Source organism: Psychrobacter sp. VH5, assembly GCF_050572635.1.
Taxonomy (GTDB): Bacteria; Pseudomonadota; Gammaproteobacteria; order Pseudomonadales; family Moraxellaceae; genus Psychrobacter; species Psychrobacter celer.
On the sequence record NZ_CP192145.1, the window covers coordinates 1384116 to 1441786 of the forward strand.

The following is a 57671-nucleotide window of genomic DNA, read 5'->3' on the forward strand; positions in this document are numbered from 1 at the left end:
GTTTGTTAGTGTGGCTGTTGAAATACAAAAAGCTGTAATTCCTACTAAAAAGACAGGTAAAAGCGTTGGTGTTGATCTTGGTATTACCGACTTACTGGTTTTATCAGACGGCACTAAAATTAAAGCGCCAAAACCACTTCAAGCAAACCTTAAAAAACTAAGAACGCTAAACAAAGCGCTCAGTCGCACTAAAAAAGGCAGTAAAAACAGAGAAAAAGCGAAAACCAAGCTCTCTCGTTTGCACTATAAGATCAGGTGTATTAGGCAAGATTCTCTCCATCAAATCACAACAAGTCTGGTTAATGAGTTCGATGTGATTGCGATTGAGGATTTGAATGTCAAAGGTATGGTTAAGAACAGGCGGCTATCAAGAGCTATCAGTGACTTGGGTTTCTTTGAGTTTAAGCGACAGCTTATCTACAAAGCCACTGAGCAAGGCAAGGTTGTGAAATCAGTCGGACCCTTCTACCCAAGCTCAAAAACCTGTTCAAGCTGCAATCATATCCTTGGTAAAGATGAGCTAACATTGAAAATGCGTGAGTGGTTGTGCCCTAACTGTCAGGTTTCTCATGACCGTGACCTCAACGCCAGCATCAATATTTTAAATAACGCGACTGTTATTTTAACAGCTGCATAATCCTGTTTATTGGACGGTGAGTTCCATCGCCAATTAAAAAAGTCTGTGGAGTCGTGGTCAGTCTAAATCTCAAATGAGAAATAGCGCGTGACAATGAAGCAGAAAGAAAACGTCAAACCTATCTAATAGTCAATATTGGCTAGGTTTGAGTAAGATTTTTGGAACGGTAAATAACGATGATTAAGGACAGATTATGACAACATCGCAGCACATTTTGGCTTGTATCGATGGCTCGGCCGTGACCGCATCCGTCTGTGATTATGCCGCATGGTACGCCAGTCGAATAAACTTACCCGTTGGTCTGCTGCATGTCAGCGATGTGCCAGCGTCGTTTAGACGTGATCTGTCAGGGGCGATAGGGATTAATAGCCGTGAGTTTTTGTTAGAGGAGCTGGCGCAGTTAGACGAGCAAAGAGCCAAGGTGGTCAATAGCTATAGCAACGCGCTGGTGCAGGATGCCAAAAGCCATATTCGTAATAAGTTTGGTGATCTTGAGGTGCTTATTTATCAAAGACGAGGCAAGTTACTGCCAGCCATTGAGCATTTTGCAGCAGCAAACCGCGCCATCGTGATGGGTCGCCGCGGAGAAGATCACAAATATAGCCGCATCAATATTGGTAGTCAGATAGAGACGGTCGCCCGTGCCTCTGATATTCCCGTGGTGATTTGCTCAGAGACGTTTAAAGAGCCGCGCTCGTATATGATTGCGTTTGATGGTAGCAAGACTGCCATAAAGGCGGTACAAATGGTGGCCAGAAGCCCTATGTTAAAAGGTCTCGATAGCCATGTCGTGATGATTGGCAATCATAATGGTGCCGCCAAACAAAGCCTAAGCGCGGCCGCTGCCCAATTACAAGAGGCGGGTTTTAGCGTAAAGGCGCATCATTTATCGGCCTCCGATGCGGTCGATGGTCTATTAAAGTTTCAATTAGACAATGACATCGATATTATGGTGGTGGGCGCATACGGTCATTCAAAACTACAGCAGTTGTTTTTGGGCAGCACCACCACAGAGATCATCGCCAGCACGTTGTCGCCTGTGGTTTTGCTACGTTAGCCGTTTGCCTTTTTGGGATAATACGCAGTTTTTGGACAGTATGCTATGTTGATTAATGCAGATTTTAATCGCGTCGCCACCTCACTACCCAAGCAGCAGCAATGGTTAAAATCACCGCAAAAGGGGGTAGAGCGCATCATGCTCGATCGTGTGGGTGCAGAAAAAGCTCGTGCCACCAGCTTTGTGCGTTATGCTCCTCAGTCTGACTTTCCGCATCACCGCCATCCGGGCGGTGAGGAGATATTTGTGCTGGCAGGTGAGTTGCACTTTGACGGTGAGACTTTTTTGCACTATAGCTGGATACGTCTGCCGACCGATACACCATTAGAGATGGTATCTGGCCCTAGCGTCGCGACCGTCTATATCAAGACGGGGCATCTGGCGCAGGTCATTGGTTTAGTTAGCTAAGTACTGCTCATTAAGTACTGCCCATTAAACGCCAATCATTTACAGCTTCTTATTGCCTGCGCTTACGTCTGCGCAGGCACCGTGTTATCTGCTGTATGGCCGAAATGGGTGATCGGAAAGAGCTTGTCATAAGCCCAATTATAAGAAAACGTATAAAACAAATAAAAGCCCACCAACGACACATCCATGACAAAAGTATGCCATAAGCTGAATATTTAGATACCATGCCACCATGGGCAGTTACAGTACCTGATACTAGAGCGCTGTGAGCATTTTTTTGGGGTGGCCAAAAGCCTGAGCGAAGGGGTGGAGAGTAGACTGGTGCTGGCGGTTGATGATTTGTATCCTACAGAGTGGCTGGCCGGCTTACTTGAAACGTTTGATAGCCTGTTTCCTAGCGTAGGGTTAGAGCTGCTGGTGGGCGCGTTTCATGACCGAGTACCTCCATGAGTGAATAAAGTGACAGCGCATACAAGACAATGACGCACTGAGCATAAATATGATGCGTCTTATCAGCGGATCGTTAAATATTCTGTTTTTTAATAACCGTATTCTACTTATGACACAATGAGGCGGCAAAACGCAAAGGCTTTGATGCTAAAATCGCCAGTCAGTCATTACGCAGTAAGCAGCAATGCCTTAATAGGCACTTAGTAATAGACACTCAGTACGTGACCCTGTCTATCATTGTTCAAACCTGTGTTTGATGCCGCGTACACTACTTTTAACACCATAGGACACTGTCATGATCGTTTGGCAAAAACCGAATGCATTTAGAATACTTTTTACTTTGCGCGGCTCCGTTATTCCTCATATCTTTCCACAAGTTTTATTGATCAGCTTACTGAGTGCCATCATCTCGGCCATCCAGCACTGGGTTCCCAGCTCCTTTTCTTCTTATGGCGCGGCGCCTTTTACTTTACTTGGCATCGCTCTGTCTTTGTTTTTGGGTTTTCGTAACAATGCCAGTTATCAGCGTTGGTGGGAGGGTCGGCATTTATGGGGGCAGTTGGTATATGATGCGCGCAGTTTTACCCGTCAGGTGCTCTCATTTATCGAGGACGATAGCGAAGCGGGACGACACATGCAGCAGGAGCTGGTGCGTCTAACTATTGCGTTTACTCATGCGCTCAGGCATCGGCTGCGAAGTACCGCGCCGTGGGAGGATGTTGAGCGTTTTGTGGCGCCTGAGTATCATGCAAGCATGCGTCAAGCGGGCAATTTGCCTGAGTATCTATTGCGCCTGCTAGGCAAAAAGCTGGGGCAGGTTCGACGCCAACAGCTCTCCTCTGATCTGATGATACAAAACATGGATGAGCGCGTCACCTCGATGACGATTGTGTTGGCGGCTTGCGAGCGGATTCATAATACGCCACTACCCTTTGCCTATACGCTATTGGTGCATCGTACTACTTATTTGTACTGCTTTATGCTGCCGTTTGGTTTGGCGACGTCCTTGGGCTGGGTGACACCGTTGGTGTGCGGCGTCATTGCTTATACGTTTTTTGGATTGGATGCGCTCAACGAAGAAATCACCGATCCGTTCGGCGTTGCGGCCAATCATTTGCCACTGAGCGCCATCTCACGCACCATCGAGATAAACCTACTAGAAGCTTTGGGAGAGACGGATTTGCCGCCTGAATTGATGTCTCAGGGTGGTTATTTGCAATAATAACACTTGTACGGTTGGAGTCATTAAGAGCTGAGCGCTGTATGCATAGCGCTCAGTTTTTTGTTTTTTGGTGACAGAAATTTTTATATCGAATTAACGATAACAGGCAGATTTTTAGTTAATGATAATTGTTTTCGTTATCATTCGCGTGTAAAATCGGGCACAGTGATTGCGCAAGTGATGCGATAAATATTTGCGTCTATCGCAAAATGACAGGTAGCGCTGAGACATTGATAAGTAAAGAAGAGCCGTTATGTTACGTGTAGAGCAGATGACCATTCGCCGACAAGACAATACTTTGTTAAATGACGTCAGCTTTGAGGTAGGGGCGCGGCAACTGATTGCCTTGATTGGGCACAATGGCTCAGGAAAGTCGACCTTGATTAAAGCCTTGGCAGGCGAGATGGATTGTACGCAAGGCGGTGCGACTTTGGATGAGCGAAGCATTCATGAGTACGGGGGTAAAGCACTGGCGCGTAAGATGGCTTATTTGCCACAGCAGCTCCCAGAAGCGGCAGGCTTTAGCGTGCGAGAGCTGGTGATGCTCGGCCGTTATCCTCATCAAAAATGGCTACAAAAACCCAGTCAAGCGGACCATGACAAGGTAAGTGAGGCCATGCGAGTGACACAGGTTGAGCAATTCGCTGATCGCCTTACCAATACATTGTCAGGGGGGGAGCGTGCGCGGGTATGGCTGGCAATGTGTCTGGCGCAAGACACCGATTATCTGCTGTTAGACGAGCCGCTGGCTGCGCTTGATATGCACTATCAGATTGAGGTGATTGAGCTGATACGCCGCTTGGTCGATGAGCGGGGGTTGAGTGTGGTTATCATCATTCACGACATCAATCTGGCCGCGCAGTATGCCGATCGTATCATCGCCCTAAAAGGCGGACGCATCTGTCACAACGGCGATGTGCTCAGCACCATGCAGCCCAGCGTTTTACACGATATTTTTAATGTCACCATGCAGCTTATGACGCATCCTGTGACAGGGCGGCCGGTGGCTGTTGCTTAAGCTGTGTTTTCTCTTGTCGCTGCGATTTGCGCGGCGCTTCTGTCGGCGGTATGACGATTGTTTTAATACTCTGCTACTACCGTATCTTTTTTTCTAAAGACAATCTGCTATGTTTGCTCATTTTATATTTACTCTTTTATGTGCTGCGCCATCGTTACAAGTTAAGCGTGCTTTTTTGTCAGCTTTATCAATCGTCTCGTTTGACTCTCAGTCGCGCTCAAAGACAGCAATATCACTGACACTAATAACGCTGGTCATGACCATGAGCGGTTGTGATCACGCGCAACCTGTATCCAAGCCGCCATCTGCCGAGTCCACACCATCTGCTAATAGCCTTAAAAATGATGCCTCACAGCGGGTGGTCAGTCCCGATTGGGGCAATGCTGCAACCCTGACGGCAATGGGCTATCCTCCTGTAGCGACGGGCGATGTACGTCTATGGGACAGATGGGTCGACACGCCTAGTCTGCCACCAGATATTGTCGATTTAGGCGGCCGCTATCAGCCGAATGCTGAGCTGGTCGCACAGTTGCCAATAGATATGGTGATTGATAATCCATTTTATGTGCATGCGCGCCGTTTGTATGGCGATGTACCTACCGAGTCGGTGATGTTTTCGGCCAGTGGCAAGGTGGCGACGTGGGCGGATTATACTGAGCCGACGCGTACATTGGGCAGATTGATTGGGCAACCTACCGCCGCTGAGGCTTATATCAAACAAAGCAAGCAAGACATGGAGCAGGCTGGTGCTCAGCTGCAAGCTCGCTATCCTCACGTAAATAAGTTTGCCGTTGTACAGTTTTCTGATGCCAATAACGTGCGCATGTATGTCAATAACAGTCTGTTTAAGCCTGCATTTGCCGCAATGGGCAAAGAGCTTGTGGTCTTAGGTGAGGGCAATAATTACGGTTTTGTATCTAAGCGGGTCGGTGATTTGGCGGCGCTCGATGATGATGTGTGTTTGCTGATTGTGGATCCATTAAGCCCCATTACCCGCGCTGAGATGAAGGACAGTCTGATCTGGCAGCGTTTGGGCTATGGTCAGACGCGCTGTATAGGAGAGCTGGCGCCTATTTGGATCTATGGCGGGATGTCATCGTTGGTCAGTTTGGCCAATCAACTATTAACCGTACAATTACAAGGCGGGGCAGCATCATGAGTACGAGCAGCAAGCGCGTCAGCAGCACTTACACAGCGGTAAGTGACACAACACCTAGCAAACCGCAGCAGATGCCGCCCAATCCCGTCAGCACTCATGCGCACTTTGGGCGATTATGGGTGCTGTTTGCAGTCCTATGTGCTTTGGTCATGGCTAGCAGTTGGGCACTGATTGCGCGTGATTGGCACAGGCCATTGATGGACTTGTTTTTGCCCAGTATGCAGCTGGACATGGGCAGTATGGTGGTACAGATGACTTTGTTGGCCAGCTCATTGGTCGCGTTATTGGCTGGCGGGCTGTTGGGGGCAGTCAGTATTTTATTACAGCAATTGGTCAAAAACCCGCTGGCGTCAGATACCACCCTCGGCGTCGGTGCCGGTGCGCAGCTGGCGATATTGCTGGTGAGTCTGTTTATACCGAGTCTGGCAATCTATGGCGGCATGTATGTGGCGTTTGTAGGGGCGCTGATTAGTATGGGTTTGGTGTTTGCGCTGGCGGCCGCCAGTCGTTTTAATGCGCTGATTTTGGTATTGGCAGGTTTGGTGGTCAATATCTTGTTGGCCGCATTTGCCAATGTCTTATTGTTGTTTTTTGCTGAGCGTAGTAATGGCACATTGTCATGGGCGGCAGGATTTTTGACGCAAAACAGCTGGCATACTACAGCGCTATTATCCTGTGCGACAGTGGGGTTTGTGATTGCTTGCTTACCTCTGCTAAAGCCGCTTGGCATGATGAGCTTGGATGACTGGCAAGCCAAGCGCTTGGGTGTGCCTGTACAAGGTATTCGCGCGCTGGTGGTGCTACTGGTGGCGCTGGTCACAGCGCTGGTGGTCAGCGAAGTGGGTCTGGTGGGTTTTGTAGGCTTGGGCGCAGCAAGCATCGTCAACGCTTTGGGTATTACCGCTATTGGTAAACGATTGCTCGCAGCCTTTGGCTTTGGGGCGCTATTGTTATTACTGACCAATCATGCCGCGCTCCTGCTTGAACCTATCATAGCGATGCCGATTCCTGCAGGGGCGATGACGGGCGTACTGGGTGCACCATTGATTATTTGGCTCATTTTGCGCCAGCGTCATGAGCGGCTCGAGACGGTGTCTGCGCCCATGGTCAATCGCACACAAACCCCTGTGCATCTATGGCGCTGGGTGCTTGGAGTGGTAGGTTTGCTGCTTATCACCTCGCTGGTGGTACAAGATATCAAGGGCTGGACGCTGCTCAGTACTGATTGGGCCATCACTCAGCAATACCGTCTGCCACGCAGCCTCAGTGCGGCTGCGACCGGACTGATGCTGGCGGTGGCGGGGGTGTTGCTGCAAACACTCACGCGTAATCCGATGGCCAGCCCTGAGGTACTCGGTGTCAGCTCAGGCGCTGCACTTGGCGTCATTGGTGGTTTTTTTTGCTTACCGCTGCTGGGGTGGTCAGCAGGTGCAGGTACTCTGCTAGCGGCTGGCCTGATGGGTGCTCTTATAGTACTGTTACTGGTGATTTGGCTAGCGCGGAAAGTCAGCTCAGGTTATCTGCTCTTGGTGGGGGTCGGTATCGCCGCGATGATGGATGGGGTCATGCATATGGTCAAGCTCTCAGGCGACCCGCGGCTTGAGGCGATGCTCAGCTGGCTGTCAGGGACGACCTATAGTGCCCAGCCCAATACCGTTTGGTATCTGATGGGGATAGCGCTGGTTTTGTTTGTACTAAGTTTATTGACTATCAAGCCGCTTAGGGTTTTGGGGTTGGGGGCTAGCATGGCACGCAATCTAGGTGTGGCAGTCAATCCTGTGACGCTCGCGCTTTTGATATTGGTGGCGGCGCTTAGTACGGCAAGTACGCTGGCGGTCGGGCCACTTAGTTTTGTGGGGTTGATGGTGCCCCATGTCGCGACTTCTCTAGGGGCGGTAAAACTGGAACATCAATTGCCCTTAGCCGCCATTTTGGGCGCTGGTGTGATGGTGCTAGCTGATTGGTTTGGGCGTTATGTGATATTTCCTTATGAGCTGCCAGCAGGTACGATCGCTGCGCTGATTGGCGGGACGTATTTCTTGTGGCTGATTGGCAAAGTGCCGATGACTGCGCGTTAAGAATACAATTAACCTATTTCAAAATAGGTACAGCTCTACTGGCATTCATGAATTTCTGAGGGAAATTGAATTGAAGACACGCCCTAACACTTTTAAATGTCTTTACTGAGCATTTGTTCCATACGTATACTGAGTTATATTTGCCAAAAACTTTACTAAAGTTGTCCAAATTAACTGTTCCCCGTAAGCACGGGGATTAACCGTACGCTTAGTAGGGTCTTTAGAATATTCCTAGTAGGCATCTGATAATCAGAACTGTCTTTAGACAATAAAAAACCCTTACAAGCAAACGCTTGTAAGGGTGTCTTGTTTTTCAATATATGGCGGGCCCAGTATCAACCATATTGAAACAATAAATTTTTGATTTATATATTATTATTTAATAATAATTTTACTGTTGTCCTTTCAATAAAGTAAAATCAACAAGGTTGCCTAATGCATCAACCATTGCCATGATTTTAGTGGTTATACCGCCTCTTGATTTACCAGTTGCCTGATGACAAGCCCCCCTTTTGCGCCTTGTCCATGACGATGTACCTTAACAAGAGTGCCATCAATCAGGGCATACTCTAAATCTGCGTCATTCAGAGCATTAAATAGCTTGCTGAATCTATCGCTTTTTACCCATCGACGGTAGCGCTTATAAACACTGTTCCAGTTACCAAATTCAGGGGGCAAATCTCGCCACGGACTACCTGTACGGGCAATCCATAGAACAGCTTCGATAAATAGTCGGTTATTTACCGCTGTTCTACCAACATCGGTCTCTTTACCTGCACAATACGGTGCTATCTTTGCCCACTGGGCATCACTTAGGGTTAATCTAGTCATAACACTATGATTGTCAATTATTCTCTATATGTCAACACACCCTAATAATGCCGTTACATAAGTAAACAGTACGCCAAACTGCTATATCCTCGCTCATCTATAAAACCTATTCTACTAGTAAGCCAATAGTAAGGTCTGTGCTTGATGCTGAGAGCTGAATTCATCGCTCTGTTCTACTCTCTTAACGCCAAGAGAGTAACATTTACTACACAGACGCCCCAGTCTGCTGCCTCTACTATTTTATGGAGACTTATTAGTTATCCTTAAATTCAGCCATTATCTGCCAGCGAGAAGCCAGCATGAATACCTTGACTTTAAATATCAATAATCAAGATTACTCCTTTGAAGATCTTGATCCGCGCACGACAATTCTAGATTTATGTCGTCAACATCTACAAATTACCGGACCCAAAAAAGGCTGTGATCACGGTCAATGCGGTGCCTGTACCATTCTTATCAATGGTGAGCGCATCAACTCGTGCTTGACCCTTGCGGTCATGCATGAGGGCGATGAAATCACCACGATTGAGGGCATCGGAATGCCTGAGTCGTTATCAGCCTTGCAACAAGCCTTTAAAGATCATGATGCCTTTCAGTGTGGGTATTGCACGCCAGGGCAGATTTGTTCCGCCACGGCTTTAATAGAAGAGGTGAAACAAAACTGGCCAAGCTATGTGACGACAGATCTCAAAAACCCGAATGGGTTGTTAGTCCAAGAGATCGCTGAGCGCATGAGTGGCAATATTTGTCGCTGTTCTGCTTACCCCAATATCGTGGATGCTATCTCACAAGTGCTTGAGAGCGAAGTGTCAAATCAGCGTGCTTCTTCTAGTGAAGAGACGACTACAGGTTCGCTGCAAGACTCAGCAGTGACAGGTATTTGGTCACCGCCGCCCAGTCAGTCCCAACTTGGTAATCAATCAGTAAATCATAATAAAAATGCCAGTAGCACAGCAGGAGGCCGCTCATGAAACGCTTTGAATATATCCGTGCCCTTGAACCGCAGCAAGCGGTAATGTTTGCTACTCCTAAAGAAGCCTCGTTTATCGCAGGCGGTACCAATTTGCTTGATCTCATGAAGTTTGAGATTGAAACGCCAACCAAGCTGGTTGATGTGACACGCTTAGAGCTTGAACAGATTGAAGACACTGCCGATGGCGGCCTACGTATCGGAACCTTAGTAAGCAATAGTGATTTGGCCGCGCATCCTAGCGTGATTGCCAATTATCCGGTATTGTCTCGTGCGATACTAGCAGGGGCGACCGGACAGCTGCGCAATAAAGCGACGACTGGCGGTAATTTCCTGCAGCGTACGCGCTGCTACTACTTTTATCATACCGATAGCCCTTGTAATAAGCGTGAACCGGGTACTGGCTGTCCTGCAATTAACGGTGAGAACCGCCCCCTTGCAATTTTAGGCACAAGTGACGCTTGTATTGCTCAACACCCGTCCGATATGGCGGTCGCTATGCGTTTGCTTGACGCTACTATTGAGACTGCCAAAACCGATGGCTCGACTCGGCAGATTCCAATAAAAGACTTTTATTGTCTGCCAAAAGACACTCCCCACATCGAAAACGTCTTAGAGTCAGGCGAGCTTATCACGCATGTCGTGCTGCCAGCGCCTATTAAAGGTATACACACTTATGACAAAGTGCGTGATCGCGCCTCTTATGCTTTTGCGCTTGTATCGTGTGCAGCTGTGATAGACGCTGATGATAATGGCAATTTGACGACAGTACGCTTAGCATTTGGCGGTATTGGTACTCAGCCATGGCGCAATGAAGATGTGGAAGAGTTGTTGACGGATACGCAGGGCGACGATGACACTATCAAACAGGCAGCAGATTTGTTGTTAAAAGATGCCAAAGGTAGCGGTCAAAACGATTTTAAAATACCACTAACACGCCGTTTGCTAAAACAGGTCATTAAGCGTGCATTAGCGGGCGAGGGAGCATAATCATGTCATTATTAGATTCAGTACTACCGGCAGAGCCCACTAACAAAGAGAAGATGGATAAGCCGGTTGAGACGTTATTCGGCAAAACAGCGAGTAATTTGGTAGGTAAACCAATTAACCGCGTCGAGGGCTCGTTAAAGGTTAGCGGTCAAGCTCATTATTCGGCAGAGATTCAACTAGACAATAAAGTGTATGGTGTCTTGGTTGGCTCAACCGTCGCCAAAGGAAAAGTTGAAAAAATCGATAGCGACTCGATTGCCCATATACCAGGTATTATTAAAGTCGTCACTGACCCTAAGCGCTTCTTACGTAACTCACAGCAAGGCACTGAGACCGAAGCACCGACTCAGGGTGTGAGTGAGGTTTTTTATCATGGTGAGCCCATCGCAGTCGTTGTCGCTGAAACTTTTGAAGCGGCGACCGAAGGCGCCAACGCCCTTAAAGTCACTTATAAAGACGAAACCGATCAAGCGGCTTTGGATTTTACTAAAGAGCTGCCTAACGCCCATGAGGTAAATGAGAAAAAAGGCTCGGATAAGAATGCCAAGCACGGAGATCCAGAGCAAGGCCTTGCTGATTCGGCGGTAACCCTTGATCGTGTGTACCATACCCCAAGTCAGAGCAACTCACCGATGGAACCGCATGTTACTTTGGCTCATTGGGAAGATGACAAGCTGGTCTTATATACTTCAAACCAGATGATCGCCTCTTGTAAACAGCAAGTAATGGACGCATTAGATTTGAAGAAAGATCAAGTCGAGCTGATCTCATACTATGTCGGCGGCGGCTTTGGTAGTAAGCTAGGTATCGCGCCAGAATCTATTGCTGCCGCTATTGCTTCCAAAGAAGTCGGTCGTCCGGTACTGATTACTATGACGCGCCCGCAAGTGATGGAGGCGACGGTAAGACGCTCAAACACCCGTCAGCGTATTGCTATTGGTTGTAATGAAGAGGGTATTATTAATACCTTTATTCACGATACCACGACCAGCAACTTGCCAGGCGAGGCGTTCTTTGAACCAACAGCATTATCCACTCACTTTTTGTACCGCGGAGAGAATCGCCGCGTCAGTTATCAGATGGTGGACATGAATCACGTATTATCAGGCTCTATGCGTGCTCCTGGTGAAGCGGTGGGTATGATTGCTGTTGAGTGTGCGATGGATGAGCTGGCGAACAAGCTTGAGATCGACCCTATTGAGCTGCGCCGCCGGAACGAACCTGAAGAAGACCCTAGCGAAGAGATGCCGTTCTCCACCCGTCAGCTAGTCGCTTGTATGGAAAAAGGCGCTGAAGCATTTGGTTGGGATGAGCATAATCCCAAACCTGCCAGCCGACTAGAAGGCGACTGGTGGATAGGTACCGGTATGTCTGGCACTTCTCGTGGCAATATGCTGCAGCCTTCTGAAGCGCGGGCGATACTACAAGTCGATGACTCAAAAGAGCTTGGCGTCAAAGCTATTATCGAAACCGATATGACTGATATTGGGACAGGCTCTTACACCGTATTTACTCAGGTCGCCGCCGATTTATTAGGACTACCTATCGATCATATCGAGATGAAACTTGGCGACAGTGATTTACCGCCAGCATCAGGTTCTGGCGGTAGTTTTGGCGCGGCCAGTGCTGGTAGTGGGGTTTATTTGGCTTGTGAGCAGCTACGCAAAATGCTTGCAAAAAAAGTAGGTCTACATGCCGATACGATTCGTATAGATAACGGTCAAATCAAAAAATCAGGTGAGCACGAGCCTAGTAAGGCAGAAGCCGCTATTGGAGCAAGTAGAGAAAAAGTAGCAGATTTTGTCGATAAAAACTTGGTGGAAAAAGGAGTAGTCGATAAAAGCGAGGTAGATAAAGTATCAGGCTTGGTAGATAAGGCTATAGACTTGGCAGATAAGGTGTCGGCAAAGACAGGTATGCCGCTTCCTGAATTAAAACCTGCAAATGAGCAATACGACTTTGATGATAATCAGTCCTATGCACTAGCTGATATTATTGCTAAGTTTGACGAGCAAGAAATCAGCGCCAAAGGCCAGATCAAGCCGGGTAAAAATGGCAAAAACCTTCGCCAAGCCTCGTTTGGGGCCAACTTCGCTGAAGTGGCGGTACATAAAGTCACCGGTGAGATTCGCGTCAAGCGTATGACTGGCGTGTATGCAGCAGGACGTATTCTCAACCATAAGCTTGCAACCTCGCAGTGTTATGGCGGTATGGTATTTGGTATAGGTTCTGCTTTGATGGAAGAGGTCATTCATGACAAGCACGATGGGCGCTTATGTAACCATGACCTTGCCGAGTACCATGTGCCGGTCAACGCTGACGTACCGCAGTTGGATGTGATTTTGTTAGAAGAGGATGACCCTTATACCAACCCTATGCATATTAAAGGTATTGGGGAAACCTCTATATCAGGGTCAGCGGCAGCCATTGCCAATGCCATTTATAATGCAGTCGGGGTGCGTGTTTATGACTTCCCGATTACTTTGGACAAAATCTTAGCCGATATGCCTGAGTAATAGTCGACATCGAAGTATAGCCCCTGTTGAATAAAACCTGCTGAATGATAATTCTAATCTTAAGCAGGTTTTATTTATCTTATCCCTAAAAGTATAAAAAGAAACGCAAAAATATGAATCAAGTCGCAGACATTCTACAGCTCGCCTTTGACGCACGGCAGCAGCACGTTGATGCGGTGCTCGCGACAGTCGTGCGCACTGAAGGCTCAGCTTATCGTAAACCTGGCGCTATGATGCTTATTTGCGAGGATGGTCGCTCAGCAGGTATGATAAGCGGCGGCTGCCTTGAACCGCACATTATTAAACGCGCCTTTTGGCTGACGCGTCATGGCGCAAGCGTGCAGGTCTATCAAACCGGTGATGAGCAAAAAGAAGACTTGGAGGATGAGCTAGAGGAAAAGTTAGATAATGATGCTATAGATTTTGCAGTAGACTTAGAAGACGAGCTGAATTTTGGTTTAGGCTGCAATGGTAAAGTTCATGTGTTATTTGAGCGTTTATCTTCAGCTATGCCGTATTTAGATTTAATTCAGAAAGTTCGTCAAAGTGGAGAGTCTACTACTGTCGCTACTTTAATACGCTCTAACAGCTCTGAGGTGACCGTTGGTACTAGGGTTCATTTAAACGCAAGTTTTTTAGATGACAATAAAAACTCACAAAAGATACCAGAGCAAACCACAAATTTACCAAAGCCAGTAATCGATGAGTTATCTGCTTATAAAGTGAGTAAAAGACACGCTGATTATCTGGTTTTAAAAAGTCCGGTTGCAAATGACAATAGCTCAAAAAACGCTATACAAACCGAGTGGTTAGTGCAACGCGTGCAACCGCAGATTCGACTTTTGGTTTGCGGAGCAGGCAATGATGTCATGCCGCTAGTAACCATGGCAAAGCTGCAAGATTGGCACGTCACCGTGATCGATAGTCGGCCGCAGTATGCCACTCGCCAGCGTTTCCCGCAGGCTGATGCTGCGTTATACGTGGCTCTTAACGATAGCGAAACTCTACTTAAACTGAGTCAAAATGCAGCGGTAGCACTAATGTCGCATAGCCTCAGCCAAGATCGGGCACGCTTAGCTGTCTTGTTAAAGAATGCCAATCATTGTAATTACATCGGTCAGTTAGGCCCGCGCTATCGTACTGAGCGTTTGATTAAGGAGATTAGCGCAACTTGCGCTGACCCTACCGCCTTGGCAGACGGTATCAATCAGCTGCACTACCCTATCGGTTATAAGCTTGGCGGTGATGGCCCTGAAGCGTTAGCGCTAAGTATCATCGCGCAAATTAGCGCCGTCGTTTATGAGCAAGTTGCGGTTACTAAAGAGTTAGCGCAGCCAAAAGCCAGCTATGAATGACAAGGGTAGCTCATCATTCAATCAAAATAAACCTCCAAATCATGCGGTCATTATTTTAGCCAGCGGATTAAGTCATCGATTAGGTCAGCCAAAGCAGCTTCTAGAAAAACAAGGTAAACCATTAATTAACTATATGACGATGCTTGCTTTGGTGACTCAGCCAAAAGCTGTTATTGTCGTCATTCCTCAGCAAGATACAGCTATTACTGACGTTATCGAAACGGCTGTTAACCGTTTGACAGCGCCAAACTCAAGCATACAAATCGTTAGTAACCCTAATCCACAATTAGGAATGGCAAAGAGCTTATCTTTAGCTATTGATGCATTAAAATCTCAGCATGATTTAGCGATGAAGCGCGTATTGATTATGGGCGTGGATCAAGTATTATTAAGCGCTCCTCATTTAGATCAACTGCTAGCACAAGATAATATAGTCGTCGCCAGTCGTTACCCGAATTTGGATGAGAGATTTATTATTGATGATAATAAGCATGATATCGTGGGTGTGCCATTAGTTGTCAGTTATAAAGTACTAAAATCATGGCAATCCTCGCTCAGTGGCGATAGAGGCTTGCGGCAATTTATTAGAGCGCTAGCTTCTGAGAAAGTCACCACGGTGGCTCACTCAAATCTTAGCTATGATATTGATACTCCTAAACAATTAGCTTATGCTCGACAGCAAGGATGGCTTGATTATTGATATAACTGCCTATAGAACAGTAATTATTTGCCGCTTTGTTTAGCTATTGAGTCTAGGGGCTGTTTAGAAATACATAATTTTGACGACAACAGCGCCCGTAATCGCTTATACTCTTTTATGACCCCATTATTGGGAGTACCTTTTTGTATTCACCTGTTTTAAAGCCTGATATTTTTGATCCACAAGCACAGAATAGCTCAGTGTTATCCTCTGTCGACTCTGCTCGTGCCAGTCATTTAGGCGCTGATCATTCGGTGGTTGATAGTAAACCGCTAACCGATGGTTTTTCGCGGCGGCTGACTTATTTACGTCTTTCTATCACTGATTTTTGTAACTTTCGCTGTGAGTATTGTCTGCCAAACGGTTACCAAGGCAAACGCCCCTCCGATGAGCTCAGCGTCGCTGAAATCAAAACTTTGATTCAAGGCTTTGCGCAAGTGGGCACGCAAAAGGTGCGTATCACTGGTGGCGAGCCGTCGATCAGACGCGATGTGGTGGAGATTATCGAAACGATCAAGAATACCGCTGGTATCGAGATGGTCGCAATGACTAGCAATGGCTACAAGCTTGGCAAGCACCTAGCCAACTGGCAGGCGGCAGGACTAAACCAGCTCAACATCAGTATGGATAGTTTCGATGCCGATACTTTTCATCAGATGACGGGCTTTAATACCCAGCCCCAGCTGATGCGCGACATGGACACCCTCCTAGCGACTACTGATATTAAGCTCAAAATTAATAGTATCTTAATGGCGGAGACTGCTTTTCAAAACTTAATTGACGCGATGGACTACGTCAAAGACCGTCCTGTGACCTACCGCTTTATCGAGTTTATGCAGACCAGTGACAACAGCGATTTGTTTTTTGCTCAGCATGCGCAGTCTGATATGATTACGGATTATCTGCTCGAGCGCGGTTGGCAGTCGCATGATCGCGGTAGCGCTGATGGCCCTGCAATAGAATACAGCCATCCTGACTATCTCGGGCGTATCGGTATGATTGCCCCTTATGCCGCGCACTTTTGTGATAACTGTAATCGTCTTCGCGTGAGTAGCCAAGGCAAAGTGCATCTGTGTCTATTTGATGAAGGTAATTACGATATTCGAGATTATCTAAAAAACGACGATGTGCAAGGTCTAGTCAACACCTTGCATAGCTTTATGCCGATTAAGCCTGAGCATCACCATCTGCATGAGTCTAATAGCGGCATGATGCATAATTTATCGATTATCGGTGGTTAGAGCATTTAGATGGAGCTCTCACAGTAAAACGGCAAACTGTCAAACTGTCAAACTGTCAAACTGTCAAACTGTCAAACTGTCAAAATAAAATATTTAAACTTATCAAATGATTAGAATTAGGAATATCTATGTCTAAGCCTGCTGCAGAATTTACCCCGCTGAATATTGCTGTGCTTTGTGTCTCTGACAGTCGTACGCTTGAGGAGGATAGCTCAGGGCAGTACTTAGCCGATAGCTTGGTTGAGGCGGGTCACCACTTAGCTGATCGTCAGCTGATTACTGATGATATTTATCAAATTCGTGCGGTCATTAGTGGCTGGATTGATGATCCTAATGTGCATGCAGTAATCACCACAGGCGGCACTGGGTTTTTTATCCGTGATAGTATGCCAGAAGCGGTCAGCGTATTGTTTGACAAGTCGATTGACGGTTTTGGCGAGATGTTCCGTTTGCTCTCCAAAGATGATATCGGTATGTCAACCATTCAGTCGCGCGCTATCGCTGGTATGGCCAATGGCACAGGCATCTTCTGCCTGCCGGGTTCGACCGGTGCTTGCCGTACCGGCTGGAATGATATCTTAAAAGAGCAGTTCGATAACCGTACCCGTCCTTGTAACTTCGTTGCGCACTTTATGCGCGCCAATCCAGGTCACGACTAGCGTTTTGAGACTTATAAAATATAAGTAACCTTTAATGAGTTAAGAAAAATACATGTCTATATCTTCTGATTATAAAAATGCTCCGACTAATACTGCAAACCACGCGCACGCTACCCTATCGCATTTAGACAGCGATGGTGAGATTCATATGGTCGATGTGGGCCACAAAACAGCTACTACTAGAGAAGCGCATGCTGTTGGTCAGGTGTGTTTTCCAGCGGACATCTATGGTCAAATAAAAGCCGCTGATGGCATGACAAAAAAAGGCAGTATCACCCAAACTGCCCATATCGCAGGTATTATGGCAGCCAAGCGTACTCATGATTTGATTCCGCTTTGTCATCCATTGCCGCTAGATAAGATTGGCTTAAGTTTCGAGTATGACGACAGCTTACATAGCATCATGGTCAATGCAACGGTGAAAGTCACTCACAAAACTGGGGTGGAGATGGAAGCGCTGACCGCTGTTAGCGTGGCTTGCCTGACCATCTATGACATGACCAAAGCGCTGTCGCATGACATCGTGATTGATGGAGTCAAACTCATGACTAAGACCGGTGGCAAGTCAGATTATAACCATCAAGTAACGTAGTCTAAGTGTGATGTTTTATCAAAAATAATTTTAGCAAATAAACGATTTCAAGCAACGCCGCACTTTTCCATGCAGCGCCGCTCTATAGGAGTAGTAAGATGACTGACAATACAAATGATTTGATGAACATCAATGTACTGTATTTTGCCAGTCTTGCGGACGAAGCCAATTGTCAGCAAGAGCAAGTCACGCTTGCCCCTGATACTTCACTAGCTCAGCTATATGAGCAGCTTCGCGATAAGCATCACTTTAGCCGTCCGCAAGCCGATCTGCGTGTGGCGGTAAATGATTACTTTGCCAAATGGGATGACCCGATTAATGATGGCGATAGCGTGGTGTTTATTACCCCTGTGGCAGGCGGCTAGTCGCTAATTATCTGTCGTAGACTACAGCTCTAGCCTAGCAAAAATAACACAACTCAAAATAGTCGAACTAAACTAGAACCAATTCATAATCTGAGCATATCAATGACTGGTGAGAATAAAAACAACGAAATAAAAATTGGCGATAAAGAAGACGTACATAGCCAATCGATGCAAATCAAGCGCAGTGCTGATGACGCTTATGCTATCGCTGAGCGTGATGGTTTTGCGCTATTAGATGAAGCTATTGATGAGACGCGCCTTAGAGCCATGCTCGATGACGACAGCTGCGGTGCTTTTGCTTGTTTTGAAGGTCGCGTGCGCAATCATAATAATGCCAGCTGTGTCGAGCGTTTGACTTACTACGGCTATGAGGATTTGGCGATTAACCAAGGTCGGCAAATCATGGATGAGGCTAAAGAAAAATTTGAGATTACCGCTGCGGTTGCCATTCACCGTATCGGCGCATTAGAGATTGGCGATATTGCCGTTTGGATCGGTGTGATCTCCGCCCACCGCTATCCGGCGTTTGATGCTTGCCGCTGGATCCTCGATACCATCAAAGCCGATATTCCCGTTTGGAAGCAAGAATATTATGACAATGAGTCGCCCAAATGGCTAAGCAACAACGGTTAACTCATGATGACTAATAGATAATGGGGCTGTAGTAGATAAGGATTAAATATCACACTATTTTCTCAAGGTTTTCAGCTGATTAGATGGTGAGCCATAGTTAAATCTAAACTCGCACTCTTTTAAAAACAAATGGAAGTTCTTCTTATCGATTCCATTATACTTTCTTAGAGTTCGTTTAGACTGATTCCAGAAGTTCTCAATGCCATTGATGTGATTGTTCTTACCGCAAGTGAACTCTATAGAGTGATTGACTCTGAAATGTTTAAACTCGCTCACATCCAGTGCATTGTAACTTCGATAGCTATCCGTATAAACAAAGCTGTCAGGCTTGATTTTACGCTTAATAACAGGCATTAGAGTAGTCTGTTTGGTGTCTGCTACGACAATGGTATACACCTTACCGTTTCGTTTTAGAATACCAAATACAGCGGTTTTGCCAGCAGCCCCGCGACCTCTTTTGCCTTTGCGTACACCGCCAAAGTAACTTTCATCTAATTCGACCTCACCATCAAAAAGCTCATCAGCTTCTAATGAGAGATGGTAATCTATCACAAGTCTTATTTTATGATAAAAAAGTGCAGCAGTATTAGGCTGAATATCAAGCAAATCTGCGGCTGTTCTAGCAGTCACTTCAGCTGTGAAAAACTCTAACAGCCTTCGCTGTACTTTTTTACTTAGTTTACAACGGGTTATCTTCATAAAAGTAGTCTAGCATAGTGCTTATCTACTACAGCCCCAGATATTAATAACTATAAATAATTATAAAAACTCGAAGTATGATTTCAAAGCTTGGTTACCTAGAGTAGCCAAGCTTTTTTAGTATTTAATAACGAGTACAAAAACAGTCATGCTTTTAAAGACTTAATAAGTACGACCAAGATTTATTGCGCCGGTAAGTGCGTCGTCTATCTTTGTAACACTGCTGCAATCTAAAACGTTATTGTTAAACCTATGTGTTGTTTTGTGTGATTAGTCCGCTATTACTTGAGCCTTTTACCGTTTTTGCTATGGTAATAGCTCAACAGCAATCATATAGGAAAGACTTATGAGTAAAAACAATAATAAAGAGCGCATTATCGATAATTCAGAAGATCTGAAAGATAAAATCACTGAGTCTATGGATGCCTTTAAACTGCGGGCAGATCTGTTAGTGGCGAATTTAAAAGAGGGCGGCAATGATGGTTATGATCATTCAACCTCTAGCGCCGGCGAGAAAGGTCTAAAGTCAGACAAAGTATCCGAGCTTACCGTTATCGCACCGCTAAAAGACGGCGGCGCTGCCCGTCTCAAAGAGATTCTAAAAATAGCAGGGGGCAATCTAAAAGGCGCGACAAGGGTAGGCACTTTGCACGATTTGCGGTTCGTCTTTTTAGATAATGATACAAGAGTGCTTTTTTGCACCGCTTATGACGGCGACTGGGATCCTTATATTGATGATTTCGCCACCAAAATTCCTGAACTCATGGATATTTTATTCGGCAATGTCGAGGGCTGGCCGGGTATCAAAGACCCAAGTGTTAAGCAGTTTATTCTTGATCATCAGATTACCGCTGCAGGCTGGTACGTAGGCGTCCCGCATCTGACGGTACAAGATATTCGCCGTCATGAGCGTATTGTTAAAGGCATCAATAAAGCTTTAGATGAAGCGCAAACAAACTAATTTTTTAGACATTGTATTTTTAAGCGCATAAATTTCAGGGCTTTGATACGGTCATACTTTAATAACGATAAAAAATGAATAGGGCGATGTATGAGTAATGATTATAACAAACCTTTAATGGGATTGACCGATAAGTTGCAAGACTTAAAAGATGAGTTTGGCAATCGCATCGAAAACAGTGATTTTGAGACGTGGCTTAAAGGGATGAAAGAGGAAGTCGGTGACGGTATTGAGATGATGGCTCGTAGGGCGCGCGGGGTCTTTAACCCCAATCTCGTCACCATGCAGCTAAAAGATATTCAATCCATCGTCCTACGTGAGCGTCCCACCCCATATTTTGGCACGGTATTAGCACTAAAAATCAATAATGCTGACGTTGGCAAACAAATGCTAGCGCAGGTGTTGCCTGATGTAACCGGTAGTGAAGACTGGCACAAAGACATGCAAGCCACGCTGTCTATCGTCATGACTTACGAGGGTCTACAAGCGTTAGGTGTACCGCAGTCATCACTTGATAGCTTTCCTGAGTCTTTTAAAGCAGGTATGGCAGCGCGTGCTGAGCAGTTGCGCGATTTTGATGTTAATGCCCCTGAGAATTGGATGGCACCTTTTGGGGATAAGGGTGATATCCATGTGGGCGCGGCTATTATCGCTGATACCAAAGATAAATGGCAGGCCAAACTTGACGAGCTTCGAGATAATCTTACCGATCATATCGATGTGGACAATCCTGCTAATGGTGATGTAGAAATCCTAATCGAGCAGGACTTTGGTTCAAATGACAACGTCAAAAACGTCTTTGGTTATCGTGATGGTATCAGTAATCCTGAGATTCAAGGCAGTGGTATTCAGACGCCTTCGAACCATGACGGCGATCCTATTGCCGCAGGGGAGTTTGTGCTCGGTTACGAAGGGGAGGCAGGAATAGTTGCGCCTATGCCGCAGCCTGAAGTCTTAGGCAAGAACGGCTCGTTTATGGTGTTACGTGCTTATCATAGCCATGTTGCTACTTTTAATAAATACCGCAAAGATAATACCGACAGCGAGGAAGAAGCGGAGCTGCTAGGTGCAAAAATGTGGGGACGCTGGCGTTCAGGCGCGCCGCTCGTTTTGTCTCCCGATCATGATGATAAAGCGCTTGGCGATGATCCTAGCCGCAATAACGACTTTGGTTATAAAGACGATCCTTACGGTAAAAAGTGTCCGTTTGGCGCGCATATCAGGCGTATGAACCCACGCGATAGCGAAGATTTTATTTTATCCGATGTGCGTATTCACCGTATCGTTAGACGTAGCGTGGGCTTTGGTGAAGTTGTGCCACCCGATGTAATAGAGGACGATGGCAAAGATCGCGGTCTGTTTTTTATTGGTATTAATGCTCATGCCATGGAGACGGTTGAGTTCTTGCAATCACAGTGGATCAACGATGGCAACTTTATGAGCTTAGGCGAAGAAAAAGATCCTATGGTTGGTTTGCACTCTGGTGATAAAGACAGCGATGCAGATACCTTTAATGTTCCGGCTGATCCAATTCGCAAACGCTACCATGGTATTGAAACCTTTAATACCTTGCACGGCGGCGAGTACTTTTTTATTCCGAGTTTATCGGCGCTAAAATGGATTAGCGAGCTGTCTTAACTCTCAGTACCATTTATAATAGTCACCACTTAACAATAATAATCATGAATAAAATTAGGAAATATAATGCTAAAAAAATTATTTAAACCCAAATACGTCCCCTACGATCCAAAATATATCGAATTAAATGCTGAGGACGAAAAAAACATTCGTACTATTACCGACGATATCAAAAGCTATATTGCGCGTAGTGATAAAGCCAGCAATATCGATTATCACACGCGTGATGCCCATGCCAAGGGGTACTGCGCACTAAAAGCCAAGTTTGAGATATTAGATGATATTCCCAAAGAGTACGCGCAAGGTTTGTATGCTAAAGCGGGCATTCATGATGCGGTGATTCGTTTGTCCAACGGTTCATCTCGAGTATTCGCTGATCGTAAGTTGGGCTTTGCTCAAGGTCTCGCGATTAAAGTCTTTGACGTACCGGGTAAGAAGCTCGCCCCCGGGGAGGAGGACAGTACGACCTTTGATTATAACTTTATCAATCATCCGGTGTTCTTTTGCAATAGAATTGAGGAGTATACCTATCTCTCAAGACTGTTTTTGGAATTACCTAAATACACGGAGAAGGGAGCGATCGGTAAAGCGCAGTTGGCGTTTAACTGGCTGACCAATTACGGCTCAAGATTACCAACCAAAGAGTCGATTAAAACCTTTAAAGCTATCGGCGGCTTTACGAGGATTGAACCAAAAAACACCTTGTTATACGACTTTCATTCGCAAGGTGTGGTGCGTCATGGTGATTATATGGCAAAGATACGGGCAACGCCAACAGCCGCTTCTGTCAAAAAAGTCACGCGCCGTGATGTCGATGTCGACGCCCGCGAAGAGGCGCTGCGACCGCTTATCGTCGAGGAGATACGCGAACATGATTATCAGTTTGATATCCAGATTCAGCTATGCCGTAATCTCAAAAAGCAGCCGATTGAAGAGATTACGACGCAGTGGCAAGAGTCGGATACGCCCTTTGTCACCGTAGCGCGTTTAACCCTTCCTTGCCAAGACGTACCAGATGACGGTAATTTTGAGATTATGGAGAATCTATCCTTTACCCCATTTCGCTGTCTTGAAGAGAACCGTCCTATCGGAAACTTACAACAGTCGCGTCTCAAGGCCTATCAAGTCGCCTCCGAGACTCGCCATAAACTCAACGACGTCAAGCGCCGTGAGCCAAAGAGTTTAAAGGAGACGTTTGCTAAGTCTTTTTTTTAGACTAATCATTTTGAAGTTTATAGATCAAAAAAAGCCAGTCGTTATGTGACTGGCTCTTTTGTATCATAAGAATGTGTCTTGTACTAAACACATCAGCTATTTAAGCTTGGCAATTTATGAGCTATGCTGAAAAAACTGTAGAACCAAACTTGGTAAACTAACGACTCAATGAGGGGTTTATCATGACTAAGAAAATCAGAACCTATAGTGCATCATTCAAAGCAGAGGCCGTTAAAAAGATAGCAGATAATGATGGCAATGTTTCAGCAACGGCAAAGCAGCTTGGCATCGCTATGCAGACATTATCTAACTGGCAAAACAAAGCTAATAAAGGCAAGCTAATCGGCACTAAAGGATATGATCCTGAGCTTATGGCTATACTAGAAGAGAATAAACGTCTTAAACGTGATCTCAAAGTTGCTCAAGAAGAGCGAGACATTCTAAAAAAGGCCACGGCGTACTTCGCGAATGAGGAACGTTAAGAAACAGTCTGGGAGACTGTTTTAGTGACGCAAGGCGAAGGGCTATGCACGCAGTGACAGTTGATGAAGTACGTCTTTATCAAGGATAACCAGAAAATATTTAGCATCACCTGCATGTGTCACGTATTAGATGTTAAGCCATCAAGCTATTACAACTGGATCAATCGTGGTGTCAGTAATCAGCAGATTCATCGCAATCAGTGTGAGTTGCTAGTTCGCGTGGCTCATGATGAGACTAAGCAGCGCTATGGCTATGAGCGATTGCATGCTTACCTTACAAGGCAAGGATATGCCATAAGTAAATATATGGTTAGACGCATTAAAGAAGAGTGCGGCATTAAATGCCGTCGTCACAAGCGCTTTAAAGTCACCACCAACTCAAACCATAACAAGCTTATCTATCCAAACCGTCTAGAACAGAAATTTAATGCCAATCGCCCTAATGAGGCTTGGGTCAGTGACATCACTTATATTTGGACAGATGAGGGTTGGCTATACTTAGCAGGTGTTAAAGACTTATACACCAAAGAGCTTGTCGGTTACGCTATTAACAAGCGTATGACCGCAGATTTAGTATGCCGTGCACTCAACATAGCGATTAAGAATAAACGACCTACTAAAGGGCTAATCGTTCATTCTGATAGAGGCAGTCAGTACTGTAGCCATGCCTACCACAAGATCATTAAACAGCATCAGTTTACAGGATCTATGAGTGGCAAAGGCAATTGTTTCGACAACGCTCCGATAGAAAGTTTCTGGGGCGTATTAAAGAATGAGTTGGTGTATCACGAAGACTATAAAACAAGGTTTGCAGCTATCAGAGATATCATTGGATATATTGAGCTTGAGTACAATCAGACTAGAATCCAAAAGGGTTTGAGCTATAAAACGCCAAGACAGGTGTGGTTTGACTTTTATCGTCAGGCTGCGTAAGTAAAATCTCCCAAGTCAATGTCTACAGATTTGACAGCATAGCTCAGATCTCTGCGTTGGTATAATCTATACCAACAAATATACCAATATTCTATATGGTTCGCCACATACCAAGATATTCGTAAATCTCGAAAAACCCCATAAAAAAAAGGCTTGCCGCATCGCTGCGAACAAGCCTGATTCATTATATGGTGGGCCCAGTAGGACTTGAACCTACGACCAAAGGATTATGAGTCCTCTTTTTTACAACAACAATACACAATACTTATCAATAAGTAGCCGTATATTTTACATTAAAGCCTTTACTCATAAGGTCTCAGGATAAAAACAAAACATAGCTATCAACAAAGAGTCATATCTAACAATATATACAGAGTATCAAAATAGTATCAAATCATTAATGTCGATACTATTAAAAATTTTAAATAGTTATAACTACTACCTTTGAATGATTTGAAGTAAGGGATAAATATTTAGTTCAAAGTATCAAAAAAGTCAGTTCATAGTTCACTGATTCTTTATATAGTAAGACTTACATACCAATAATATAGTGATAGGTATAACAAGCAATAGATAGTATCTTATAACTGATTTTAACTCTATTCACTATTTAACAACCTCATTAACATAAGTTAAATGTGGGATCATAGTAGCTAGTTTTAGTTACTTTGAATATAACAATCACCGCTAATTGAGCTTGCTTAGTCGATAGTCAAGTTTTGCGCGGCTGATATTTAAGAGTCGTGCAGCTTTTGAGACGTTACCATTACACTGACTTAAAGCGACGCGGATAAGCTTGTCGTTAAAGGCTTCTAAATTAAAACCATCATGGAATAAAGTGGCAAGTGCGGTATTACTATGGTCATCAACGCTGGAGTGTTGTAAACCACCGCTTTCAGCCGATACCCGAAGCTTATTAGCATTCATACTATTATCTTCGATATTGGATAAAAGCAAATCACTAGCGTCAATCCACTTGTGGTTATCATTGAGTATGACCGCTCGTTCGGTGACGTTTTGTAGCTCTCGTATATTGCCTGGCCAATGATATAAACTCAGATACTCTCGCGCTTGATCTGTAAAACCTTGAATATTTTTTTGATACATATCGGCATATTTATGTAAGAAAAACTTAGCCAGTAGAAGTATGTCCTGCTTACGTTCTCGTAAAGGAGGTAGGTAGATAGGGAAAGTGCTTAATCGATAATATAAGTCTTGACGAAACTTTCCTTGAGCTACGGCCTGTTTTAGATTCTCATTGGTGGCTACCACCACTCGAATATCAACAGCTATATCAATGTAGCTGCCGACATGGTTGAGTATACCTTCTTGTAATACGCGCAGTAGAGCTGCTTGCGCCCGCGATGATAACTCAAAAACCTCATCCAAAAATAGTGTCCCTAAATGTGCCGCTTCAATTTTGCCTTTTCGAGATTGCGTAGCGCCAGTAAAAGCGCCTTTTTCAACACCAAACAGCTCAGACTCAATAAGATCGGTAGGGATGCTGGCACAGTTTATAGCGATGAAAGGGTTGCTTCTGCGATCACTAGCATCGTGGAGCGCTTGAGCAAATACCTCTTTACCAACCCCAGTTTCTCCTTGCAATAAAACAGTCGCTTTGGTTTTTGCGACCTTTTTCATCAGCGCTGTTGCCTTTTTAAAAGAAGGCGATTCACCAATAGCAGAAAAAAATCCTTCAGGGTTGATACGTAAATCAGGGTTTTGTCTTTTTATCTCATCAAAATTACTGCGCCGCTCAAACAGTTCAGTATTTAAGCGCTCAGTGTTGAAAAACCTTTCAAGATCCGTTTCTTCCTCCCAGTCCTCTAATGGTCGCCCTTCAATACGACAATGATCAAAACCCATTGCCGCGCATTGTACTTCTTTAAAAGCAATCTGACGGCCAAAGAAGGAGCTGGTATAGCCGCTGGCGTAACCCAGTGAGCTAAAACATATCGGCTTATCTGAAACCCCATGAAACTTTTTATGATAAGCGGCTTCAAAAGAGTTATGCCAATCAAAGCTTGCAAAAAATCTGCCATTGTCAAAATCGACACTCATTTTATCAGGAACGACTCTCACCATACCGCGTATGGCATGCAGCTGTGGACCGGATAAAAACACCTCTTTCCAACTGCCTTCTGGTCGTAATTTTTTACTAATCTCAGCGTCTTGTTCCCCAGCAAAATGACCGTAGCGAAAAAAAAGCCGCTGCATAATATCGCTACCCAAAGTCGATTCGATATCCTCTCGCAGGCGCCATAGAGCATGAGCATGGCTTAATATCATGCGCTGACCGCCGAACCATATCTTTCCTGAATGCAAATCAAACTCAAGATGTGTCAATAAATCTTCGATTCTCTTTGTGAATTCAGTTTTTTCTTTATTAAGTTTGATTGGCTCAGGTATAGCCTCGCCATCGAGAAATTTAGATGGATGAGAGACTGCATTTACTTCAGGAGTATCATCTTTATAAGAGGTTTGTTTTGACATAGCAGATGCGTTCCTTGCAAGGAGCTGAGTAACATCTATCCTTAGATGGTTAAGCCAATCATCATTACACATCCATCTAAATCATGCAATTTTATCATACTAAATATATGGCCTATCAAGCTATATCAGACTATGAGCAGCGATTCTAAATTTAATAATTTAAGTATTTCATGAAATTTTGAAAAATGAATGACTCAAATCATGAAATAAAATAAAGAAAATTATTGAGCTTAGATGATTAATACGCAGTGTTTTTTAAAAATTTTATTAAAAATCAATAACTTAAGTTGGTAATTATAAAGTTGGCATACAACTTGTAAGGTAGTAAATACCAGATAAGGACTGTCTATATTCATACCATTTAAGAAAAGGAGTTGAGAGTGAATTCACCTAATACCTCATCAAATTACGATAAAGAGTCTAATCTTTCTTTTAATGACTTGCCCAAATATGTTCGGGTTAGAAGTGATCCGGATGATAAGTTTGTCATGTTTGACTTTGCTATTGGCGAATCCAGCCTCTTTGTTGAGCTGGTATTACCTCCTGAAAGCTTTAAGGAGTTTTGTGCCAATAACAACGTCATAAACATGACACCTGAGCAGATGCATATTAATGATCAGGAAGAAGACAAGTGGCGTTATGGCACAGAGACTACCTTAGTAGGCCAAAACCACTCAGAAACTCGCAACCATTAAACCTACTTCATCATAATTGTTGTTAAACACGGAAGGCGCTCGCGACTAGAGCGTAATAATTTATATCAAGGAGAAATAAGCATGTCTTTAGAAATCAAAACATCAACGCTTGAACCCGTTCGTCATACCTATGCGAACATTGCTCGGCGTTTTGGTGACAAACCTGCAACTCGTTATCAAGAGGCCACCTATGATGCGCAGGCCACGGCTAACTTTCATTATCGTCCACTATGGAATCCTGACAAAACATTGAACGATGAAAACTACACGATTATTCAGATGGAGGATTGGTACGACCTGAAAGATCCTCGTCAGTTTTATTATGGTGCCTATGTTCAGAATAGAGCACGTATGCAAGACATCACCGAAGGTAACTATAAGTTCTTTGAAAAACGTGATTTGGTAGATAATCTGAGTGAAGAAGTCTTAGAAGCCGTTATTTTTGGGCTCTTACCACTACGTCACGTAGAACAAACCGCCAATCTAAACTTCATGTATGGATCTGCTTATGGTTATGGTACAGCTATTTCGCAAGCTTGTTTATATGCAGGTATGGATCGGCTGGGCATGGCACAGTATTTATCACGGATAGGGTTGTTGATCGATGGCAACTCTAGTGACTCACTACAGCAGGCCAAAGATTATTGGATGAATGATGAGGCGTGGCAAGGAGTTCGTGCCCTTTGTGAACATACCTTAATCGTCAAAGATTGGTTTGAGCTGTTTCTTGCGCAGTCTTTAGTCATAGATACTTTTATTCACGTTGTTCATTATCAGCATTTAGATAACTGGTTGGTTGAAAATAACGGTCGTGATATCGCTATCCTGACTGAGTTTATGCAAGATTGTTTCAAAGACATAACAGGCTGGAGCAACAGTATCATCAAAACAGTGGTTGCAGAAAGTGAAGAAAATAAGGAGTACTGCCAGCAGTGGCTAGATACGTGGCAAGAGAAGGTTGCCACTGCCTATCGTCCTTTGATTGAAAAACTATTTGATGCCGAGCAAGTGTTAGTCGTGTTGGATGACATTCAAGCACAGTTGGCAAAACGTTGTAAAACTGCCGGTTTAGTTGTGCAAAGCGCTGCTTAATCTAGTTATAAATTTATCATCGTAACTTAAACCAATTTTCATGGAAGAAGCTTATGTCAAAAGTATATCTGGCGTTACAAGACAACGATATGTCGCGTTATATCGTTCAGGCCGTTGAAGAAGATAATCCAGGAGTCACCGTTACCTACCAGCCAGCTATGATTCGTATGGAATGCGAAGATCGCTTGGTCATCAATCGCGAAACGGTCGAAGAAAAGCTTGGCCGTGAGTGGGATGTTCAAGAGCTGCAGCTTAGCTTGGTAACACTTGGCGGGAATGTCGAAGAGGAAGAAGATTCTCTGACGTTGAGCTGGAGTTGATAGTCTTAATTAGTCATGAACGATTGAAGTATATCATTAACTAATAACCTAGCATTTGCTAAGGAGTACAACATGAGTACCACAAAAACTAAAAAGCGCTTAAATCTGAAAGAAAAGTATCGGCTACTCACTCGTGATCTTGATTGGGACTTTTCTTATGAAGACAAAAAGGAAGCCTTTCCTTATGAAGAGTTCGAAGGCATCAAGATTACTGATTGGTCAAAATGGGAAGATCCGTTTCGTCTGACCATGGACACCTATTGGAAGTATCAGGCCGAGAAAGAGAAAAAGCTTTATGCTATTTTTGATGCATTTTCTCAAAATAACGGTCAGATGAATGTATCAGATCCACGTTATCTTAATGCCATTAAAGTGTTTTTGACAGGCGTTACGCCATTAGAGTATCAAGCATACCAAGGCTACGCTCATGTTGGTCGGCAGTTTGGCGGTATCGGCGCTCGTATTGCTTGTCAAATGCAATCCATTGATGAACTTCGTCATGTGCAAACGCAAGTTCATGCTATGAGTCATTTCAACAAGTATTTCAATGGCTTTCAAGATTGGAGCCATATGCATGACCGTGTTTGGTATTTATCTGTTCCTAAGTCGTTCTTTGAAGACGCACGCTCAGCAGGACCATTTGAGTTCTTGCTTGCCATTTCGTTTTCTTTTGAATACGTACTAACCAATTTGTTATTCGTACCTTTCATGTCAGGTGCTGCACACAATGGTGATATGGCAACCGTAACCTTTGGCTTTAGTGCGCAATCTGATGAAGCCCGTCACATGACGCTTGGGCTTGAGATTATTAAGTTCCTACTTGAGCAGCATGAAGATAACTTACCTATCGTACAAAAGTGGATCGATAAGTGGTTCTGGCGTGGAACGCGTTTGCTCTCTATCGTCGCGATGATGATGGATTATATGTTACCGAACAAAGTCATGTCTTGGAAAGAAGCGTGGGAAGTATATTTTGAAGATGCGGGCGGGGCGTTGTTTGATGATCTCGCTCGTTATGGCCTAAAAAGACCAAAATACAGCGAAGTGATTGAAAAGGAAAAAGAACATATCTCGCATCAAGCATGGTGGATTTTCTATAACTTCGGTCATGCGGCTGGTTTCCATACCTTTATCCCCTCTGATGAAGAGCTTGACTGGCTCAGTGAAAAATACCCTAACACTTTTGATAAATACTATCGTCCGCGTTGGGAGTTGGCAAAGAAAATGGAAGCAGAAGGCAAGCGTTTTTATAGCTCAGGCCTGCCTATGTTGTGCCAAGTCTGTCAGGTACCCATGACCTTTACGGAAATGGACGGTGATCCTGGTACATTTAGCTACCGTACGACAGTTTATAACGAAGAGCGCTACCACATGTGTTCAGATGGTTGCCATGATATCTTCGTTGATGAGCCTGAAAAGTACGTGCAAGCGTGGTTACCAGTACAGCAAATATTGCAAGGTAACTGTGGTGGCCCTGAGCTTGAGAAGATTCTTAGTGAGTATTATCGCTTCAATGTGGGTGTCGATAATATGGACTTCAAAGGTTCTGTGGATGAGCAAAACTGGAACAAATGGAAAGGGAACGCTTAATTTGTTGGTTGATTAGAGCTTAGTAGCGCGGCCAAACAAAGTCAGCGCTACTGAACCAAGATACACAAATAAGCTCTCAACAATAGAATGCTAAATAGTTAATAAGCAAGTAATTAATGAGCAAATATATCAATAAGGAAATTATTATGGCAGTTACAGCGATTCGCCCAGATTACACGGGCAAGGTTATGGACAAACAAGAAAATTATGGCGACAACATTGTAGTCTTTGTCGGTTGGGATGAGCATCTGCTATTTTGTTCGGCAAAGGCTTTTCCGTTGCCGCCCAACATGACGTTTAAAGACTTTAAGGCTGGTGTATTACCTGACGGCTTCAATCAGCATCCTGATTTTGAGCATATAAAATGGGATGAGGTACTCTGGAATCTCAATGGAGAGATGATTACGCCATCAGATGAGCAAACTCTAGAAGAGGTTGGCTTTGATCATAAGTCGCTCTTACGCTTTAAAACGCCAGGTTTAAATGGCTGGAAAGGTACAGGTGTTTAAGGTTTCTTTTCAATTAAACATTTAAATCACTAATTTTAATAAATATTGCAAGGGAGAGCGATATGTCCTATGAAGTCACTATTGAGCCAACCGGTGATGTTATTGAAGTAGAAGACGGTCAGACTTTATTACAAGCGGCTTTAAGGCAAGGGGTTTGGTTACCTTTTGCTTGCGGTCATGGTACTTGCGGGACTTGTAAAGTTCAGGTTTTAGAAGGCTTTGCTGATCTTGGAGAGGCATCTACCTTTGCACTGATGGAGGTTGAGCGTGATGAAGGCAAAGTACTCGCTTGTTGTTGTTATCCTGAGTCCGATTTGGTCATCGAAGCCGATATAGATGTTGATCCTGACTTTTTGGGCTATCCGGTAGAAGATTATACAGCGACGGTTGAGTCAGTGACGCCTTTATCGCCTACTATTTTAGGAATTCGCTTGCAGTTAGATAGCGACATGCAATTCCAAGCCGGCCAATATATCAACTTAGATATCCCTGATGTTGGGACGCGAGCCTTTTCTATTGCCAATCCGCCGTCACAGTCTAATATCGTTGAACTGCATGTGCGCTTAGTCAATGAAGGTAAAGGCACTTCTTGGCTCCATAATGAGTTAGCAGTTGGTGATAGCATCGAGCTGTCAGGTCCTTATGGTCAGTTTTTCGTGCGCAGTAGCGATAGTCAAGATATGATCTTTGTGGCAGGCGGGTCAGGTTTATCAAGTCCTGAGTCGATGATTCTGGACTTATTAGAGCAAGGGGAAACTCGTCAGCTCTATCTATTTCAAGGGGCTAGAAATATTCCTGAGCTGTATCATAGAGATAAGTTTGAGCAGCTAGCAATAGAGTATGACAACTTTCATTATATTCCTGCTTTAAGTGATGAAGACACGTTAGGGGAGTGGTCAGGCTTCAAAGGTTATGTGAATGATGCGGTCAAGCACCATTTTAATGGGAAATGCTCAGGTCATAAAGCGTATATGTGTGGTCCGCCGCCTATGATTGATGCGACTATTACAACTTTGATGCAAGCCCGTCTATTTGAGCGAGATATTCATATGGAGCGTTTCTTAACTGCGGCTGATGGTACGGACGAGTCAAGTCGTTCTGCTTTATTTAAGCGTATTTAGTAGTCATAAGCTTGTCATATTTTTCTCAATATATACTTACATAAAAAACCCCGACATAAATGTCGGGGTTTTTTAGTTATCGTTTAAAGCGAGTCATTTTAATCGGTTTAAGCATTATGTTTATTTAAATAAAATACTTATTTAGGCAAAGTGTTTATGAATAGTTTGATTGAATACTTGTGGTTGCTCAATGTTTGAGATGTGTGACGCGTCAATCGTGGCAAGCGTGGCGTTAGGAATATGATCGACCATATATTGACCATCGGCAACCGTCGTCACTGAATCTTTAGTACCTGCCACCACCGTAATCGCGACATCGATATCTTTTAACTGCTCGCGAGTATCAGCGACAGCCAGCGCCTCACAGCAGCTGGCATAACCTTCGCTACTGTTAGCGGCAAGAGTGTCAGACAAGGCGTTGACGATATCAGGATGGTTACTGATAAAGCCCTCAGTAAACCAGCGCGATGCGGCTGTAGCGGCGATAGAATCCAAACCTTGCGCGCGAACCAATTGAGCGCGCGCTATCCACGCCGCCTCATTACCAATCTTGGCGGCAGTATTGCACAGCAACAAGTGATAGAAGCGGTTAGGATAATGGACGGCTAGCCACTGGCCCGTCATGCCGCCCATTGAGATGCCACAAAAGAACGCTTTATCAATATTCAAGTGATCGAGCAAATCAATGACGTCTTGTCCAAGCTGATCTAAGCTATAAGGGCCTTTGGGTGCAGAGGACTTACCATGACCACGGGTGTCATAACAGATGATGAAATAATCCTTTTGCAAAGCATCAATTTGCGGCTGCCACATGTGGTAGCTGGTACCTAAAGAGTTGGAGAATATAAGCGCAGGGTTACGGCTATCACCAAAAGTGGCATAGTTTAAGGTAACGTTTTTATTTTCAAGTACAGACATAACGATCATCCTTATTTGTCATTTTGGGGTGATTATGATGGTAGTGGCGCATCGGGTTATGGCTACGATGATTGGTTATTTATTGATCAATACTCAGCACGTTCAATAATCATGGCGATACCTTGTCCCACCCCAATACACATCGAACATATGGCATAACGCTTATCCGTTTTCTCAAGTTGATTGAGTGCTGTCAAAATCAAACGTGCGCCGGATGCGCCAAGTGGGTGACCAAGCGCAATCGCACCGCCATTCGGATTGACACGCTCGCTATCGTCAGCTAATCCCAAGTCACGCGTGCAAGCTAGTGATTGCGCTGCAAAGGCTTCATTTAATTCAATAACATCTATCTCATCAAGAGACAATCCGGTTTGTGCCAGTAGTTTTTTGATCGCGGGTGCAGGCGCAAAGCCCATAATACGCGGTTCAACACCTACTGTGGTGGAAGTCAAAATACGCGCACGCGGCTTTAAGTTAAACTGTTTCACCGCTTGCTCTGAAGCTATTAAAAAAGCCGCCGCACCATCATTAATACCTGAGGCATTACCCGCCGTCACTGTGCCATTTTCTTTGACGATGGCACGCAGTTTGGTTAATTTCTCAAGCGTGGTGTCTGCACGAGGATGCTCATCTTTATCGACAATGACTGCATCGCCTTTGCGCTGCGGGATGATGACTGGGACAATCTCGTCTTTGAAAAAACCTGATGCTTGTGCAGCATTGGTACGTTGTTGGCTGCGTAGTGCAAAGGCATCTTGGTCAGCACGATTGATGTTGAACTGCTCAGCGACATTTTCCGCCGTTTGTGGCATGGTCTCCGTGCCATATAACTCGTCGAGCTTTGGGTTGATAAAGCGCCAGCCCATGGTTGTGTCTTCAAGCTTTTGACCACGCCCAAATGCTTTGACTGATTTTCCCATCACAAATGGCGCACGGCTCATGCTCTCAACGCCGCCTGCGATAATGAGACTTGCTTCTCCGGCTTTAATCGCACGCGCCGCTATCGCTAACGCATCCATTGATGAGCCGCATAAGCGGTTGACCGTAGTAGCAGGCACTTGATAAGGAAGACCTGCGAGCAATGATGACATGCGCCCGACGTTACGATTGTCCTCACCGCTTTGATTGGCACAGCCGTAAATAACATCATCTACTTGCACCCAATCGACATTGGTATTGCGTTCCATCAAGGCTTTAATAGGAATAGCGCCCAAATCATCGGCACGTATAGGGGCTAGAGCACCACCGTAACGTCCAAAAGGCGTGCGAATGGCATCAATAATATAGGCGTTGTTTAAACCAGTAGTTGAATCGAACATAGCGGTTATCCTAAGTTTTAATTATGAGATGTTTCTATTTAGTCGCGTCAATGAGGGTGGCACCCGTTACCGCTTGTAAGTCATTAAAGCTTAGGTTATCTACCATTTCAGTCACTACCAGCCCTTTATCAGTCACGTCGATGACACACAGGTCGGTGAAAATTCGATCGACGCAGCCCTTGCCAGTGACAGGAAAAGTAAGCTCACTGACGATCTTGGGTTCGCCTGTTTTAGTCGTGTGATTGGTCATTACAAAGACTTTTTTGGCACCGACGGCTAAGTCCATAGCCCCGCCGACAGCAGGTATTGCACCTTCTGCACCAGTGCTCCAGTTGGCCAAGTCACCATTGGCTGCAACTTGAAACGCACCCAATACGCAAATATCAATATGGCCGCCGCGCATCATGGCAAACGAGTCGCCATGGTGAAAGAAGCTACCGCCATCTAACATGGTGACGTATTCTTTTCCGGCATTGATCAGTTCTGGATCTTCTTCACCTTTGGCAGGGGGAGGGCCAAAAGCCAGCAGGCCATTTTCTGAATGCAAAAACACATCCTTATCAGCAGGTAAATACTTTGCAATTTTTGTGGGTAGTCCTATGCCCAAATTGACATAGGCACCATCTGGAATATCTCGGGCAGCACGCTCAGCGATTTGATCCCGTGTGAGTAATGTATGGCTCATGATGACGCTCCTTATGATTGACCGTATTAAGCGCTGGCTGCGGTAGTAGCATGTGTCGGCTCGATTTGCACCACATGTTGCACAAAGATACCTGGTGTGATGATGTGTTCAGGATCAAGCTCACCCAGATCGACACTACTAGAGACTTGAGCGATCGTCACGTCAGCTGCCATGGCCATGATTGGACCAAAGTTACGTGCCGATTTACGATAGACTAAATTGCCCCAGCGATCGCCCTTATCCGCTTTGATCAAGGCAAAATCTGCTTTGATTGGATATTCAAGCACATAGTCCTTGCCATCGATATGGCGCGTCTCTTTACCTTCTGCCAGCAAAGTACCAAAGCCAGTTGGCGTATATACCGCACCAAGTCCCATGCCAGCTGCTTGAATACGGCAGGCCAGATTGCCTTGTGGTACCAGCTCAAGCTCGATTTTTCCCGCATGATATAGCTCGTCAAATACCCAAGAGTCTGACTGACGCGGGAACGAGCAAATAATTTTGCGCACTGCCCCTGTTTTTAATAGTTTGGCAAGACCATGATCACCATTGCCTGCATTATTGTTAATAATCACTAAATCTTTAACACCCAAATCAATGAGCGCATCAATCAGTTCGGCAGGTTGTCCTGCCGTCCCAAAACCACCAATCATAATGGTAGCGCCGTCTTTGATTTGACTGAGCACCTTAGTCATACTTTTTTCGGCTTTATTTATCATAGTTTGACCCTATTTTAGATCTTATGGAAATCTTTAGAATACTTTGGTTAGCGACGCTCTGATCACCTCTCCCTCAAAAGTATTTTTATTTGAATACTCTTTATACACGGCGACATCCCCACCTAGTAGGTTAGGCGGTGAAAAGTAGCCCATGGATAGTCCTAAGGCGTTTCTTTCTTCGTCGCCATCGCCAGTCTCAAAAGTGTTATAACCGACCAAACCGACATCTAGCAAGCCGTAACTTTTGCTCAGACCCCATTCAACAATCAGTTCGTCATCTAAGTCATCACCGTTCGGCATCTCATAACGACTTAAGGCGCTGAGATTAATGTCACCTTGTTGATTGAGCTTGACGTTACCGCCAAGGGTCAGCATGACCGAATCATAGCCCTTTCCTGGACTTGCAACGCGTGTCGCATCAAAGTCGCCTGTGTCTGCCCAGTAGCCAACGCCAGTGACTGCATCCCATCTGTCATCGTGCCAACCAATTACGCCGCCCACGTATAAATCACCTAGTCCTGTACGCTCGTCAATATTTTGGCCACCAACTTCAAGGTCAGTTCTTAATAAAGGGAGAACAGCTTCAAGTGTTAAGTCGCCACCTAATACCTTTTGCGGTGTGACCCATATCGCTCGATTGGCAAGGGCAGTAACATTAACCTCGCTGTCATCTGGTAACGCCTCATTTTCATCAGCGCTATAATTTACGAGATAGCCTCTGTAATACACCCCAGGTGGCGGTACTACACTTGCTTTTATTCCTTCAATGCCTGGGACATAGTGAGAGTCAGAAGCATGGACGGTAAATGACAAGCTAGCAGCGATCGTAAGTAGGGCGATTTTATTCATCGTATTTTTCATAGAACATCCTTGTTCATATTTTATTTTATGATTGTCTAAAACTTAAGATTAGTGTTTATATTAGACAACAAGTTCATGAATGGATTAGTGAGTTAAAAAAGATTAGATATTGGATTGAAAATAATGAGTGCTTGCCGAAAGTTAAACTTGATACCACAGCAGGGCGTGGTATCAAGTAGATATTGAGATTATTAGTCATGACTTTTATGTAAATACCTGAAGAAGCTAAGTATTTAACAAAATATACTATCTACCCTTGTGCACGGCGACGTTCTACTTCACTACCTTGTACATCAGCTTTACTGTTTTTTAACAGATGGAAGTCGAAATCGATTGAAGCATAAGGCTTATCAAGGCCTTTTTCTTTGAGATTATCAGCGTCGTCAACCATAGTGACTTCCGGTACTAAGCCTTCACGACTGGCAAAAGCAAAGTCATCCCAAAGGTATTCATCACCATCAATATTGATCTGCGTGGTTAATTTGCGCATACCTTCAGCACTAGCGAAGAAGTGAATGTGAGCAGGGCGATTACCATGACGTCCTAAAGCACTTAATACTTTATCCGTCATGCCACCTGGTGGTACTGAGTAACCCAGTGGCACAATACTACGAAAAGCATACTTGCCATCACCATCAGTAATGATGGTACGACGTAGATTAAAGTCAGGTTGCGATTCATCGAAGAAAGAGTAGTTACCTAAGGTGTTGGCATGCCATGCCTCTACTTTAGCATTCGGAATAGGATTGCCATCTTCGTCATAAACATATCCTTGCATAAATAGCACTGTGCCTTCTTCATCTTCAGTACCATCATCAAGCCGCGCAAAGCCTTTTTCTTCAGGAGCACCTGCTACATATAGTGGCCCTTCAATGGTACGTATTGTGCCACCTTCTAATCCAGCCGCTTTCATATCTTCTTCAATCATTAAATCCATGAAATGATCAAAACCTAAACCTGGTGATAAAAGGCCGGCTTCTTTGCCTAAATCGCCAATGTAAGACACACCAGTCCAGTATTCATCAGCAGTGATATTTAGATCATTAATCGTTTTCATTAAATCGGTCACAATGCGCAGGGTGATTTCTTGCACACGTGGATTAACTTTCTCAGGGAAGTCGATCTTGCCTTTAATGAACTGTTCAGCCAATTTTTCAATCTGCTTGTGTTCCATGTCCTTTCTCCTTGGGTTTAACCTGATTTGTGAGGATATCCTCGTGGTCGTTCAATCGTTTTAGCTGTCATCTTCACGAACAGATGATGGGTGACGAAGTAGTGGCGTCACTTCTACTTTCATGTAAGGATAAAGAGGTAATGACATCATGATATCGTGCAGCTCTTCATTGCTCTCAACATCGAAGATACTAAAATTTGAGTACTCGCCAGCCAATCGCCAAATATGACGCCATTTGCCTTGCTTTTGCAATTCTTGTGATAGTGCTTTTTCAGTGGCTTTTAGTTCTGCAACTTTATCAGCATCCATATCGTTTGGTATTAAGACATCCATTCGTACGTGATATAGCATTACTCTTTCCTTATGGTTTTGAGATAGTTAAACATTTGATTCGTTATAAGCTATTTTCAGCAGCAAGGTAGGGTTGAGAGTTTGTATTTGATACCGCTGATAGGCGGAGTCCTGCATAATGATAGACTTTATCGCGATCCACCTCGATACCGAGCCCAGAACCTGTTGGGACAGTCAGTCCAAAGTTATGGTAATTTAGCGGACGAGCTAAAATATCGTCTGTAAGAAGTAACGGTCCAAATAGTTCAGTATCAAAATTTAAACTAGGGTAAGTTGAGAACACATGAGCCGATGCGGCCGTGCCAATGGGGCCCTCTAACATCGTACCACCGTATAATTCTATTCCTGCAAGCTGTGCCATTTGTCCAATGAGGCAGGCCGCCTTTAGTCCACCAGCTTGGTTGATTTTGACTGCAAAGACATCAGCGCAATGATCAATTGCTAAACGAAAAGCATTTTGTGGATCTTGGACAATCTCATCGGCCATGATGGCCACCTCAAAATGCTCTTTTAAACGTTTCAGTCCCGCCTGATTACGCATAGAGATAGGTTGTTCTATTAAATCTACCCCGCCAGCTTGCAGACGCTTGATTGCGCTCATGGCTTCAAGCTCAGTCCATGCTTGATTGACATCGACGGTGACACGATACTCTGGTATAGCTTGCTTGATAGCCAGTACATGAGAAACGTCTTCATTAATAGGGTTACTGCCAATTTTCAATTTGAAAATCCGGTGCTTTTTTTGTTCGATCATCTGTTTTGCTTCGCTAATATCTTGATCAGTATTACCGCTGGCAAGTGTCCATGCCACTTCAAGCTCATTACGTACACGGCCACCTAATAACTCACTGACCGGTATGCCAAGACGTTTGCCCTCGATATCGAGTAGTGCGGTTTCAATTGCGCATTTCGCAAAGCGATTACCACTGATATGCTGGTTTAGTAACTGCATAGCTTTGGCAGTGGAAGTAGGGGCTTCTTTTAATAACAAAGGCGTGAAGTAAGTGTCTATATTGGTCTTGATACTATGTGGGCTCTCTTCTGCATAGTTGAGCCCACCGATGGTTGTCGCTTCGCCCCAACCTTCAAGCCCATCTTCTGTTTGAATATGAACTAAGACTAATGTCTGCTCATTCATTACCGTACAAGCAAGTTTATGAGCTCGAATGGTAGGTATCGGAACCAGCAATGTCGTAATTGAACGAATCATATTGCGCTAACCTTTGATTAATTAGTTATTATGCTTGTTATTAACTATAAGACTTATAAACTGCCGTGTCTAAGACCTTATATGATGCTTTTTTATACCTTTTAGGTATAGTATGGTGGTAATACAAGGGTTAAATAGACGGACAAAGTTGATTGACAACCTAATGATAATTAAAAAAATGATAATAAGGATAACGGTATGGAACTTAGACATTTACGTTATTTTGTCGCAATGGCAGAAGAGAAGAGCTTTAGTAAAGCGGCTGAGCGGCTTTTTATATCACAGCCACCGCTTAGTCGTCAGATAAAACAGTTAGAAGAAGAGATGGGTGTACTTTTGATTGATCGTGATCAACGGCCTCTTAAGTTAACTGAAGCAGGGGTCTTTTTTTACGAGCATGCCATACAGATTCTAAAAAAGTCTGATAATCTTCGAGCGATGACTATGCGTAAAGGGAAGTTTGATGGCTCTTTGTCTATAGGTTTTGTGGCGTCGATTTTATACGGAACGTTACCAAGAGTGATCTCCCGATTTCGCAAGGTATATCCTAATATAGAAATAAAGCTTCACGAGTTAAATTCGTGGCAGCAAACGCAAGCACTGACAAATGGCAAGATAGATGTGGGGTTTGGAAGATTATTTTTTGAAGACGCTGCGGTGAGACGTATTTTACTGAGAGAGGAGAGCTTAGTGGTAGCCACTCCTATTGATCATCCCATCATTCAACGACGACAAAGCACTATAACTATCGCTGATCTAGCTAATGAGAATCTATTATTATATCCAAAGGCACCGCGCCCTAGTTTTATTGACTTTGTTTTGAGTTTGTTTGAGGAACGCAATATTGAGCCAAATTCATTTTCAGAAGTCAGCGAATTGCATGTGGCTTTAGGTTTAGTAGCTGCAGGAGAAGGGATCACCATTGTGCCTCAAGCGCTTAAGAACCTACGCGGTACAGAGATTGGTTATATTCCATTAGAAGATGGATTATTAACGTCGCCAGTTATTATGAATGTCCGTCATTTTGATAAGTCGGATTTGCTAAAAACGCTACTCGATGTCACCTACAAGTTATATGATGAAGAGGAGTTTGTTTATCGGCGTGAAGAGATTTAAGCAATTTACTCACTATTCGTTAAGCTTCCTAATATTGACTCGCTTAAGGATAAAATCATGCAACAGTTTTATTATATATAAAGTGCTGCTCGTTTTGACGTAGGGATGTCAACGACATCTTACTTCACCATAGTTGTTAGAAGGTATTAGTGATTAAGACACCTGGTCAAACTCCAATATTAACAACACCACCTGAGAAAAGTGGATTTCATACCTCAGTCTTCTGCACTATATAAACAATAGCATTTAGGTGATTTTCGAATCAACAGAGTAAAAGAGTTTTATGGTAAAACAGTGGGGTGATATTCGGATGAATGTCTCACACAAAAAGGCTATGCTTGTTTGGCCAAATGGGATAATGGCTCTGTGCCCAAGCATACGTTATTTACATTGAATCAAGGGTTTGTCTATCCTGATCTTTACTTTTTCGACAAACCACAGTCCAACTACAATACCAATAATATGGTTATTGAGGTTGCGACTCAAAACTTCGATATCGAACATGATATCCAGCATTTCGATCGTAAAATATCGACAGACGAGCTGTTTGAGACTCATCAGCGCGCATGGAAAGAGGGTATCTATGTCGATGACGAACAATGGGCGATACTCAAAAAAACAGCAGCGGCTATATTGGTTGAGAATAGTGAAGCATCTAGTCGCGGGGCAGGGAGAGTGTAGGTTAGAGTATTTAGCAACAGAGGTGTAACCCTATGAATGTTCAGCATTGCTTAGCTTCTTCACTCAAGAAGACGACAATATTCAGTCAGTAACGGCCAAGTGAATTCTTTACCATCATTATTAAATAAGATATTGTCGTTAGTTATGCCCTTAATAGTACCGTTTAACTTCATCGAATCGCATACATAAAGGTACATTACAGTAAATGAATACGAAGCAAAAAACTTAATTCGCAAGATACGTATATATTGAAAACATTAGGATGCTTTTTTCAAATAGTCTAACCAGAAGCATCTAAAGAGTTCATCAAAGCAGTCACCACTAAATTGTTTACATTTTTGAGTGAAAAAACCACCTCATCATAGTCTGAAGGTAGCTCCGCAATGGGTACCTTCACAAAACCACCTTTTCTGATTGCGCTTTCGCTCCATGCAAATCCGACACCTAAGTTCTGGTAAACGGCATCGTAAACACTTTCTTGGGTGTTTACGATATACGTAGGGATTATCTCTAAATTAATTTTTGCTAGCGCCTCATTTATAAGCTTTTGAGTGGTGGAGCCGTGTGTGCGGAATATAACAGTTTCAGTCGCTAATTCAGTTAAGCTTATAGATTCTCTTGATGCAAAAGCATGGTTCGGTGAGCACAAAGCAACAAGCCTTTGGGTAGAACATTTCTTAAACTGTAACTTGTCACTTTTTGGAACATTTGCAAGAATACCAACATCTACCTGACCGTTAACCACTCTACTAAACGTTTCATGGAAATTACCAAAATAGATTTCAGTCTGTAGCTTGGGATAGCGCTTACTAAACTGCTTAATAATTTCAGTGCCCGGCAGCGGGCTGCATAGACCTACCTTCAATATAGCTGATTCAAAAACTTTACTTCTTTGAATCAGCTGATCTAGTTCGTCTTCAACTGCTTGCACTTTACTCGTTAACGTTCCAAGCTCTAAGCAGTAATCTGTTGGCACAAAGTGCCTGCCACGCTGCATAAATAGCTTAAACCCAAGATTGTTTTCAAGCGTAGATAATGCTTGGCTAATGGCAGATTGAGACACACCCAAACGTTTAGCCGCCTGCGTGTAATTACCTTCCTCAAGCACAGAGTTTAAGATGTTTAGCTGATTATAGGTGTAAGGTTTCTTCGTCATATGACCCCCGTCTTTCATATAGGTTTCAATTACAGAGATTGTCAGGCTTATCTCCGGGAAGTACGAGAAGTTATACACGATAAATAAGACTGAATGATTAAATGTATAAGCTAACCTTATATTTGACGCCAAACTGTCATATTCATCTTCTATATTAGTTACGTGTAAACGATTAAAGCATTGAACAATTTACCTAAATGTATTTGCTTGAGCTATCACTCACTGCTAATACCAAAATATAAGTTTGGGCTTGAATTATGTTAGAACTAAGAAATGTGACTAAGAAGTATGATGGCAAAGTTATTTTTGAGGATATCTCCCTAAAAGTAAATAAGGGTGAGATTGTTTCAATATTGGGCCCATCTGGCTGTGGGAAAACCACGCTGCTGCATATTATTTTAGGTCTAACCGATATTAGTTCTGGTCGACTTGTCTATGATAAGGAAGACATCACACGTGTGCCTATGAAGCATAGAGGTTTCAATATTGTATTCCAAGACTATGCTTTGTTTCCTAACTTGAACGTAAAGCAGAATATTGAATATGGGCTACGTAATAGACCTAACGTAAGTACGCAAGCAGAGGTTGATGAGCTGGTTGACCTTTTGGAGATTAAGCCGCATTTGAACAAGCGAATCAGCCAGCTCTCTGGGGGACAAAAGCAGCGTGTTGCATTAGCGCGTACTTTAGTGATGAAGCCTAAAATTTTATTATTAGATGAGCCTTTATCTGCCTTAGATGGGGTTATTAAAGAGACCATTAAGGCACGTATTCGTGAGATTGCAGAGCGTTATGAGCTAACCACTTTGATTGTGACACATGATCCTGAAGAAGCGATGACACTCTCTGATCGTATTTTGTTGTTATCAGACGGCAAAGTAGCTCAATATGCTAAGCCATCAGAAATCATCCAAAACCCTGCCAATGACTTTGTTAAAAGCTTTATCTTAAATCAGCTAAATATCAAACGCCGTAATATCTTGAGCCTATTTGAAGAGGACAGTGTGCCAACTGACCCTTTAGAAAAATACACTCAAATGAGACCTGTGCTAGATGGCAGCTCAGTCACTGCAGATACCAATTCCATAATCCAGCGCACAGCTACTAAATCAATTAAAGACACCTCCAAAGGTTAATCGCACTAGGCCAACGCTGGTCTCTCAAAACTTCCTTATTTCGCGCGTAGGTCATTATGAAACTTAATAACTCACCGCTAATGAAAGCTTCGTGGCTTTTCATTGGTGCGCTATTTCTCGTCTTTATGTTTGTGCCTTTGGGCAAAATGTTGATGCTGTCATTTAATGTGGCTGATGGATTAGGTCTAAGCCACTACGTCGATATCATCAGCAGTAATGACTTTAGACAAGTGATGTTGAATAGTTTTTTTGTCGCCATTGTTAGTGCGATGAGTGCCACTTTTTTGGCATTTATCCTTGCCTATACGGTGCACTGGACTAACTTACCAAACGGTTTTAAACAAATCATTAAGCTTGCATCACTGTTCCCTATGCTATTGCCAACAGTGACTTATGGATTTGCTATTATTTACACCTTTGGTAAGCAAGGTCTGCTCACCAAGATAATTGGCTTTCAGTTGTTTGAAGACATATATGGTTTCTATGGTATGTGGCTTGGCTACACCATCTATACCTTGCCAATAGCCTTTTTACTGCTTAACAATACCTTTCAATATTTGGATAAGAAGTTTGTAATCGTATCAGAACTGATGGGCGATTCACGTTTACGCCAGATAGATATGACGGTCATTCGTCCCTTAATTGGTACTTTTGCAGCTGCTATTATTCAATGCTTCTTTTTGGCCTTTACTGACTTTGGTATTCCAGCCTCTATTGGTGGTCAGTACAAGGTTATCGCCACTGAGCTTTATACCCAAATACTGGGTGCATCTCCCTCGTTTGAAAAGGGATCTGTGGTTGCCTTATTTATGTTAATCCCCTCTATTTTGAGCATTCTACTGCTTTGGTATGTGTCTCGATTTAATGTCAGGTATGACTCAGTAGAGCATTTTGACTTGCCTACCTCTAAAGTTAAAGACAGAATTCTGGGTGTGTTGTCCAGTGGCATTTTGATTTCGCTGTTATTCGTATTTGCTGTGATATTCATCATTCCATGGATTAAGACATGGCCTTACGAGATGGCGTTTAGTACAGACACATTTACTAAGGTGATTGAGTCCTCGAACCTAATGCGAGTGTATAAAAATTCACTTATTGTTGCGACCCTAACGGCTGTTTTTGGCACCATTATTACCTATGTTGCCGCGTTGATATACGAGCGTTCAGGGCTATTCAAGATAGGTAAGTTGACGATCGAAAGCTCAGCTTTAGTGACCAATACAGTGCCAGGTATGGTTATTGGTATTGCTTATCTGATGGTTTTCTCAGGCTCATCTATATCTAACACCATCTTTATTATTGTGATTAGTAATATCATTCATTACTTCTCAACACCTTATCTCATGAGTAAAAACGCACTATCAAAAATGAACTTAGGTTGGGAGACCACAGCTTCTTTACTTGGAGACTCATGGCTACAGTCTTTACGCCGAATTGTTGTACCCAACTCAATATTTACACTTATCGAAGTGGCCTCGTACTTCTTTATCAGTGCAATGGTCAGCATCAGTGCTGTGATATTTATTTCAGGTGCGAAGACGATGGTGCTAACTACAAAAATTGTTGAACTACAGCACTTCGCCCGCTTTGATGAAATCTTTATCCTGTCACTGATGGTGCTACTCACAAATATCACGGCATTAATATTCTTCGTAGTGGCGCGATATCTTTATACCAGAAGCATGTATGGCACAACAAAAATAAAAGTGAAAAAAACCACAGTGACGACGGTCGCTTAGATATTTCAACACAGTTTAGGCGTTGATATTACGAAAACTAATTTAATTTTTAACTATTCAAATAATCAGGGAAAACAATGAATTTATTCAAAACGATAGTAACGGGATTGACTTGTGGAGTTTTAGTAGCAGGTTGTGGGTCGCAAAGCTCGGACGATACAGCTGGCGAGGAGGTGATTATTTATAGTAATGCTGATGAAGAGGCAGTCGAGGTTATTCAAGAGGTGCTTGATGAGGCAGGCTTTGAAGGTCAATACATATTTCAATCATTCGGAACAGGTGAGCTTGGGGGACGACTATTAGCAGAAGGAAAAAATATTGAAGCTGATATGGTGACAATGAGCTCGTTTTATATCGAAAGTGCTCAAGCAAAGAACCCGATGTTTAAAGCGTTAGCATTTACAGCAAACCCACAGATTGCGACGCCTAATTACTATGCACCGATTCTCAGCTTTACGGGTGCTATTTTACTCAATACCAAAGAGGTAGAAGCTAATAATCTCCCCATACCTACCAGTGCCAAAGACTTAGCGAATCCTATTTATAAAAATCAAATTTCTATGGTTGATCCACATGGTTCATCAACCGGTTGGTTGTTTGTACAGGATATTGCTGCTGAATATGGCACCGATGCTGAAGGTCAACAAATCATGAATGCTATTCGTGAAAACGCAGGACCTAATTTAGAGCTATCTGGCTCTGGTCCTCTTAAAAAGGTAATGGCAGGTGAGGTGCCTATCGGTTTCGGTCTACGTCATCAGGCAGTCGCTAATAAGGCAAAAGGTTTACCAATTGATTTTGTTGATCCTAGTGAAGGTAATTACACATTGACTGAATCGGTTGCTGTTATTGATAAAGGAGAGAAAACCAATCCTAAAGCAATGAAAATGGCTGAGTTAATTGTCACTAAAGCTCGCCCGGGTTTATTAGAAATTTATCCAAATATTGTGTATGACGGTGAGACAGTAGCTGCTGAAAATCAGATTGATAACTCTAAGACCTATCCAGAGCCATTAACTGCCGAGCTGTTAGATAAGCACCGTGCTTTTTTCCACGGTGAGTAATTTTAGTTGAATCAAAATAATGCCCACTCATGCTTAGCTATATTAGTTCATAGGTTAAGCAAGTAGAGGGCTAATTAATAAAGATGTATTATGGGAAGAGCAGGTATGACAATGAGCAAAATACTTTCTGATAAAACATACGATGTCGTCGTCGTAGGTGGGGGCATCGTTGGGCTGGCAAGCGCCTACGCCGCCGTTAAAAAGGGGCTGAGTGTTGCAGTTGTAGAACGCCAATCTCAGAACAAAGATGCTTCTGTTCGTAATTTTGGATTTGTGACCGTTAGTGGTCAGCGTCGAGGTGAGCATTGGCAACGCGCCATGCACTCGCGTAATGTTTGGGCCGAGATTGCGCCAAAAGCAGGTATTCAGGTAGAGCATATCGGTCTGCATATGTTAATGCAGCGACCTGAAGCGGTAGATGTTGCACAAGCTTTTTTAGATACGGAAATGGGTGAGGGGTGCCGACTACTGACACAGTCTGAAATTAATGAAGCCGCGCCTTATTTGAACAAGGGAGAAGGGGTGTTATATAGCCCGCATGAGCTTAGAGTGGAGTCCAATACTGCAATTGCTAAGCTGGCTCATTGGTTACAAGAGACGCAGAGTGTGGACTTTTATAATCATACCACGGTGACTTCGGTGGAATTACCAAAAGTGCATACCAGCCGTGGTGTCCTTAACGCTGAGCACTGTGTGGTCTGCCCAGGAGCTGACTTTACTGGCTTATATCCACAAGTATTCGCTAAGACCAAAGCTAAGATGTGCACACTAAATATGATGCGAGTCATGCCCAAAAAAGCATTTAGATTAAATGCCGCTGTCATGTCAGATTTAAGCTTTGCCCGTTATGACGGATTTGCTCAGTTACCTGAAGCTACGATACTAAAAACCTTACTTGACGATATTCAAAGTGTAAAGCGTCAAGCAGGTGTCCACCTAATTGTGGTTCAGTCTGAAGATGGCTCACTAATCATTGGCGATAGTCATGATTATAGTGATAGAGAACTACCGTTTAGAGACACTCAAATTGATGACCTAATCATTAATGAATTTAAGCAGGTGATGGATATTGGTGAGATAGACATTACTCAGCACTGGTTGGGTGTATATCCAAGTGCGGATGACGTGGTATTTAAGACATCACCTGAAAAAGGTGTTGTGGTCGGTGCAGTCACCAGTGGTACAGGGGCATCAACAGGTTTCGCATTTGGCGAAGAGTTAATTGAATTGGTATTGGAATCAAAGTAATGAATACAGTAAAGAATAATGTAACAAGCAGCAGCTCACATAGTGATAGTTTAAATAGTATTAAAAATAAATTTTTTGATATTAGGCTCTGTGTGTTTGATATGGCTGGCACAACAGTAGATGAAGGTAACCTAGTATATAAAACCGTACGTAATGCCATCAATGAAGTACTGATGCGTGCTGGCAAGTCAGATAAGCAAGTGAGTCTTGAGTTATGTTTAGAATATGGTGCAGGGAAGGAAAAACGCAACGCCATCCACGATATTTTGGACATGCTAGATTTATCTGATGCTTGCATTGAATCGTTAACGGATACGGCGTTTGCAGCCTTTAAAGTCAATCTTGAAACTGCTTATAGCGAGGACACCTTATCTGAGTTTGAGGGCATGTCAGAGTTGTTCAAGCAGTTAAAGGCGAGCGGTCGTCATGTGGTATTAAATACAGGATATGATGCTAAGACTGCTAATAAAATTTTGACTATCTTAGGTTGGTCTGTGGGGGATCAAGTAGATGCACTAGTAACAGCCGATGATGTAGACAATGGCCGTCCAGGCCCTGATATGATTACTCTTGCGATGAAACAGTTCAATGTTGATAATTCACAGCAGGTGTTAAAAGCAGGGGATAGTGGTATCGATATTGAAGAGGGTAGGAATGCAGGGTGTGGGATAGTGTTAGGTGTGCTATCTGGTGCACAAAATGAGCAGCAGCTAGTGAAATATTCACCTGATGCGGTTTTAGACAAGCTGACTGAATTAAAGGATTTCATTTAACTCAAAGCTAAGTCTAAGCTTCAATCTATAAAAAATAGTAAAGCCATAAGAGCAATGACTTTTATGGCTTTTTTAATTTGGATAAAATATCTCAGATTATGTGTAATTGACGTTTAGATTACAGGCTTATTGATACAGTCATCAAACATAAAGAGATCTAAAACAGACGTCCAGTCACGGATCGACGCTTGCTAGGCTGCTAAGTACATGACCTTAAATACAGCCTGACATCCATTATACGATTCGATGAATAAGCTTTAGTCTTTGATAATTTCAAAACTATTTAGAGACCTCAGACGAGATATTTTTTGCTACGCTGTGGTATTACCCTAATATTTAACTATGGAGTACCCCATGTTTTTTATAAGGAAAGCAGACCAGAACGATGCAGCAGATATTGCTCATATACACTTTGAAAGTTGGAATGCTACGTATTCGAACCTTTTACCCGAAACGTATAGAAACAAAGAAAATAACTTAACTCAAAAGATGGAGATGTGGGAAAAAATATTACCTAGCCCTGGTGTAAACACATGGGTAGCATATGATACTGAGAATACCACTGTAGGGTTTATTTCTTACTTTAAGAAAGATCATGAGTGTGAAATAACCACTCTATATCTTTTACCTCAATATCAGAATTTAGGTATAGGTACTAAGTTAATTAATGCAGCTTTAATTGATGCTTTTCAGTGTAATATCTGCTCTAGTCTATCTTTATGGGTTTTACAAACCAATCTATCTGCGATTAGTTTCTATGAAAAATTTGGTTTTGAGTCTGATAGCCAATGTCATGAAGAGCTATACGAGGGCACCAAAATAACAGATGTTAGAATGATAAAATTACTCTAATATCTGTTATGAACCGCCCCGACTTTATCGGAGGCTGATTTACTTGAGTCAGGCAGTAATGCCTGACAGGATTAAATTATCATAATACCGCTTTTCAAACTCAAAGGGTGACACATATCCAATCGTACTATGCAGTCGTATTTTGTTGAACCAATCCACCCATTCAAGGGTTGCCAGTTCAACATCGTTCACACCAGTCCAGTTCTGCTTTAAATAATGAATCACCTCAGACTTGTAAAGCCCATTGACCGTCTCAGCCAATGCGTTGTCATAAGAGTCGCCAGTTGTACCGACAGAAGCAATAACACCGCAGTCCGTCATCTTATCAGTGTAGCGAATTGATAAGTACTGAACCCCTCGATCACTGTGATGAATGACATCTTTGGGATGGTTTCTATCTGCTATTGCTTGGTTTAATGCCGCCATCACCATATCGGTGTTCATACGGTTAGACACCTTCCAGCCAACGATAACGCGAGCAAACACGTCAATGATAAAGGCGGTATATACCCAGCCGCTAGTCGTTTTTATATAGGTAAAGTCAGCTACCCATAGCTGATTAGGACGATGGGCATTAAAGTTACGATTAACTAGGTCATCAGCGCGTTTTTGGTCATCACGGCTGTTGGTGGTGATCTTGCCCTTACCGCGCCAGATGCCTTGCATACCATACTGCTTCATTAAACGCTCTACCGTACAACGAGCAACCTGTAGCCCGTCCGCTTTCATCCGCTGCCAGACCTTACGAGCGCCGTAACGGCATTTACTGTCCTGCCAGATACGTTTAATCTCACCGATGTAATAGGCGTCATGCTGACTGCGCAGTGAACGCTTGTGTGGGTTGTCGCTTAAGGCTTGAGCACGATAATAAGTTGACGGGGCAATCGGTAGTACTCTACAGATTGGCTCGATCCCATATTCTTGCTTGTTAACATCAATAAAATCGACCATTATTTCGGTGGGCGGTCGAGCTCCGCCTGGGCGAAAAAAGCGGCAGCCTTACGTATAATCTCATTGGCTTGCTTGAGCTCTTTGTTTTCGCGTTCAAGCTCTTTAATACGTTGATCTTGGCTTTGAGCTTGCACTGAGGCAGGAATGGTTTGATCGATGTGCTTTTTATGCCAGGATCGCAGGGTTTCAGGCGTGCAGCCAATCTTAGGTGCAATGGCTTGAATGGCTGACCATGTAGAAGGATAGTCGCTCGACGCTTCAATCAGCATGCGAACGGCGCGTTCTTTAATCTCAGGAGTGTAGGTTTGTCTTTTCATTGTCGTATTCTCTCAGAATGTTGAGTCTCCGACAATACCGGGGCGGTTCAATATCTACAATAAGATTTACATTTTTCCACCTGATAGGAATACCTACCGTATTAGTAAGTCCTTCGACAAGTAAAGTAGGGTGTAATTCATTACTAAATGAATGTGACTTTGAATGATCCGTATATACTCCAGGCTTAAAGGAAGGCTCTACACTATTAATTTTAGCTTCTTTTTCTAATGCTTTTGATAACTGTTTCCTGATATGTTCAAGATAACTCCAAGGGTTTGAGTGCATATAATCAAAATCATTAGGCCTTACTTCTAGATCATTACGATTAAAGAAATCAGCTCCTTGTAGAAGAAAACTTACCCAAGCTAAACGAGATAAGACATAAACTGATAATGGTTCATTTCGAGATTGTAGCTTCAGATTTTTATAAGCATCCTTTAAAAGTAACTCACCTTCATCAAACCTTCCCATCTCGGCTAGAAGTGATGCTTTTTTCATGTTCCATGATGGGTCTATGGCTTCAATATCTTCAACTAATTCTTCTAAACCAGAGTAATCGAAGCTTTCTCTAGCTAAAATGGCTTTATGATAGTTTATTTCGTTTTTTACTTCTGAGGAAGTCAGTTTAACTGCATCTAAAATATGAGCTACTCTTGAATTGATCTTTTTATAATCGTTATTATCAAACCAGCGTGTACTTCTAAAAAGCCACAAAGCTATTTCAATCTGCTGTTTGCTGGTTAGTCCACTAGGTTGAGAAGGATCACAAATTTCTAGAAGCTCTTCAGCTAAATGTATGGCATTTACGCTGAATGTGATGGTATTACGCCATACGATTTCGTAAAGCATCTTTGAACGCAAATTAGGTTCCATCTCAGCTAAGTTTTTAGAGTTTGGAAAAGGATCGGTAATCTGATTTTGTAAGCTCCACCGTATATTAGACGGGCATACCAACCATCCTGGATAAGACTCTCTATCTTTAATAAGTTGATCTAACTGATTCTCAAGTAACGTTGCTGCATAGCTATGATCCTTATGGACTCTACCTATTTCGTTTTCTGGAATAGTTTTACAGGTAATCGAAGTTGGTTGCCAATTCCAGCTATCTTTAGGCTTAAGTATCTGAAGAGTGTCGAGAAACATCTTTGTTGCTTCACGATGTTTTTCATCATGGTTGTCCAAGTGTTTAACTAGACTTGATAAATCAATAGGTGCCACATTGATTGACTCTAAGTATTTGCGCTTAGCTGGACTCAGATCTAAGGCGCCCACTAAGTAAATTCGACGAGCATGACTAGCTAAGTTATCTCTTACCCATCCAACCCATTGTAAAAAATTAGGATCATCACCTGAAAATCCTAGTAAGCAAAACTCATTTTCGATAAATATTTGACGAGCTAGGTTTACAAATGCTGCATGAGTCTTTGGATATTGTCGATAATCTTCTTGAGTAAATATCAGATTATGAGAAATTTGTACTGTGCCATGTAATTTTACGATTCTAGGAGAGCGAGAAGAGGATAGATCTTCAGGTTTATTGACAGTACTGTAGATGGGTTTATAGATATCAGATGCTGCCCGTTCTAACAGCGTATCCCAATTAGTTGTAAGCACTTCCGTCCAAGGCAGCTTTAACAATGAGCCGTATAAATCGCCTGGTATCCATGCAGGGTCATTAACAGTTTGCTCTATTACATCCTTCAATGCTTGTTTGCCGAAGTAAGAACTATATTCCTCAGCGATTCGTAGAGGATCGCCCCATGGATCGGATCCTAAATCTTTTGATAGTACCTTTAGAAGGTCATTCCACAAGGGTAACTTACTATTTATATCACCACTACTAGCAGCGCTTCTACTAAAACCAGAGCCCACCATAATAGCAGCGCCTTGATATGACGTTTCATTTCGCCAAAGAGCTTCGGCGAGCTTTTTTAGTAATGGATAGTCGGGTAAGCTTTCAATACTCATAATGGCTACTCGTAAATAGTTAAATATTTATCATTATATTCAGTTAAAAACAGCGTACCCAAAATTGAACGTAAAGCACAATCAAACAATGACTGTTCTCACTGCTATGACAGTCCAATTTATCATACTAAGAAGTATACTGCTTATAAAATAGAGTAGTAGTAAAACCCATCACAGAGAAGCGCTAATTACGTTGGTTAAACTCTTGCAAACGACAGTAATAGAGCTATTATAAATGAGTATAGGTAATGGGACTGGACGCCATCACGGCTTGTTCTTACTAAATCAGCTGATGATATTTTTAAGTCCTTATTAAATTAGTAATATTTAATGATGATTTCATCTTGCGTCATGCCAGCATGCTTACAATAAAAAGCTTCTATTGAGTTTAAAGCGTCTCTTAGTTGCCGCTGTGACACCTGCACATACTGTAAGGTAACATCATCGCTTGATTTAGCTTCACGATGATTGAGCAAGCGTTTGAGGACTGGATAGCTGATATTTAAACTATTGGCTACCGTTCCGAAAGTACGGCGCAAATCATGTGGCGTAATATATATGTTTGCTTGATTACCTATGGCCTTATAACTACCGCTTAAGTCTTTTATATGGTCATCGCTGGCTTGCAAGTCACTTGGGAATACCCATTGCTTGCCTGAGCTCAACCTCCACCTTTCTTCGAGTAGAGCCTGTAAAATATTACTAGTAGGCATATGATAATCAGAACCGTTTTTGGTATCTTTAAATATTATCCTGCCCGCTTTAAGGTCAATGTCAGACCATTTTAAGGACTGGGCTTCGTTTAAACGCACACCAGTGAACATAAAAAGTAGCATGATATCTCGTGCATTATTGCTATGAGGCGCTTGCATGTGTGAGCTTCTATCAACATAACTTAAAAGCGTTTTGATGTACGTACCTAAATATTCTTCTTCGATATGTTTGGTACGTGGCTTAACTCTATTCCAGTCTTTCTTAGCATTGAGTATACGTATAGGTTGCTCTTTGATTAAAAAGTCTTCGTCATCATCTAAAAAGCTATCACGGCAATAATTCCAAATGGATCTCAGAGCTCTCATAGTTGCATTAGCCTGAGCTTCGCTATGCTTGCTTATCTCTTTATGTTTATCACTTATCATTGACTTAGTGATATCATTTAAAGAGATATTTAGCCAGTCTTTCAGCTTATTTAGTATTTGACGGTCATAAGTGGTAATAGTGCCTTTAGCTAAGCCCGTCTTTGTTGATTTGAAATAGTCATATGCCTCCTTGAGGGTTGGTACGTTATTAGTCTTATCTTTAGGCTCTTCCAAGTTCTCATGAAGCCCGTCATAAACATGCATACCTTTTTTTATATTTGCCATCATTATGCTGGCTTTTTCACGCTGAACCGCCCCGACTTTATCGGAGGCTGATTTACTTGAGTCAGGCAGTAATGCCTGACAGGATTAAATTATCATAATACCGCTTTTCAAACTCAAAGGGTGACACATATCCAATCGTACTATGCAGTCGTATTTTGTTGAACCAATCCACCCATTCAAGGGTTGCCAGTTCAACATCGTTCACACCAGTCCAGTTCTGCTTTAAATAATGAATCACCTCAGACTTGTAAAGCCCATTGACCGTCTCAGCCAATGCGTTGTCATAAGAGTCGCCAGTTGTACCGACAGAAGCAATAACACCGCAGTCCGTCATCTTATCAGTGTAGCGAATTGATAAGTACTGAACCCCTCGATCACTGTGATGAATGACATCTTTGGGATGGTTTCTATCTGCTATTGCTTGGTTTAATGCCGCCATCACCATATCGGTGTTCATACGGTTAGACACCTTCCAGCCAACGATAACGCGAGCAAACACGTCAATGATAAAGGCGGTATATACCCAGCCGCTAGTCGTTTTTATATAGGTAAAGTCAGCTACCCATAGCTGATTAGGACGATGGGCATTAAAGTTACGATTAACTAGGTCATCAGCGCGTTTTTGGTCATCACGGCTGTTGGTGGTGATCTTGCCCTTACCGCGCCAGATGCCTTGCATACCATACTGCTTCATTAAACGCTCTACCGTACAACGAGCAACCTGTAGCCCGTCCGCTTTCATCCGCTGCCAGACCTTACGAGCGCCGTAACGGCATTTACTGTCCTGCCAGATACGTTTAATCTCACCGATGTAATAGGCGTCATGCTGACTGCGCAGTGAACGCTTGTGTGGGTTGTCGCTTAAGGCTTGAGCACGATAATAAGTTGACGGGGCAATCGGTAGTACTCTACAGATTGGCTCGATCCCATATTCTTGCTTGTTAACATCAATAAAATCGACCATTATTTCGGTGGGCGGTCGAGCTCCGCCTGGGCGAAAAAAGCGGCAGCCTTACGTATAATCTCATTGGCTTGCTTGAGCTCTTTGTTTTCGCGTTCAAGCTCTTTAATACGTTGATCTTGGCTTTGAGCTTGCACTGAGGCAGGAATGGTTTGATCGATGTGCTTTTTATGCCAGGATCGCAGGGTTTCAGGCGTGCAGCCAATCTTAGGTGCAATGGCTTGAATGGCTGACCATGTAGAAGGATAGTCGCTCGACGCTTCAATCAGCATGCGAACGGCGCGTTCTTTAATCTCAGGAGTGTAGGTTTGTCTTTTCATTGTCGTATTCTCTCAGAATGTTGAGTCTCCGACAATACCGGGGCGGTTCACGCGCTTCGGTTAGCGTAATCAAGTGTGTTTCTTCTACTTCGTCTCTATACAGCTTTCCATTGATGCGCTTATGCAATGTATAGCGCTTTGACTGTTTGCCCACCCGTAGCGCAAAACCAGTTAGTACATCGTCCATATAGATTTCAGTACCTTTAGCGGTATAGTCTACTGAATCGATAAGTTTTTTGGTAAGTTTAACTTTCATATATCACCCATGCAGCAGTACATAACCATAGTGTTAGTAGTCATCATACTTTAATTACTACAAGGGTCAAAGTATCAAGATAGTATCAAAAAATTAATTACCTCAATGTGATTTCATGAAATTTAAGCAATAAAAAACCCTCACAAGCCAATGCTTGTAAGGGTTTGAATTTGGTGGGCCCAGTAGGACTTGAACCTACGACCAAAGGATTATGAGTCCTCTGCTCTAACCAACTGAGCTATGGGCCCTAACGTTAGACGCACAATGATACCTGATTTTTTTAAATTTTCAAGTAAAAGATAGGAAGTAATAGAGATATTGTGCCCAAATCTTTATCTTTTTATCAAATACTGCCAGCCAAGGTGAGACTGCGCCCTCCATCAACGGTAATTATCTCGCCAGTGACGTAGCTGGCCCGTGCTAGATACAGCACGCTATGGGCTATCTCATCAGGGCGACCAATACGCTGCATCGGTATAGAGCTGAGAATGTTCTTTTGTTCATCATCATTGAGAGCCTGATCACTATCAGCGTCGGGCAGTATATTGACGCCTGGCGCGATACCATTGACCCGTACGCTAGGTGCCATCTCAAGCGCCAAGGACTGTACCATCATACGATGCGCTGCCTTTGCCATATTATAAGCGCTATAGCCTTTAAATGGCCTATCATGAGCATGGATGTCTAGCAAACTAATGATGCAGCCGTGCTGAGTTTGCAGATAAGGCAAGAATGCTTGACTGAGTAATAACGGCGCTTTGGCATTGGTCAAAAACAGCTCGTCCCACTGCTGAGTATTAATGCTACCAAGGGGAGTAGGATAAAAACGCGAGGCGTTATGCACCAATACATCCAACTGACCAAAACAGAATATGATGTTCGCTACAAAGTCGTTTAGGCGCTTAGGCTCATTGACCAGCTTTAAGTCAGCGACGATCATCGCCGCGCTATCAGGACGGCGGCGATTGAGATCGGCAGTGAGCGCCTTTGCTTGCTGCTCACTGTGACGACAGTGGATAATGACTCGGTAGCCTTGAGTATGCGCCGCTTTAATAATAGCAGCTCCGATACGTTTGGCGCTGCCAGTAATGAGCATGACAGGCGAGCCTGCGCTGGCAGTTGCCGACTGAATAGGGATAACGGCTTGATTCATAGTCTATCTGTATTTTTGGTATAAAGGAGTAAAGTCGTAGCAGTACTATATCTTAAGAGTTATATCAGGACGCACTTTGACGGTTCGGTTATCCTCACTTAAGAGGGGTGCTGAGTGTCCAGGTGATCTATGCGCGCTTGCCGTAATGCTGCACCAATTTCTGGCCCTCGAAGTCCGGCTTCGATATCTTCCATACCAATCGCGTGAAAACTATTGAGAGCCAGCATCATTTGCCGATGCTGCTTTGCCAACTGAAAAGTATGACTACATACCAACAGCTGTGAGAGCTTCTCAGGTGCTTTATGAGCGCCGCAGGCTTGTATGAGGTCAATTCTTTCAGCGGCATCCAGCTCATTGATAGCGGCTAGGGTAGGGAGCTGCTGGACAAATAAATTGGCAAATTGAGTATGTACTTTGGGCACTTTGACCATGTTGCCAATTTGGTTGATATTTTTTGTCGCAGAGGCAGTCTCAACGCTAGAGTCTGTGAGAGCATTTGTAAACGCATCAGCGCTCAGGCTCGTCATCAGTAGCGCCCAGCGCTGTGATAAATTCAGCTGCATTTGACCAGCAAAATATAGTGCCGTCTGTACCGTCTCTCTTATATGCGTATTATTCCAAGCGCCATGTAATGGCGCAAAATACTCGGTAAGTGCACCGATATCAAACAACTGCTGCCAGTACACATGCGGGGAGAGCTGCATCATCGCGCGGCTCGATTCTTGCCAAATGCGCTCACTACTGAGGTG

General features: G+C 43.5%; 53 protein-coding genes, 1 tRNA gene, 2 pseudogenes and 2 other annotated features (2 of these 58 cut by a window edge). Of the genes and pseudogenes, 36 read left to right on the forward strand and 20 right to left on the reverse strand.

Annotation, left to right across the window (positions count from 1 at the left end; translation table 11 throughout):
* From ACNFVB_RS05855 to ACNFVB_RS05865, 3 genes are all read left to right on the forward strand, one after another.
* Positions 1 to 637, forward strand: the 3' portion of a protein-coding gene (locus ACNFVB_RS05855; protein ID WP_430738403.1) for an RNA-guided endonuclease InsQ/TnpB family protein. The gene continues 518 nt to the left of window position 1, outside the view; only the last 637 of its 1155 coding nucleotides appear in the window; its start codon lies beyond the left edge, outside the window; it ends in the stop codon at positions 635 to 637.
* Positions 638 to 830: 193 nt separating this feature from the next.
* A complete protein-coding gene (locus ACNFVB_RS05860; RefSeq protein WP_430738404.1) occupies positions 831 to 1694 on the forward strand; it encodes a universal stress protein in 864 nt (287 codons plus the stop codon).
* A 45-nt stretch (positions 1695 to 1739) separates the two neighbouring features.
* Positions 1740 to 2102, forward strand: a complete 363-nt coding sequence (locus ACNFVB_RS05865) for a cupin domain-containing protein (protein WP_430738405.1) — start codon at positions 1740 to 1742, stop codon at positions 2100 to 2102.
* 62 nt (positions 2103 to 2164) lie between these two features.
* Here the strand turns inward: ACNFVB_RS05865 and ACNFVB_RS05870 are convergent, their stop codons facing one another.
* Entirely contained in the window at positions 2165 to 2317 is a 153-nt protein-coding gene (locus ACNFVB_RS05870; RefSeq protein WP_430738477.1) for a chlorhexidine efflux transporter, read from the reverse strand.
* Between the two features lie 67 nt (positions 2318 to 2384).
* Between ACNFVB_RS05870 and ACNFVB_RS05875 the strand changes: the two genes are divergently transcribed.
* The 5 genes from ACNFVB_RS05875 (at position 2385) to fhuB (ending at position 8029) form a co-directional block, all read left to right on the forward strand.
* Positions 2385 to 2552, forward strand: coding sequence for a hypothetical protein (locus ACNFVB_RS05875; protein ID WP_334222643.1), 168 nt, complete (start codon positions 2385 to 2387; stop codon positions 2550 to 2552).
* A 295-nt stretch (positions 2553 to 2847) separates the two neighbouring features.
* Positions 2848 to 3774, forward strand: a complete 927-nt coding sequence (locus tag ACNFVB_RS05880) for a bestrophin family protein (RefSeq protein ID WP_075101212.1) — start codon at positions 2848 to 2850, stop codon at positions 3772 to 3774.
* Between the two features lie 253 nt (positions 3775 to 4027).
* Positions 4028 to 4792 carry an ABC transporter ATP-binding protein gene (locus ACNFVB_RS05885; protein ID WP_198336521.1) on the forward strand — a complete coding sequence of 255 codons (765 nt, stop codon included), beginning with the start codon at positions 4028 to 4030 and terminating at the stop codon, positions 4790 to 4792.
* A gap of 175 nt (positions 4793 to 4967) precedes the next feature.
* Positions 4968 to 5951: an ABC transporter substrate-binding protein gene (locus ACNFVB_RS05890; RefSeq protein WP_430738406.1), complete on the forward strand. Its 984-nt coding sequence runs from the start codon at positions 4968 to 4970 to the stop codon at positions 5949 to 5951.
* Positions 5948 to 8029 (forward strand): Fe(3+)-hydroxamate ABC transporter permease FhuB, encoded by a 2082-nt coding sequence (gene fhuB, locus ACNFVB_RS05895; protein ID WP_430738407.1) that lies wholly within the window; start codon positions 5948 to 5950, stop codon positions 8027 to 8029. The genes ACNFVB_RS05890 and fhuB overlap by 4 nt, the downstream gene beginning before the upstream one ends.
* Positions 8030 to 8423: 394 nt before the next feature.
* Here the strand turns inward: fhuB and ACNFVB_RS05900 are convergent.
* Positions 8424 to 8860 (reverse strand): annotated as a pseudogene (locus tag ACNFVB_RS05900) (IS5 family transposase); the annotation flags it as partial.
* 299 nt (positions 8861 to 9159) lie between these two features.
* Between ACNFVB_RS05900 and ACNFVB_RS05905 the strand changes: the two are divergent.
* The 10 genes from ACNFVB_RS05905 to ACNFVB_RS05950 all read left to right on the forward strand — a co-directional run bounded on the left by ACNFVB_RS05905 (position 9160) and on the right by ACNFVB_RS05950 (position 18881).
* On the forward strand, positions 9160 to 9831 hold the full coding sequence (locus ACNFVB_RS05905; RefSeq protein WP_430738408.1) for a 2Fe-2S iron-sulfur cluster-binding protein: 672 nt from the start codon (positions 9160 to 9162) through the stop codon (positions 9829 to 9831).
* Complete coding sequence (locus ACNFVB_RS05910) at positions 9828 to 10820, forward strand: FAD binding domain-containing protein (RefSeq protein WP_430738409.1); 993 nt, start codon at positions 9828 to 9830, stop codon at positions 10818 to 10820. Before ACNFVB_RS05905 ends, ACNFVB_RS05910 begins: the two co-directional genes overlap by 4 nt.
* A 2-nt stretch (positions 10821 to 10822) precedes the next feature.
* Positions 10823 to 13336 carry a molybdopterin cofactor-binding domain-containing protein gene (locus ACNFVB_RS05915; protein WP_430738410.1) on the forward strand — a complete coding sequence of 838 codons (2514 nt, stop codon included), beginning with the start codon at positions 10823 to 10825 and terminating at the stop codon, positions 13334 to 13336.
* A 113-nt stretch (positions 13337 to 13449) separates the two neighbouring features.
* The gene (locus ACNFVB_RS05920) at positions 13450 to 14691 is read left to right on the forward strand and encodes an XdhC family protein (protein ID WP_430738411.1); all 1242 of its coding nucleotides are present in this window, start codon (positions 13450 to 13452) and stop codon (positions 14689 to 14691) included.
* The gene (locus ACNFVB_RS05925) at positions 14684 to 15391 is read left to right on the forward strand and encodes a nucleotidyltransferase family protein (protein WP_430738412.1); all 708 of its coding nucleotides are present in this window, start codon (positions 14684 to 14686) and stop codon (positions 15389 to 15391) included. The genes ACNFVB_RS05920 and ACNFVB_RS05925 overlap by 8 nt, the downstream gene beginning before the upstream one ends.
* Positions 15392 to 15534: 143 nt before the next feature.
* Positions 15535 to 16632: a GTP 3',8-cyclase MoaA gene (gene moaA, locus ACNFVB_RS05930; RefSeq protein WP_238062975.1), complete on the forward strand. Its 1098-nt coding sequence runs from the start codon at positions 15535 to 15537 to the stop codon at positions 16630 to 16632.
* A gap of 128 nt (positions 16633 to 16760) precedes the next feature.
* Positions 16761 to 17291 (forward strand): molybdenum cofactor biosynthesis protein B, encoded by a 531-nt coding sequence (moaB, locus tag ACNFVB_RS05935; RefSeq protein WP_430738413.1) that lies wholly within the window; start codon positions 16761 to 16763, stop codon positions 17289 to 17291.
* 52 nt (positions 17292 to 17343) lie between these two features.
* Positions 17344 to 17883 (forward strand): cyclic pyranopterin monophosphate synthase MoaC, encoded by a 540-nt coding sequence (moaC, locus tag ACNFVB_RS05940; RefSeq protein WP_430738414.1) that lies wholly within the window; start codon positions 17344 to 17346, stop codon positions 17881 to 17883.
* A gap of 98 nt (positions 17884 to 17981) precedes the next feature.
* Complete coding sequence (locus tag ACNFVB_RS05945) at positions 17982 to 18248, forward strand: MoaD/ThiS family protein (protein WP_226941024.1); 267 nt, start codon at positions 17982 to 17984, stop codon at positions 18246 to 18248.
* 102 nt (positions 18249 to 18350) lie between these two features.
* Complete coding sequence (locus ACNFVB_RS05950) at positions 18351 to 18881, forward strand: molybdenum cofactor biosynthesis protein MoaE (RefSeq protein WP_198336530.1); 531 nt, start codon at positions 18351 to 18353, stop codon at positions 18879 to 18881.
* Positions 18882 to 18935: 54 nt separating this feature from the next.
* Here the strand turns inward: ACNFVB_RS05950 and ACNFVB_RS05955 are convergent, their stop codons facing one another.
* Complete coding sequence (locus ACNFVB_RS05955; RefSeq protein WP_430738415.1) at positions 18936 to 19580, reverse strand: IS1595 family transposase; 645 nt, start codon at positions 19578 to 19580, stop codon at positions 18936 to 18938.
* Positions 19581 to 19998: 418 nt separating this feature from the next.
* Here ACNFVB_RS05955 and ACNFVB_RS05960 point away from each other — a divergent pair, with 418 nt between their 5' ends.
* The 4 genes and pseudogenes from ACNFVB_RS05960 (at position 19999) to ACNFVB_RS05975 (ending at position 24809) form a co-directional block, all read left to right on the forward strand.
* On the forward strand, positions 19999 to 20541 hold the full coding sequence (locus ACNFVB_RS05960; RefSeq protein ID WP_430738478.1) for a hypothetical protein: 543 nt from the start codon (positions 19999 to 20001) through the stop codon (positions 20539 to 20541).
* Positions 20542 to 20631: 90 nt separating this feature from the next.
* The gene (locus ACNFVB_RS05965; RefSeq protein WP_430738416.1) at positions 20632 to 22179 is read left to right on the forward strand and encodes a Dyp-type peroxidase; all 1548 of its coding nucleotides are present in this window, start codon (positions 20632 to 20634) and stop codon (positions 22177 to 22179) included.
* 66 nt (positions 22180 to 22245) lie between these two features.
* Positions 22246 to 23394: a catalase family protein gene (locus ACNFVB_RS05970; RefSeq protein ID WP_093068400.1), complete on the forward strand. Its 1149-nt coding sequence runs from the start codon at positions 22246 to 22248 to the stop codon at positions 23392 to 23394.
* Positions 23395 to 23576: 182 nt separating this feature from the next.
* Positions 23577 to 24809: pseudogene (locus tag ACNFVB_RS05975) on the forward strand (IS3 family transposase).
* A 687-nt stretch (positions 24810 to 25496) separates the two neighbouring features.
* Here the strand turns inward: ACNFVB_RS05975 and ACNFVB_RS05980 are convergent.
* Positions 25497 to 27374, reverse strand: coding sequence for a sigma 54-interacting transcriptional regulator (locus tag ACNFVB_RS05980; RefSeq protein ID WP_430738417.1), 1878 nt, complete (start codon positions 27372 to 27374; stop codon positions 25497 to 25499).
* Positions 27375 to 27682: 308 nt separating this feature from the next.
* Here ACNFVB_RS05980 and ACNFVB_RS05985 point away from each other — a divergent pair, with 308 nt between their 5' ends.
* The 6 genes from ACNFVB_RS05985 to ACNFVB_RS06010 all read left to right on the forward strand — a co-directional run bounded on the left by ACNFVB_RS05985 (position 27683) and on the right by ACNFVB_RS06010 (position 32629).
* Positions 27683 to 27997 (forward strand): phenol hydroxylase subunit, encoded by a 315-nt coding sequence (locus ACNFVB_RS05985; RefSeq protein WP_228138990.1) that lies wholly within the window; start codon positions 27683 to 27685, stop codon positions 27995 to 27997.
* Between the two features lie 81 nt (positions 27998 to 28078).
* Positions 28079 to 29089, forward strand: coding sequence for an aromatic/alkene monooxygenase hydroxylase subunit beta (locus tag ACNFVB_RS05990; protein WP_060491279.1), 1011 nt, complete (start codon positions 28079 to 28081; stop codon positions 29087 to 29089).
* 53 nt (positions 29090 to 29142) lie between these two features.
* Positions 29143 to 29409, forward strand: a complete 267-nt coding sequence (locus tag ACNFVB_RS05995; protein WP_060491278.1) for an MmoB/DmpM family protein — start codon at positions 29143 to 29145, stop codon at positions 29407 to 29409.
* Positions 29410 to 29481: 72 nt separating this feature from the next.
* Positions 29482 to 30999, forward strand: coding sequence for an aromatic/alkene/methane monooxygenase hydroxylase/oxygenase subunit alpha (locus tag ACNFVB_RS06000; RefSeq protein WP_060491277.1), 1518 nt, complete (start codon positions 29482 to 29484; stop codon positions 30997 to 30999).
* 146 nt (positions 31000 to 31145) lie between these two features.
* Positions 31146 to 31508, forward strand: a complete 363-nt coding sequence (locus ACNFVB_RS06005; protein WP_372862597.1) for a phenol hydroxylase subunit P4 — start codon at positions 31146 to 31148, stop codon at positions 31506 to 31508.
* 62 nt (positions 31509 to 31570) lie between these two features.
* A complete protein-coding gene (locus tag ACNFVB_RS06010) occupies positions 31571 to 32629 on the forward strand; it encodes an NADH:ubiquinone reductase (Na(+)-transporting) subunit F (protein WP_060491275.1) in 1059 nt (352 codons plus the stop codon).
* Positions 32630 to 32770: 141 nt separating this feature from the next.
* Here the strand turns inward: ACNFVB_RS06010 and pcaD are convergent, their stop codons facing one another.
* The 8 genes from pcaD to ACNFVB_RS06050 form a co-directional block, all read right to left on the reverse strand.
* Positions 32771 to 33547, reverse strand: a complete 777-nt coding sequence (gene pcaD, locus ACNFVB_RS06015) for a 3-oxoadipate enol-lactonase (protein ID WP_430738418.1) — start codon at positions 33545 to 33547, stop codon at positions 32771 to 32773.
* 86 nt (positions 33548 to 33633) lie between these two features.
* The gene (pcaF, locus tag ACNFVB_RS06020; protein WP_430738419.1) at positions 33634 to 34866 is read right to left on the reverse strand and encodes a 3-oxoadipyl-CoA thiolase; all 1233 of its coding nucleotides are present in this window, start codon (positions 34864 to 34866) and stop codon (positions 33634 to 33636) included.
* A 34-nt stretch (positions 34867 to 34900) separates the two neighbouring features.
* Entirely contained in the window at positions 34901 to 35551 is a 651-nt protein-coding gene (locus tag ACNFVB_RS06025) for a 3-oxoacid CoA-transferase subunit B (protein ID WP_060491272.1), read from the reverse strand.
* A gap of 26 nt (positions 35552 to 35577) precedes the next feature.
* Positions 35578 to 36270, reverse strand: coding sequence for a 3-oxoacid CoA-transferase subunit A (locus ACNFVB_RS06030; RefSeq protein ID WP_060491271.1), 693 nt, complete (start codon positions 36268 to 36270; stop codon positions 35578 to 35580).
* A gap of 33 nt (positions 36271 to 36303) precedes the next feature.
* A complete protein-coding gene (locus ACNFVB_RS06035; protein ID WP_430738420.1) occupies positions 36304 to 37131 on the reverse strand; it encodes a SphA family protein in 828 nt (275 codons plus the stop codon).
* A 250-nt stretch (positions 37132 to 37381) separates the two neighbouring features.
* Positions 37382 to 38305, reverse strand: coding sequence for a catechol 1,2-dioxygenase (catA, locus tag ACNFVB_RS06040; protein WP_060491269.1), 924 nt, complete (start codon positions 38303 to 38305; stop codon positions 37382 to 37384).
* Positions 38306 to 38365: 60 nt separating this feature from the next.
* Positions 38366 to 38656, reverse strand: coding sequence for a muconolactone Delta-isomerase (gene catC / locus ACNFVB_RS06045; RefSeq protein ID WP_060491268.1), 291 nt, complete (start codon positions 38654 to 38656; stop codon positions 38366 to 38368).
* A 43-nt stretch (positions 38657 to 38699) separates the two neighbouring features.
* Complete coding sequence (locus ACNFVB_RS06050) at positions 38700 to 39866, reverse strand: muconate/chloromuconate family cycloisomerase (protein WP_060491267.1); 1167 nt, start codon at positions 39864 to 39866, stop codon at positions 38700 to 38702.
* A gap of 198 nt (positions 39867 to 40064) precedes the next feature.
* On the opposite strand from ACNFVB_RS06050, the gene ACNFVB_RS06055 reads away from it, so the two are divergent.
* Both ACNFVB_RS06055 and ACNFVB_RS06060 read left to right on the forward strand, forming a co-directional pair.
* The gene (locus tag ACNFVB_RS06055) at positions 40065 to 40982 is read left to right on the forward strand and encodes a LysR family transcriptional regulator (RefSeq protein ID WP_060491266.1); all 918 of its coding nucleotides are present in this window, start codon (positions 40065 to 40067) and stop codon (positions 40980 to 40982) included.
* Positions 40983 to 41324: 342 nt separating this feature from the next.
* Positions 41325 to 41663, forward strand: a complete 339-nt coding sequence (locus ACNFVB_RS06060) for a hypothetical protein (RefSeq protein ID WP_227673302.1) — start codon at positions 41325 to 41327, stop codon at positions 41661 to 41663.
* A 280-nt stretch (positions 41664 to 41943) separates the two neighbouring features.
* Here the strand turns inward: ACNFVB_RS06060 and ACNFVB_RS06065 are convergent, their stop codons facing one another.
* Positions 41944 to 42819 (reverse strand): LysR family transcriptional regulator, encoded by an 876-nt coding sequence (locus ACNFVB_RS06065; protein ID WP_430738421.1) that lies wholly within the window; start codon positions 42817 to 42819, stop codon positions 41944 to 41946.
* A gap of 257 nt (positions 42820 to 43076) precedes the next feature.
* On the opposite strand from ACNFVB_RS06065, the gene ACNFVB_RS06070 reads away from it, so the two are divergent.
* The 6 genes from ACNFVB_RS06070 (at position 43077) to ACNFVB_RS06095 (ending at position 49631) form a co-directional block, all read left to right on the forward strand.
* Positions 43077 to 43955 (forward strand): ABC transporter ATP-binding protein, encoded by an 879-nt coding sequence (locus ACNFVB_RS06070; protein WP_430738422.1) that lies wholly within the window; start codon positions 43077 to 43079, stop codon positions 43953 to 43955.
* Between the two features lie 56 nt (positions 43956 to 44011).
* Positions 44012 to 45694, forward strand: coding sequence for an ABC transporter permease subunit (locus ACNFVB_RS06075; RefSeq protein WP_430738423.1), 1683 nt, complete (start codon positions 44012 to 44014; stop codon positions 45692 to 45694).
* Between the two features lie 77 nt (positions 45695 to 45771).
* Positions 45772 to 46758: an ABC transporter substrate-binding protein gene (locus tag ACNFVB_RS06080; protein ID WP_430738424.1), complete on the forward strand. Its 987-nt coding sequence runs from the start codon at positions 45772 to 45774 to the stop codon at positions 46756 to 46758.
* A 105-nt stretch (positions 46759 to 46863) separates the two neighbouring features.
* The gene (locus ACNFVB_RS06085) at positions 46864 to 48006 is read left to right on the forward strand and encodes a TIGR03364 family FAD-dependent oxidoreductase (RefSeq protein ID WP_430738425.1); all 1143 of its coding nucleotides are present in this window, start codon (positions 46864 to 46866) and stop codon (positions 48004 to 48006) included.
* On the forward strand, positions 48006 to 48779 hold the full coding sequence (locus ACNFVB_RS06090) for an HAD family hydrolase (protein ID WP_430738426.1): 774 nt from the start codon (positions 48006 to 48008) through the stop codon (positions 48777 to 48779). The genes ACNFVB_RS06085 and ACNFVB_RS06090 overlap by 1 nt, the downstream gene beginning before the upstream one ends.
* Before the next feature lie 354 nt (positions 48780 to 49133).
* Complete coding sequence (locus ACNFVB_RS06095) at positions 49134 to 49631, forward strand: N-acetyltransferase family protein (RefSeq protein ID WP_430738427.1); 498 nt, start codon at positions 49134 to 49136, stop codon at positions 49629 to 49631.
* Between the two features lie 48 nt (positions 49632 to 49679).
* Here ACNFVB_RS06095 and ACNFVB_RS06100 read toward each other — a convergent pair.
* The 7 genes from ACNFVB_RS06100 to ACNFVB_RS06130 all read right to left on the reverse strand — a co-directional run.
* Positions 49680 to 50899 (reverse strand): IS3 family transposase gene (locus ACNFVB_RS06100; RefSeq protein WP_430738428.1). Its coding sequence is split into 2 segments (ribosomal slippage): positions 49680 to 50614 and positions 50614 to 50899, totalling 1221 coding nucleotides; the frame shifts between segments, so codons are not numbered across the junction.
* Positions 50508 to 50624 (reverse strand) — a sequence feature (AL1L pseudoknot). (Overlaps the previous gene by 117 nt.)
* Positions 50874 to 52868 carry an SIR2 family NAD-dependent protein deacylase gene (locus ACNFVB_RS06105; protein WP_430738429.1) on the reverse strand — a complete coding sequence of 665 codons (1995 nt, stop codon included), beginning with the start codon at positions 52866 to 52868 and terminating at the stop codon, positions 50874 to 50876. Before ACNFVB_RS06105 ends, ACNFVB_RS06100 begins: the two co-directional genes overlap by 26 nt.
* Before the next feature lie 317 nt (positions 52869 to 53185).
* The gene (locus ACNFVB_RS06110) at positions 53186 to 54235 is read right to left on the reverse strand and encodes a tyrosine-type recombinase/integrase (RefSeq protein WP_430738430.1); all 1050 of its coding nucleotides are present in this window, start codon (positions 54233 to 54235) and stop codon (positions 53186 to 53188) included.
* Between the two features lie 58 nt (positions 54236 to 54293).
* Positions 54294 to 55513, reverse strand: a protein-coding gene (locus ACNFVB_RS06115) for an IS3 family transposase (protein ID WP_430738428.1) whose coding sequence is annotated in 2 segments (ribosomal slippage) — positions 54294 to 55228 and positions 55228 to 55513 — 1221 coding nt in all. Because the reading frame shifts where the segments join, the coding sequence is not laid out codon by codon here.
* Positions 55122 to 55238 (reverse strand) — a sequence feature (AL1L pseudoknot). It overlaps the preceding gene by 117 nt.
* A 427-nt stretch (positions 55514 to 55940) precedes the next feature.
* A tRNA-Ile gene (locus tag ACNFVB_RS06120) sits at positions 55941 to 56017 on the reverse strand.
* A gap of 95 nt (positions 56018 to 56112) precedes the next feature.
* Positions 56113 to 56922 (reverse strand): pteridine reductase, encoded by an 810-nt coding sequence (locus tag ACNFVB_RS06125; RefSeq protein WP_430738431.1) that lies wholly within the window; start codon positions 56920 to 56922, stop codon positions 56113 to 56115.
* Between the two features lie 98 nt (positions 56923 to 57020).
* Positions 57021 to 57671 carry the 3' portion of a tRNA nucleotidyltransferase gene (locus ACNFVB_RS06130; RefSeq protein ID WP_334222479.1) on the reverse strand. 537 nt of this gene lie beyond the right edge of the window, so only the last 651 of its 1188 coding nucleotides appear in the window; its start codon lies off the right edge, out of view — the gene reads right to left on this strand; the stop codon is at positions 57021 to 57023.

Excerpts from the sequence above, each read along its gene's own strand:
- ACNFVB_RS05860 (WP_430738404.1), top strand. The coding sequence starts at position 831 with ATGACAACATCGCAGCACATTTTGGCTTGTATCGATGGCTCGGCCGTG.
- ACNFVB_RS05865 (WP_430738405.1), top strand. The coding sequence starts at position 1,740 with ATGTTGATTAATGCAGATTTTAATCGCGTCGCCACCTCACTACCCAAG.
- ACNFVB_RS05880 (WP_075101212.1), top strand. The coding sequence starts at position 2,848 with ATGATCGTTTGGCAAAAACCGAATGCATTTAGAATACTTTTTACTTTG.
- ACNFVB_RS05885 (WP_198336521.1), top strand. The coding sequence starts at position 4,028 with ATGTTACGTGTAGAGCAGATGACCATTCGCCGACAAGACAATACTTTG.
- fhuB (WP_430738407.1), top strand. The coding sequence starts at position 5,948 with ATGAGTACGAGCAGCAAGCGCGTCAGCAGCACTTACACAGCGGTAAGT.
- ACNFVB_RS05905 (WP_430738408.1), top strand. The coding sequence starts at position 9,160 with ATGAATACCTTGACTTTAAATATCAATAATCAAGATTACTCCTTTGAA.
- ACNFVB_RS05910 (WP_430738409.1), top strand. The coding sequence starts at position 9,828 with ATGAAACGCTTTGAATATATCCGTGCCCTTGAACCGCAGCAAGCGGTA.
- ACNFVB_RS05915 (WP_430738410.1), top strand. The coding sequence starts at position 10,823 with ATGTCATTATTAGATTCAGTACTACCGGCAGAGCCCACTAACAAAGAG.
- ACNFVB_RS05920 (WP_430738411.1), top strand. The coding sequence starts at position 13,450 with ATGAATCAAGTCGCAGACATTCTACAGCTCGCCTTTGACGCACGGCAG.
- ACNFVB_RS05925 (WP_430738412.1), top strand. The coding sequence starts at position 14,684 with ATGAATGACAAGGGTAGCTCATCATTCAATCAAAATAAACCTCCAAAT.
- moaB (WP_430738413.1), top strand. The coding sequence starts at position 16,761 with ATGTCTAAGCCTGCTGCAGAATTTACCCCGCTGAATATTGCTGTGCTT.
- moaC (WP_430738414.1), top strand. The coding sequence starts at position 17,344 with ATGTCTATATCTTCTGATTATAAAAATGCTCCGACTAATACTGCAAAC.
- ACNFVB_RS05945 (WP_226941024.1), top strand. The coding sequence starts at position 17,982 with ATGACTGACAATACAAATGATTTGATGAACATCAATGTACTGTATTTT.
- ACNFVB_RS05950 (WP_198336530.1), top strand. The coding sequence starts at position 18,351 with ATGACTGGTGAGAATAAAAACAACGAAATAAAAATTGGCGATAAAGAA.
- ACNFVB_RS05955 (WP_430738415.1), bottom strand. The coding sequence starts at position 19,580 with ATGAAGATAACCCGTTGTAAACTAAGTAAAAAAGTACAGCGAAGGCTG.
- ACNFVB_RS05960 (WP_430738478.1), top strand. The coding sequence starts at position 19,999 with ATGGATGCCTTTAAACTGCGGGCAGATCTGTTAGTGGCGAATTTAAAA.
- ACNFVB_RS05965 (WP_430738416.1), top strand. The coding sequence starts at position 20,632 with ATGAGTAATGATTATAACAAACCTTTAATGGGATTGACCGATAAGTTG.
- ACNFVB_RS05970 (WP_093068400.1), top strand. The coding sequence starts at position 22,246 with ATGCTAAAAAAATTATTTAAACCCAAATACGTCCCCTACGATCCAAAA.
- ACNFVB_RS05980 (WP_430738417.1), bottom strand. The coding sequence starts at position 27,374 with ATGTGTAATGATGATTGGCTTAACCATCTAAGGATAGATGTTACTCAG.
- ACNFVB_RS05990 (WP_060491279.1), top strand. The coding sequence starts at position 28,079 with ATGTCTTTAGAAATCAAAACATCAACGCTTGAACCCGTTCGTCATACC.
- ACNFVB_RS05995 (WP_060491278.1), top strand. The coding sequence starts at position 29,143 with ATGTCAAAAGTATATCTGGCGTTACAAGACAACGATATGTCGCGTTAT.
- ACNFVB_RS06000 (WP_060491277.1), top strand. The coding sequence starts at position 29,482 with ATGAGTACCACAAAAACTAAAAAGCGCTTAAATCTGAAAGAAAAGTAT.
- ACNFVB_RS06005 (WP_372862597.1), top strand. The coding sequence starts at position 31,146 with ATGGCAGTTACAGCGATTCGCCCAGATTACACGGGCAAGGTTATGGAC.
- ACNFVB_RS06010 (WP_060491275.1), top strand. The coding sequence starts at position 31,571 with ATGTCCTATGAAGTCACTATTGAGCCAACCGGTGATGTTATTGAAGTA.
- pcaD (WP_430738418.1), bottom strand. The coding sequence starts at position 33,547 with ATGTCTGTACTTGAAAATAAAAACGTTACCTTAAACTATGCCACTTTT.
- pcaF (WP_430738419.1), bottom strand. The coding sequence starts at position 34,866 with ATGTTCGATTCAACTACTGGTTTAAACAACGCCTATATTATTGATGCC.
- ACNFVB_RS06025 (WP_060491272.1), bottom strand. The coding sequence starts at position 35,551 with ATGAGCCATACATTACTCACACGGGATCAAATCGCTGAGCGTGCTGCC.
- ACNFVB_RS06030 (WP_060491271.1), bottom strand. The coding sequence starts at position 36,270 with ATGATAAATAAAGCCGAAAAAAGTATGACTAAGGTGCTCAGTCAAATC.
- ACNFVB_RS06035 (WP_430738420.1), bottom strand. The coding sequence starts at position 37,131 with ATGAAAAATACGATGAATAAAATCGCCCTACTTACGATCGCTGCTAGC.
- catA (WP_060491269.1), bottom strand. The coding sequence starts at position 38,305 with ATGGAACACAAGCAGATTGAAAAATTGGCTGAACAGTTCATTAAAGGC.
- catC (WP_060491268.1), bottom strand. The coding sequence starts at position 38,656 with ATGCTATATCACGTACGAATGGATGTCTTAATACCAAACGATATGGAT.
- ACNFVB_RS06050 (WP_060491267.1), bottom strand. The coding sequence starts at position 39,866 with ATGATTCGTTCAATTACGACATTGCTGGTTCCGATACCTACCATTCGA.
- ACNFVB_RS06055 (WP_060491266.1), top strand. The coding sequence starts at position 40,065 with ATGGAACTTAGACATTTACGTTATTTTGTCGCAATGGCAGAAGAGAAG.
- ACNFVB_RS06065 (WP_430738421.1), bottom strand. The coding sequence starts at position 42,819 with ATGACGAAGAAACCTTACACCTATAATCAGCTAAACATCTTAAACTCT.
- ACNFVB_RS06070 (WP_430738422.1), top strand. The coding sequence starts at position 43,077 with ATGTTAGAACTAAGAAATGTGACTAAGAAGTATGATGGCAAAGTTATT.
- ACNFVB_RS06075 (WP_430738423.1), top strand. The coding sequence starts at position 44,012 with ATGAAACTTAATAACTCACCGCTAATGAAAGCTTCGTGGCTTTTCATT.
- ACNFVB_RS06080 (WP_430738424.1), top strand. The coding sequence starts at position 45,772 with ATGAATTTATTCAAAACGATAGTAACGGGATTGACTTGTGGAGTTTTA.
- ACNFVB_RS06085 (WP_430738425.1), top strand. The coding sequence starts at position 46,864 with ATGACAATGAGCAAAATACTTTCTGATAAAACATACGATGTCGTCGTC.
- ACNFVB_RS06090 (WP_430738426.1), top strand. The coding sequence starts at position 48,006 with ATGAATACAGTAAAGAATAATGTAACAAGCAGCAGCTCACATAGTGAT.
- ACNFVB_RS06095 (WP_430738427.1), top strand. The coding sequence starts at position 49,134 with ATGTTTTTTATAAGGAAAGCAGACCAGAACGATGCAGCAGATATTGCT.
- ACNFVB_RS06105 (WP_430738429.1), bottom strand. The coding sequence starts at position 52,868 with ATGAGTATTGAAAGCTTACCCGACTATCCATTACTAAAAAAGCTCGCC.
- ACNFVB_RS06110 (WP_430738430.1), bottom strand. The coding sequence starts at position 54,235 with ATGATGGCAAATATAAAAAAAGGTATGCATGTTTATGACGGGCTTCAT.
- ACNFVB_RS06125 (WP_430738431.1), bottom strand. The coding sequence starts at position 56,922 with ATGAATCAAGCCGTTATCCCTATTCAGTCGGCAACTGCCAGCGCAGGC.